Origin of the sequence: Prevotella sp. SGI.167 (genome assembly GCF_050313615.1) — a bacterium.
Lineage (GTDB): Bacteria > Bacteroidota > Bacteroidia > Bacteroidales > Bacteroidaceae > Prevotella.
Window position 1 is genome coordinate 1 of sequence record NZ_JBNPLT010000022.1, and the last position, 57,671, is coordinate 57,671.

Genomic DNA, 57,671 nt, shown 5'->3' on the forward strand with positions numbered 1-57,671 from the left:
TGGGGGGGGGACGCAAAATAGGCAAAAATCTGCAAATATGACTGCCGTCAAAAAAAGAAAATGCAAACATCTGCAAAATCGATTTTCCAGTTCTTTGCACGTTTACACTTTTTAACGCAGATTTTTGCCATTCTTGCAATCGCTGAGAAGCGAGCAAGGAATGAATCTGTTGTGCTCTTTAGTGATGCTCATTGTTATTTCTATTGCTTTTTTGAGAACCGTATTTGATGACAAGGTTTCATTGTCGGAAGATAAAAGGTTTAGTTTAGGTTATGGATATTTAATATGGGTATAAACTAAACTATTCTTTGTTCAAGTAAACCGAGTTTCCCTTCTCTCTTTTTTGACGGCAAAAGACTATTCGATTTACAGGCTTTTGGTGCAAACCTAATAACCTTTTCCTTATATCCAGCCTTATTTTCCTTTTTATGAGGTCATTTTGAAAACATAAATTCGGCAACAAATCAACATTATTGCCGAACTTATATAAAGCTGAAGATATGTCTTATCCTATCTTCATGATGGCTTCAAGTACCTTCTTGGGAGTTATCTTCGCATAGTTCTGTGTGCTTGAAACCTGCCTATGGCCAAGAAGCGCGGTAATCGTGTATATGTCAACTCCTTTATCCAGAAGTTGCATGGCGAATGTGTGGCGAAGGAAGTGAAAGGTGACATTAATAAAAAGGCTATCTACGAGCCTATTTGCAAGTCCCGAAGACTGCCAAAGGTTTTAATAAGTTGGTTCTATCATGCTGAATATAGTTAAAATCCATATAAATGGGGATTGTGCAGTATCGATAAAAGCTATACCTTTGCAGCGTAAAAACAAACCAAGACAAAAAGAAATGAAATTGAAGTTTACATTATTAATGATGTTATTTTGCCCGTTTAGTGTCTTTGCTGACGAGATAGAAGAGGAGACAGATACGACGGTGGCCCGCTATGTAGATATGGAAGGTGTGGAAGTGATAGGCTTCAAACAAGATGCTCCCAGACGCGAAGCGATCTCGGAAACCGTTCTTTCCAGTTTTTTTGTGCGTCAGACGGAGATGACTAGTATAAAGGATCTAGGATACACGGTGCCAAATTTCTATATACCGGAATACGGTAGCCGACAGACATCGCCCGTATTTGTGCGTGGCGTAGGATCGAAGACCAATGGTCCCACCGTGGGATTTTATGTGGATGGCGTGCCTCACATGGAGCGCTCTGCTTTCGATGACGACCTGTTTGACTTGTCGTCTCTGGAGGTGTTGCGTGGACCGCAGGGCACACTTTACGGACGTAATTGTATCGGTGGTATCATCAATGCCTATACCCACTCGCCATTCGATTATCAGGGTACACGGGTGAAGCTTGGCTATGGTCGTTACAACGATGCCGTTGTGAATGCCTATCATTATAATAAGGTAAGCGACAAGTTTGGATTTGCCGTGAACGGCAGCTATCATCATAACGATGGTTTCTTCCGCAATGCGTTCGATGGTAGTAAGGTTGACAAGTTCAACGAGGGCTATCTGCGTGGCAGAGTGTTTTGGAGACCTGCCCAGCGTTGGCAGATTACTGCTGACATCAGCTATCGTAACAGCGATCAGGGTGGTTATCCTTATGCCATTTATGATGCAGAGACTGGTGAGACTGGTGAGATCAACTACAACCGCTACAGCTCCTATTTGCGCCAGATTACCACCGCGGGTCTGAATGCCTGCTATACGGGCAACGGATTTAGCCTGAACAGTCAGACTGCCTATCAGTATATAGATGATCAGATGGGTATCGACCAGGATTTTTCGCCGAAGGATCTCTATTGGGTGAAACAGGGTGTGCGTCAGAATATCTTTAGTGAAGAACTGACCCTGAAATCGACAAGCGATAGTCGTTATCAGTGGATGGTGGGTGCCTTCTTCTTCAGCGACAGCTATAAAAAGAATCTCAGTACGACCTACATTGCTCAGGATTACTGCACCCCGAAGTTCTACGACTCGCCTACCACGGGTGTGTCAGTCTATCACCAGTCGTCATTAAGAATCGTAGGCGGATTGAAAGCTCGTGTGGGTCTGCGTTTCGACTACGAACATGCCAAGGAGGACTATCAGGCCTATCGCACTGCTGCCTGGGCTACGACATTGGGTAATCTTGAGGATACTTATAATAGCAAGCTTAACTTTACGCAGCTGACACCGAAGTTCTCGATAGAATACCTGACCACCGAAGAACAACTCTTCTACGTCTCGGTGACAAGAAGTTATAAGACGGGTGGCTTTAATTCCACTTTCCTTCAGGATGATGAGCGCACCTATGACCCGGAGTACAACTGGAATTACGAGGTGGGTACCAAGACATCGTTCTTCGACCATGCCCTGCAGATGGAACTGACACTCTTCTACGTAGATTGGCACCATCAACAGATCACTCAGACCGTACCAGGCGTAGGCAATATCACCCGCAATGCAGGTCACTCCGACAGTAAGGGCGTGGAATTGTCGTTGATAGCCCGTCCGGTACAACCGTTGACGCTGAGACTGAGCTATGGCTATACTTATGCCCGCTTCTTGGATTATCAGAAGAGCGAGACCGTGAGTTACACAGGTAACATGCTGCCGCTTGTGCCGCGACACACGTTGTCGTTGAACGGCAGTTATACCATCACGCCGCGTCAGGGCATCATGGACCGTTTGGTACTGAGTGTCGGTCTGAACGGTATGGGAAAGATCTACTGGAATGAGGACAATCTGGTAAGCCAGCGCTTCTATGCCTTGTTGAACGCCAAGGCGAGTGCCACCTTCGGCCCTGTGACATGGGAGTTGTGGGGCAAGAACCTGACAGATACCGACTACCTGACCTATTACTTCAAGGATAGTGCTGCCTATGGTCAGAAAGGACGTCCTGTCTCTTTCGGAACTTCTCTGATATTTGATATATAAATAAGGTATGCAACAAGGAAACCAAGAAAACAACCATATCAGTCGTGACGGCAGAGGCATTGGATTACCGATGTTCTTCTGTCTTTATATTGCCCAAAGTCTCCCTTCCAGCTTCTTCGCTACCGCCTTACAGGTGATGATGCGTGAGGCTCATTATTCGCTGGCCACCATCGGACTGTTGCAGCTGGTGAAGTTGCCTTGGGTCCTGAAATTCCTCTGGTCACCCATCGTCGATCGTCGTTGTCTGACGGGACGTGACTTCCGCCGCTGTATCATCGGCAGCGAGTGTGTCTATGCCCTGTTTATCATCTTGGCAGGCCTATTGGATATCGGCGACAACCTGTATCTGATCATTGCCTTAGTGTGCCTGTCGCTGGTGGCATCTGCTACTCAGGATATCGCTACTGATGCCTTGGCCATCCTGATGCATGGCGGAAGGGATAAGAGTATGGTGAACAGTATGCAGTCGATGGGTAGCTTCGGGGGTGTCTTGGTGGGTAGCGGTCTATTGCTGGTGGTACTCCATGAGTATGGCTGGCAGACGGTGACGATGTGCTTGGGTGTATTTGTGTTACTGATGTTGGTGCCGCTTATCATGAGGCGTGATACCGGGATGATAGTCAAGAACCCTCAAGAACGGGCGCGGCTGACGGACTTTGCCTCGTTTTTCACGCAGCGCAGTATCTGGAGACAGATCGGCTTCCTGTTGCTCTATTATGCCAGTATCGTGGGTATCTTGTCGATGATGCGCCCCTGGCTGGTTGACCTGGGCTATTCCATGAAGGAGATTGGTGTGATGAGTGGCATCGTGGGCACTTCTGCGGCATTCTGCGCCTCCTTTGGTGCCGGATTCATTGTGCGCCGTATCGGCATCTACACAGCCCGACTGCTCTTCGCCTGCTTTGTCCTGTTGACAACCGTCTATTTCCTCACCATGTCCTATCTCGAGCAGCCTTCAACACTGTTGCTCTACTTGGGCATCGTGCTAATGTGGGCCAGCTACGGTATGGCCACCATCGTGGTCTATACCTCAGCGATGGAGTGCGTGCGTAAGGGGCGCGAAGGTACCGACTTCACCATCCAGACCGTACTGACCCACCTGAGTGGTATCATCATGGCAGCTGTCAGCGGCAGCATGGCCGACCACTTCGGCTATCATGGCCTTTTCCTCACAGAATGCTTTATCGCAGCCCTGTCGCTGCTTTATATATTAACCGTTTTCAGAAAGAAAAATGCAGCCTGAGATTATTCAAAAATACAACCGTCCAGTACCGCGATACACGAGTTATCCGCCAGCCAACTATTTTGGCGAGTTTTCCGAAACCGATTATCTGTGTGCCGTCAACGCATCGGATTCGGCCCGTCAGAATCAGATATCGTTTTATCTGCATATTCCCTTCTGTCGTCACCTGTGTCATTACTGTGGCTGTAACTCCTATCCTGCTGCTAAGCCAGAGACGGTGGAGGCCTATGTGGGGGCGCTGCATCGGGAGATCGACCTGGTGGCCCGTCATATTGACAACAGTCGGCAGATCTCACAGATACACTATGGTGGTGGCAGTCCGACGTCGATTCCCATTCCGATGCTCAAGGAACTCAACGATCATCTGCTCAGTATTGCACCCACGATAGCAAGTCCTGAGATTGCGATTGAGTGCCATCCTGGCTATCTGTCCGAGCACGACTGGCAACAGCTCACCGCATGCGGATTTACCCGCTATAGCATTGGTATTCAGGATATGAAAGAAGAGGTGCTGAAAGCAGTCAACCGTCGTCCGTCACTGTTGCCCTTACAAGAGATCCTCCAGATTCTGAGGGCCTCGGGAGCGACTGTCAACTTTGACTTTATCTATGGATTGCCATTACAGAGCGTGGACTCCTTCCGAAAGACCATCGAACAGGCTTCAGCGTTGCGCCCTGACCGTCTGGTCACATTCTCCTATGCCCATCTACCCAAACTCTTCCCCCGTCAGCAGATACTCGATCGTATGGGCTTGCCTGCGACGGAAGAGAAAAACCGGATGTATGAGACAGCCTCGGAGATATTAAGGCAGGCAGGCTATCAGAGCATCGGACTGGATCACTTCGTGCTGCCGGATGATGAACTCTACACAGCCCTGCAGACGGGAAGGCTGCATCGTAACTTCCAGGGCTACTGCACCCGTCGCACCACAGCGCAGGTCTATGCCTTCGGCGTGACCGCCATTAGTCAGCTCGACGATGCCTATGCCCAGAACGGACGCGAAATCAAAGCCTATATCGAAACGATTGGCAAGGACCGTCTCTACACTAGTCGTGGCTACCAGCTCTCAGCAGAGCAGAAGCTGATCCGTGAAGTGGTGGAGACGCTGATGTGTAACTACACTCTCGACTGGAACGATGTGGCAGAGCGGACGGGCACATCCGTCGCCCAGCTGCGCAAGACCTGTCATTACGACGAGGAACGTCTGAGGGAAATGGCATCCGACGGTATTCTGGTGTTTGACGACCATCACATCACCGTCAATACCGACGGCCGTCCGTTTGTGCGCTGTGTGGCTGCCGCCCTCGACCCGTTGATGCAGCATACAGACAAACATTTTTCTAATCCCATTTAAAAAAGCTATTGATCATGCAGAATCGAGGAATTGTCATTATAGGAGCCGGTCTGACAGGACTCAGCACGGCCCACAACCTGAAGAAAAAAGGCCACGATGTCGTGATTGTCGAAAAAGAAAGTAGGATCGGAGGCCAGATCCGAACTTATCAGGAGGATGGCTTTGTGTTTGAGAGCGGCCCCAATACGGGTGTGGTATCCTTCCCTGAGGTCGTGGAACTGTTCAATGATCTGGCTGGTGACTGTGAACTGGAGATTGCCAGGGAATCCTCGAAACGGCGTCTTATCTGGAAGGGCAACCAGTTTCATGCGCTGCCGTCGGGTCCGTTGAGTGCCATCACCACACCGCTGTTCCGTCTATCCGACAAATTCCGAATCCTTGGAGAGCCTTGGCGCAAACGAGGCACTGATCCTGATGAACCGGTAGGTGCCTTGGCGCAACGTCGTCTGGGTAAGTCGTTCTACGAATATGCCGTCGATCCGTTTGTGTCAGGTGTCTATGCTGGCGATCCGATGAAGCTCACCACCCGTTATGCCCTGCCGAAACTCTATAATCTCGAAGCCAACTACGGCAGTTTCATCCGTGGTGCGATGGCGAAGGCCAAAGAGCCCAAGACGGATCGCGACAGACTGGCCACCAAGAAGGTGTTCTCGGCTGTGGGCGGCTTGAGTCAGATGGTAGATGCGATGGCCAAAGGACTTGATATCATCCTCGATGCCAATAATGTAAAAATACGGCCTGCAGATGGGGGAGAGTGGTCTGTCACCTTCAACGGCTCGGAGGAAATCAGATGCCAGCGCGTGGTCACCACCGTGGGCTCCTATGCCCTGCCGGCATTGCTGCCATTTATCCCTGCTGAGCGACTCAAACCATTCACCCAGTTGTTCTATGCGCCCATTATTCAGGTCTGTGTCGGCATCCGTGATGCCAGGGGTTTGGACTTCCCCGCTTTCGGTGGTCTGGTACCCAGCAAGGAACAGAAACGTGTGCTTGGAATCCTCTTCCCGTCATCATGCTTCGAAGGCCGTGCGCCAGAGGGCGGAGCACTTTACTCATACTTCATCGGAGGTGCCCGTCATACCGACTATTTGCAGAAGAGCGACGACGAGATTCGTCAGATCGTATTGGAAGCCTTCCACTCGATGCTGAAATATCCGTCAGATGTACAACCCGACTTCATCCGGATCTTCCGTCACCAACATGCCATTCCCCAGTACTGGAGCGACAGTGGAGAACGGTTCAGACTGATCGAGGAACTACAAAACCAATACAAGGGACTGGTGTTGGCTGGTAACATGCGCGACGGTATTGGTATGGGTAACCGCATCCATCAAGGCGCTGCGATTGCTGAAACATGGAAATAAGATCTAACCAAAAGAATAAAATATGTATTTCACAGGTATTATCATAGCCGCGATGACCTTTCTAACGATAGGTCTCTGGCATCCTATCGTCATCAAGACAGAATATTATTTTGGCACTCGTCCCTGGGTGATCTATCTGCTCGTTGGCATCAGCTGTTGCGTGGCAGCACTCTTCATCAGCAATGTCTATATCTCCTCATTCCTTGGTGTGTTCGGTGCTTCCGCCCTATGGGGCATCGGCGTTGCTCGTTTCGACAACTTGGGCGATGCCAGAGCCTTTACTGCGTGGAACGAGTGACAGGATTGGCTCCACGTTTTCATGTATATATACTAACCTTTTGTAAAACAAGCCAACATGGTAGCCATTGGCAAAAAAACATTTGCAATATGGCAATATCAAGTATTGAGCATCGAAGCGGTTGGTATGATATATTCGATGCACGAGGTAAAAAAGCAAAAACTATTTCTCACAACATCGGAGAACTGCTGGGATGGAGTGACCGTTTTTTCATTGTTAGGAGAAGCGGTTGGTATGACACTTATGACGAGCAAGGCAATAAAATCAAAACTATCTCAACAAACATCGGCAACTTTGTTTCTATCTGTGCTGATCAGTTTATCGTCAGACGAAGTTCATGGCTTGATACATATGATGCTTGGGGAAAGAAGATAAGCACTCGTGCTGCAAGATAAAATTTAGTAACCAACAAACTCTCCACTGTCATAATGGGGAGTTTGTGTTTATGACACCAGAAAAAATAGCTCTTTTATGGAAAACAAAAGATTCTTTACATACACAGCAATTGCTGCTTGTATGATATGTGCTATTGCGGTAGCTTTCAATGTTTTTACGGATTTTGAATTGCCAGGCAGAATCATGGCTGCGATATTAGGTGTCGTCATTACGGCAACCATAACACAGGTGCTTCTTCAGGGACAAACCAAAAAAGAGGGAACGTTGAAACGGGATTCTAAAATATTCGAGGAAAAATTGAAAATATATCAGAATTTTCTCAACAGTCTCTACAAAGCCGTAAAAGACGGAAAATTAACCGACAGTGAGAAGATGGAGCTTCAATTCCAGACATCTCTTGTAGCTATGCATTGTGACCCTAAATTCATCAAGACTATAAGTGACGCAGTAAATGGCGTGATAAAAAGCACTTGTCCAAACAAAGGTGATGAACATACTCCGCAGACAGCACTAATAGCCAGTCTATTTGATGTGGTAGAAGCATTCAGACAGGATTTGTATCCAGATGAATTTGAAAAATTCGACAAAGAAGACAGGGACTATGCGATTAAGAAATTTGACGATGCATATCAAAATGCAAATGAGGGTGAAGATTCCCCAAAGGAGCATCTCGTTGTTGATGTAAATTTGCTTTCTAATATATCAACGCTAATAACGCAAGCAACAACTCAAAATAACCCAGAACTTGCTGACGACAATAACCCAAAGGCAAATAGCATAGAGAAAGAAAGTACAGGCAATCTTGGGAGTTTATGGGAAAAAGCTATTGAAAGATGGGAAAACGCAGGATGGACAGTAAACCCCGAGCCAATAACCGAGGAACGTCCTTTGTGGCTGAAGAGGGAAGATGGTGTTCTAGGCGAAATATACATGGGATTTCATGATGGTCATTACTATTTGGAGGCGAGTTATGAGAATGATTCCAATTTCTCACAATGCCTGAAATGGAAGAATGGAGGTCGAAGAAGATATGGAGAATGGTGGGAATATCCGCCATTATGTTTTGACACTCCACAAGGAGAATTCTTGCAGAAATTTGAATCTTCCTTAGAACTACGGAAGTATATTATAGACAAGGTGGAATACCTGCAATCTGTTATCATGAAGAATGATCTTACAACCCGTTGGATGAAGGCTGTAGGCAAGCAGAAAGACTGGTATTTGTTCACTTGGTATTGGTCTACTCTTGCCTGTGAATACCAGAATGATGCGGAAGGGAAAATCTATATGGATACTATGCCTATTGAGGGTAAGGAATCAGCAATCATTCAGTTGGGCAATAGGGCTAACGACAGAGAACTGCTCAAACAAACTTTGAATGGAATCGGATTGGCAGACAGAATCAGCGAAATTCAAGAAGACTGCTTCATCAACTTGGAAGAAACAGGCTCGTTAGATCCAAAGGTCGTAGGAAACAAACTGCAGCATTGGATAAAACTGATATCCGAATCTGTACCATCATCCGCCAATTGACTAACAGAAAAAGATTTTTCGAATATGAAAAGTTTTGCAGCAATTGACTTTGAGACAGCCAACCAGCACCGCTCCAGCGTGTGCAGTGTTGGAGTGGTAGTTGTGCGCAATGGCAAGGTAACGGACAAGCTGTATCAGCTGATAAAGCCGACTCCCAATTTCTACACTTACTGGTGTACAGAAGTGCATGGAATGACCAATGCGGACACTGATGATGCTATGGATTTTCCAGAAGTATGGGCAGAAATTGCACCGCATATCCAGGGCTTACCATTGGTTGCCCACAACAGTTCGTTTGACGAGAGTTGCCTGAAGGCTGCATTTGAGGCATACGACATGGAATATCCTGGGTATAGATTTTACTGCACATGCCGTGCTTCAAGAAAATTGTTGGGGGACAAACTTCCCAATCATCAACTTCAAACTGTTGCCGCATATTGTGGATATGACCTCACCAAACATCACCATGCAATGGCTGATGCGGAAGCTTGCACTGCCATTGCAATTAAACTCATTGACTTTTAAATGTTTTCATTATGGACGCTTCAACAACTATAAATCAAATGCTGTCGGGCAACAAAATCTTTGTCCCGACATATCAAAGAGCATATTCCTGGGAAGACAAGCAGACAAAGCAGTTTCTTGTGGACTTGCAGGATTATGTAGAAAGCCATACGGCATCAAGTTATTATTTCGGACATTTTCTGTTCGAGGATAAAGGCAGTCGCAATTTTGCCATCATTGACGGTCAACAGCGTCTGACCACTATTACTATATTCATCTCCGCTATCTACAGAAGATTGGAAGAGTTGGCAGGGGCTTTGTCTGAGGATGACGTTTTTCTTTATGGCACTCTTGTGAAAGTCGGACAAACCTACAGATTCTCTACTGTTGATTACGACAATCAATTGTTCCGTGACTATGTCATCAATAAAATAAAAACTGACCGTAATGGGTTGGAGACAGAATCACAAAAACGTATTGTTGCGGCTTACGACTACTTTGTGAGTCAACTGAACACCTATGACGAGGAGTCATTGCACGATATATTAGACGCAGTCGTAAATGCCACTTGCACTACGCATACAGTAAAGGACGAGGCTGAAGCCATCCAAATGTTCATCTTCCAGAACAACCGTGGCAAAAAACCGTCCAATCTTGAAATAATCAAAGCGCAGTTCCTATACAATATTCATCTTTATTGTACATCGGAGGATGAGAAAGCAGAGTTGATAAGCGAGGTAAAGAATCGCTTTGAACACATCTACAAATCTATATCAAAGATAGAAGGTAATATAGATGAAGATGATATACTCACATACACTTTGCGTGTGTACTTCAATAGCCTGGATGCAAGCAATGCCTTGCAAAAAGTGGATGAAGAATTAGGGAAAGATGATTCACGCATCAAATTCATTCGCAGTTTCACCCATTCGCTTGCTGACAGTTTTGAACAAATGACCGTTTTCTTCCACAACGAGCAAACGGATATTATGGCACACACACTGTGGATTATCGGCCAGCCTGCTATTATTTTTCCATTTGTAATCAAGGCTTATAGCAATGGCGTTTCTGATGACGATTTCAGATTATTAGCCAAGGCTCTAACCTCTATATTCTTGCGTCACAGAGTTATTGGTACACGTGCTGTACTCACATGGAGATTGAATGATGTCTTCAAGAAATTTGAAGGTGACGTTCATGCTGTTGTTAATCATATAGGATGGATGAAGACTACAACAGACGGATGGTGGGATTATTGGAACAACGTGGAGTTCAAGCGTATGCTTGAAGGCAATTTCGATGGAGGGCATGGCATTGCCAAAATCATCCTTTGGCTTTATGAGAATCACCTCATAGAAAAGGGCAAGTCTGGCTATGGGCTGAAACGTTATGATGCAGTGGAGAAATCTCAGTGTGAGCATATTGCTCCAAATACAGAAAATCAAGATGCAAATAATGGCTATTGCCCATACGATGATGAATTTAGAGAGTCGTATCTAAATTGCCTCGGAAACTACTTGCTGCTTTCTGGCCATCATAACGAATCTATCGGAAACATTACTTTTGAAGCTAAACGAAACACCTATACCCAGTTACTCCAGCAACAGGAAATCCGTAACATGACGGAACAGGATCATCTTTGGGATAAGGCTAAAATTGACAAAAGAAAAGAGCTTATTGTTGATTTTGTGATGGCAACATTCTAACAAATTATGACCTCAATGGAAGTCTACACCTTCCATTGAGGCTGCATATCTATCGCTTTATTTTTCGTCCGCACTTGGGCTTTACCATCCGAGTTGCTTGCCGCAAATACCGTCTTATCCATTCTATCTCATCTTCGTCCTTCTCACGTCTCCAGTCTTTGGTATCGCTGCCACCGCCACTTTGGCTTTCAGCAAAGTTGGTTGCCTCGTTGATGTAGCCAACATACAGGTACATTTCACAATAGATAATTTTGTCGCCATAATTAATGAAGTCCATTGCGAAGCTATCGTCAAATAGGCTGCTGTCGTGAATGCTCGTCATACGTGGATAGATGTCTGCTATCTCTGCCAACGCCTTCATGCCAGCCTGTGTCCAAATCTTATTGATTATCTGTTGCTTGCCAAGTAACGGTTCATAAGTTACTGACTTTTCTCTTCGACCGCATCATCGACTTGCTCCGTACCCAGTATCACAAGACTCCGATGTTCTGGTATGAGACCGATTTCAAGAAGATTCAGCCTGGATGTGTCACTTTTGCATGGCGTGCTATCAGGCATATCCTCGTTCGCTAGCTTTGGCAGAGGCAGGATGGAGTTTCCAGAAGAACCGTTCATGGGAGGGCTTCCTGACAAGACTGAAGCCAACTGTGAAGGATATGATGCGAAGAGGTATCACCTTCTCGATGGAATATTAAGCAAGAGGGGCGAGTTCCGTAAAAGGAACCCGCCCCATCTTTATATAAATCTCTCTCTATTTCTAAAGTGATTCATATATATATTATGTATATCGTAGTGTTCTATTCTTACTTGCTCAAGCTAACAGAATGGCTCATGTTAGTCATTTCTGGAATTGAGTTTACTACGTGTTTCAAGAACATGCCCATGCAAAAAAACATACCTGAAAACATAACTGCGGCGAAAGCCATTGTAAAAATAGTCATCATAATTATTAACCTTTTTAAAATTTATTATTTGTTATTCCTTAAATACGAGTGCAAAGTTAACACTTTTTTATCGAATAACGGCATCTTTTGCCGAGAAATATCATTGCAATATGTTTTTCTTGATATGGGTCAACCACTTGTTTTTTAGCCTTGAAAATGACATTTTGCTATTAAATATGTTGTTTTTTGTAGCAATAATTTATATATATCATTTTTCTCGCTTTGTTATGTGTGTAACAAGATAGGGCTTCCTGTCAGATGATAAGAAAAGGGCGCTCCTTCCTAAAGGATAGAGCGCCCTTAACTTTTATATCTATATAGGTATTGCGCTATTTGTCTATTGCTTTATTGCATGCTTACAGCATTGGGGTATTACTTTCTTTATATCTATATTTTATTTTTGTTCCTTACTTCGATCTCTTTTTTCTCCAAATGTCGGAACTACGCAGACAGATATACTCTACTCAGTTACAGGCAAAAGACAGCCTTTGATCTCTGATACATTCCTTATCAGCAAACAGATTAATGATGCAGAAACCAGGCCTCTTTCTCTGCCCCCTCCGCTAGTGGCTCATTATGTGCCGAAACATACAATATGTTTGAATAGTGGATGATGGCGTTGAAGTCTAGCTCTGTGCCTTTTCTGTCTTTAAGCCATTTCTCTGCTATTTGGTATCCTCCAATATAATATCGCCAAACTTCTTCTGTCGTTTTGTTGAGTAAGACGGCAGCCTTGGATTCTGTAATCAAGCCACTTGACAGGGCACGATAGATAAGGTTCTCGAATCTGGTGCTGTGCTCGTCATCAATGATGCTTTTCTCTTATTCTTCTGCCAGTTCTTTCATCGCATCGTTTAATGTGTTGAAAAGAACGTTGATGTTTTCTTCGATACAGATCAGTGCATCAGTATTGTTCAGGAAGGTTCTTCTGTCCTCGTGCAATCTGCCTGCGGTCTGCTCAAGAGTGTTAAGGTCATAGACCTGAATGGCAGAATCATCAGCAGGGTACAGGGAAATGGTTCAAGGTGTTTAAAGGCGAGCATAGCCACAGGCATTCAAATCATACACATAGAATTGACAGATGGTAGCAGTAAGGACTATAAGATGATTTTCTAAGTGAAATCAGAATAGCGAATTACATCTTTTACTTATAATTATCCCTGCCAGCTTGTGAAAGCCGGCAGGGCTTTTTATTCGAAAATCAAAAGATTCAAAGATATCATATATTGAGTCCACTTTAAAAAGTAGTTTTGGGTCTTTTTTTCTATAACCCCATTTGATTATCAGATGGTTACTTTTGGAAGAATTATCAAAAATAACTTTTTAAAGTGGGCTCATAACTGAACTTTCGCATATCAGGAAGTTAAAGGAGTTAAGGAGTAAGTTTTACCTTGCTTTTCCAATTTTGGGGACAGCGTCCCCAAAATTGACATGGAGCCATTATTTTGAACTGTTGAAGTGTGACAATTCGCTAGAAATGCAGTTCTATTATAAGGAATGCATCAAAGAAGGCTGGAAAGTTCGAGAACCTTGTTGCATTCTTCTACCTGTTTCATACAATATTCAATTTATATTATTTGCAAAGATAGTGCCAGCGAGCGCAATGAAAGTTTGCTTTCAAATTGCCGAGCGCCGCCTATCTTTTTGTAAAGATAAGACATTTATTCGAATTAAGCAAGAAAATCCGGGTAAATTCTTTGGTATAATCAGATAATTTTCTTATTTTTGCAAATGTAAATTATAAAAGGAGCAATCATGAATCAGAATATGAAACGTTTGCCTTACGGCATCAATGACTTTGAGGCCGTTATAGAACAAAATCAATATTATGTGGATAAGACGATGTATTTGCCTTTGTTGGAAAACCAACCAAGCAACATCTTCTTCATTCGTCCACGTCGTTTTGGTAAGAGCATATTCCTGAGTATGCTCCATGCTTACTATGACTGTAGCAAGAAAGAGAAATTCCAAACTCTTTTCGGTGATTTATGGGTAGGCAAGCATCCTACTCCTTTACAGGGGAAGTATCAGATTCTTCACCTTGATTTCTCGTATGTGGGTGGTGGTATCGAAAAGTTGGAGGAAAACTTCAATATGTATCTGCGTGTTAAATTGGACGGCTTCATGCGAGTTTACCAAGAGTTTTATCTGGCAGATTTTAAGAAGAGGTTCTTTCAGTCGGATTCTGGTACGGAGAAACTGGCTTTGCTTCAGGATGAGACTGCAGCCAAGGGCATTCCTCTCTATCTGATCATCGATGAATATGACAATTTCACCAATACCGTGCTCAATGAGCAGGGTGAGAATGTATATTGGGCAATCACCCATGCCGACGGCTTCTACCGTGATGTCTTCAAGAAGTTCAAGGGTATGTTTGAGCGTATCTTCATCACAGGTGTCAGTCCTGTAACCTTGGACGATGTGACGAGTGGATTCAATATTGGTTGGCATATCTCCACCAAGCCGGAGTTTAATCAGATGTTGGGCTTCTCTCAGGAAGAAGTGCGAAATATGTTTACTTATTACAAAGAAGTGGGAGGCATTCCTGCAACAAGTGATATCGAGGTGATGATAGACGAAATGAAGCCTTGGTATGATAACTATTGTTTCTCTGAGGATGCTTTGCATACTCAGAGTAAGGTGTTCAATAGTGATATGGTCATCTATTATCTCCGAAATTATATAGATAGGGGGGAAGCTCCGAAGCAAATGATAGATCCAAACACGAAGACAGACTACAACAAGATGAAGAAGCTGCTTCAGTTGGATAAGTTGGATGGTGACCGCAAGGGTGTCATCCGCACGATAGCTGAGACGGGGCAGATAGTGACAACCCTGGAAGAGACATTCCCTGCCAGTAGGTTGACTAACCCTCAAACATTCACCAGTTTGCTGTTCTATTATGGTATGCTTACTATAAAGGGGACTTTTGGTGATATGATGATATTGGGCATTCCAAACAATAATGTCCGTAAACAGTATTATGGCTATTTGTTGGAACAATATCAGGAGGAAAAGTTTGTGGACTTGAACCAGATGAAAATTCTGTTTACCTACATGGCACTTGAAGGTAAGTGGCGTGAAGGATTACAGTTTATGGCTGATGCCTATTCCCAGGTTTCATCTGTTCGTGACGGTATCGAGTCGGAACGCAATCTTCAAGGTTTCTTCATGGCATATCTGAATTTGAATAATTACTATTATACTGCACCGGAACTTGAGTTGAACCATGGCTATTGTGATTTTTTCCTTTTGCCAAACCTTACTCATTATGCTACCAAACATAGTTATATCCTGGAACTGAAGGTGTTGTCGAAGAAAGATTACGAATCAAAGCCTGAGGACGGCAAACTCTCCAAGGCAGAAGCACAATGGCAAGAGGCAGAGGCGCAAATCAAGCGATATGCCGTAGCTCCAAGGGTCGAGGCTCTGCGTCAAGGTACAACGCTCCATAAAATCATCATGCAGTTTGTTGCTGGCAAGTTGGTGAGGATGGAGGAAGTGGCTTGTTGAGATACATAGAATTCTTTCTTCAGTCATGATGATATACAATGAATTGAGGCGTTCCGACGGATTTATACTCCGACGAAGCAGTTAATGTTTGGCAATTTGCAGTTTTTTATCGTTATTGGCTAAATGTGCTGCTTTTTTAGCCAATAATGCTTAAAAATAGCCGTTATTGGCTAAAAGTTATATAAGAATTAGCCAATAATTGCTTTTTTCTTGCTATTTTTGCAAATGGTTAGAAATTAAAGTAGGAGAATACGAAGATGAAGAATAATATCATAGGCAGAAAAAGTGAACAAGATACCCTGGCGCATATTTTCGAGTCAAGGCAGTCGGAATTTGTGGCTGTATGTGGACGCCGCAGAGTGGGAAAAACGTTTCTTGTGCGCGAATATTTTGAACAGGAAATGGTGTTTCAGACATCAGGATTGGCTGGTGGAAACACACAGGAGCAGTTGAAAAACTTCTTTTATACGCTTCGACGTTACGACAGGAATGTAACCTCTGTTCCCCACGACTGGATCGATGCTTTTGAAATGCTTATCACTTATCTCGATTCTTTAAACGGGATAGAACGCAAGGTGGTTTTTCTCGACGAACTGCCTTGGATGGATACTGCGGGCTCTAATTTTATTTCAGCCTTGGAACATTTCTGGAATGGATGGGCTTCGGCACGTCGTGACATCGTTCTGATAGTCTGTGGCTCTGCCACTTCCTGGATGATGGATAAACTCATCAATAACCATGGCGGACTTTATGGTCGTCTTACCCATCGTCTTTTCCTGCAGCCTTTTTCTCTTGGGGAGTCGGAAGCTTTCCTGAAGACTAAGGGGATGATGTTGTCCAGATATGAACTGGCAGAACTTTATATGATATTGGGAGGAATCCCATATTATCTGAATCTTTTGGATGAACGGTTAAGTTTGGCTCAGAATATAGACCGTCTGCTGTTCAATCCCAATGGGCAGTTGTATAATGAGTTTACGATTCTCTATCGCTCTCTGTTCAAGGATTCTGAGGCATACGTCAAGGTGGTAGAATGCCTGAACGAGCGTGGTTATGGTATGATGCGCTCGGAAATAGCCGATGCCACCGGGATGAAGTCGGGCAAATCGTTGACCACGATTCTCGACAATCTGGAATCCTGCGGTTTCATCAGAAAGAATGTCAACTATGGCTGTTCCACCCGAAAGTCTCTCTATCAGTTGGTAGATTTCTTCACCTTGTTCTATTTCCGTTTCCTGCGCGATAGTTCTTTCCGTAATCTTCTGTATTGGAGCAAGTTGCAGCGCACGCCCCGTTTTTATGCCTGGGCTGGAGTTTCTTTCGAGATATTGGCGATGAATCATATCGACCAGGTGAAGCAGCGGTTGGGTATTTCCGGTGTGGCTACCCAGTTGTATTCCTGGCGAAGCAAGAGTGATGCCGGGTCGGCGGAGCGGGCAGCTCAGATAGACATGGTGATAGAGCGTGGTGACAATACCATCAATCTTTGCGAAATGAAGTTTTCGGAAAGTGAGTTTGCCATCAATAGGGATTACGAGAAGATTCTGAGAAACAAAATCGTCCGTTTTATGGAGGAAACGAAGACTCGAAAGTCGATACAGCTGACGTTTATCAGCAGTTATGGTCTTCAGCGGAATATGTATTCGGGCATAGCCCAGAACGAAGTGGTGCTCAATGATTTGTTTTGATAACATTCTGGGGTAGGGGAATTCTTTCTTCAGTCATGATGATATACTATGAATTGAGGCGTTCCGACGGATTTATACTCTGTAACGAAACAAAAAACCCCAACCTGCTGGAAACAGTAGGTTGGGGGATTCTTATTTATCTTACTTCCAAGATCATATCAGAATTATTCAGGTTTCCCTGATTTCTTCAGCAATGGGGCGAGGAACTTGTAGGTATAGCCCTTCTTCGCCTTCACCATGTCTTCCGGTGTGCCGGCAAAGAGAAGCTCGCCGCCACCTCTACCACCTTCTGGACCCATGTCGATGAGCCAGTCGGCTAGCTTGATGACATCCAGATTGTGCTCGATGATGATGACTGTATTGCCACGGTCTATCAGCTTCTGCAATACATTCATCAGGATGCGGATGTCCTCGAAGTGGAGACCGGTGGTTGGCTCGTCCAGGATGTAGAGCGTCTTGCCCGTGTCTCGCTTGGAGAGTTCGGTGGCAAGTTTTACTCGCTGACTCTCACCACCGGAGAGGGTGGTACTGCTCTGTCCCAGTTTGATATAGCCGAGACCTACATTCTGCAACGCTTTGATCTTGTTGAGAATCTGCGGCACGTTCTCGAAGAATTCCACCGCCTGGTTGATGGTCATATCCAGTACGTCGGCGATGCTCTTGCCCTTATATCTCACCTCCAGGGTCTCACGGTTGTATCGCTTGCCATGACAAACCTCGCAAGGTACGTAGACATCCGGGAGGAAATTCATCTCGATGGTCTTGTAACCATTTCCCTTACATTCCTCACATCTTCCACCCTTCACGTTGAAGGAGAATCTGCCCGGCTTGTAACCACGGATCTTCGCTTCCGGCAAGCCAACGAAAAGACTGCGGATATCGCTGAAGACACCGGTATAGGTGGCTGGATTGCTGCGAGGCGTTCTGCCGATAGGACTCTGGTCTACATTCACCACCTTATCTATATTGTCGATACCCTCGATACTGTCATACGGCATCGGCTTCTTCAGACTGCGATAGAAATGCTGGGAGAGGATAGGCTGGAGAGTCTCGTTGACGAGGGTAGATTTGCCCGAACCGCTCACTCCCGTAACCACGATGAGTTTGCCGAGAGGGTAGTCAACGTCTACTCCCTTCAGGTTGTTGCCCCTGGCTCCCCGGATGGTGATGTGCTTTCCATTGCCTTCACGACGTACGGCAGGAACCTCGATAGCCATCTTGCCATTGAGATACTGGGCGGTGATGGTATCGGTCTTGAGCATTTCGGCAGGAGTACCCTGAAAGACTACTTCGCCACCCTTGCGACCCGCCTTCGGACCGATGTCTACAATCCAGTCGGCAGCCCGCATCATATCCTCGTCATGTTCTACGACGATGACCGTATTGCCCAGGTCGCGCAGTTCCTTGAGACTGTTGAGGAGGCGTTCGTTGTCGCGCTGGTGCAGACCGATGCTCGGCTCATCGAGGATATAGAGCACATTGACCAGCTGGCTGCCAATCTGTGTGGCAAGGCGGATGCGCTGACTTTCACCGCCTGAGAGCGAAGCCGACTGACGGTTGAGTGAGAGATAGTTCAGTCCCACATCGAGGAGGAAGGTGACACGGGAGCGCAACTCCTTGATAATCTCGTGAGCCACCTTGGCTTTCATCGGAGGCAGATGCTGTTCCACCTCTTCCAGCCAGTTGCGCAGTTCATCGATGTCCAGGTTTGCCACTTCGGAGATATTCTTATCCCAAATTCTGAAAGCCAGGGATTCCGGCTTGAGTCGGAGACCGTGACATTCCGGGCATTCAACGACAGAGATAAACTGGTCAGCCCATTTCTTGCCGTCATTACTTTCGTCATTCTCCATCACTTTCCTGAGATAGTCGATGACGCCATCGTAGGCACAGAAATAGTCGGTGGAAGTATGCACCTTCTCCTTATCTATCTTTACGTTTTCCAGTGAACCATAGAGAATTTCCTCCATGGCAATATTCGGAATTCTGCAGATAGGAGTCTTGAGATTGAGGTCGTATTTTGACAGGAGCGACTCAATCTGCCAGAAAATCATCTGATTCTTGTATTTCCCGAGCGGAACAATACCGCCCTCATAGATGCTCATGTCTTCGTCCGGGATGACCTTCTTGAGGTCAATCTGGTTCACCTTTCCCAGACCCTTGCAGTGAGGGCAGGCACCTTCGGGCGAGTTGAAGGAGAACATGTTAGGCGCAGGGTCCTGGTAGGCGATGCCGGTAACAGGGTCCATCAGTCGCTTGGAGAAATTCTTCATCTCCTGACTGCCTTTCTCGATGACAGCCACCATGCCGTCGCCTTGTTTCATGGCGATGGAAACGCTCTTGCGGATGCGTTCTTCGTCAGCTTCGCGCACCTCGAGCTTGTCTATCACCACCTCGATGTTGTGGTTCTTGTATCGGTCAATCTTCATGCCCGGCACAATCTCCAGAATCTCTCCATCCACCCGGGCATAGAGATAACCCTTGCGCCGCATGCTGTCGAAGAGTTCACGGTAATGACCCTTGCGCTGTCTGACGAGGGGAGCGAGGAGGTAGATAGCCTTGCCGGCATACTCATTGAGAATCATCTCGATGACCTGTTCCTCGGTATATTTCACCATCTCCTCGCCGCTGCGGTAGCTGTAGGCAGTACCGGCACGGGCATAGAGCAGACGCAGGTAATCGTAGATCTCGGTGGTGGTGCCCACAGTGGATCGGGGATTCTTGTTGGTGGTCTTCTGTTCGATGCTGATGACCGGACTGAGACCTGTAATCTTATCCACATCCGGACGTTCCATGTTGCCCAGGAAGTTGCGGGCATAGGCAGAGAACGTCTCGATATAGCGCCGCTGACCTTCGGCAAAGATGGTGTCGAAGGCCAGTGATGACTTGCCCGAACCAGAAAGTCCGGTTATGACGGTGAGGGAGTCGCGGGGTATTTCCACGTCGATGTTCTTGAGGTTGTGAACCCTGGCTCCCCAAACATTAATCTTTTCTTCTGAAATCATTGTCCTGAATTAGTTTGATTCTCGATGTATCCCCTCAGCAGGTTGACATCTTTTTTGAAGTTATATATCTTTCCATCTGCACCTTTTGCCTTGACGAGGCAGAAGTAGACGCCATTCTTGACGGGACTACCCTTGTAGGTGCCGTCCCATCCAGTAGCCGGATCGGTCCATTCAAAGAGTTTCTGCCCCCACCTATTAAATATGTAGGCATGGAACTCAGTGATGTTCTGGTATCCGCTCTTGGGTTTGTAGATGTCGTTGATGCCGTCTCCGTTTGGTGAGAAGGCATTCGGCATGAGAAGAGAGCTGACCTGTGGTGTCTCTTCCGGTTTGCCCTCTTCGCCATCGTTGACTTCCTGAGCGTGCAATTGGCACGTTAAAAGTGGCAACAAGATGCAAAGTATACTTATTTTTCGTCTCATTTGAAGAATTATTTGTGCAAAGATAATAAAAAGCTGAGAGATTTTGGGCAGAATGCAAGATTTTTTGTATTTTTGCAAATGAAAACATTGAAATCTGAAGATTATCGGCAGAAAAATGACTCAAAATCTGCAGAAATCCGAAAGATAGGAATATAAAATTAATGAAGTTATGAGAAGAATCAAGAGATATTTCCTTGTTGTCGTTGGGCTGATGCTCAGCGTAAGTATTTTCGCTCAGACCACCAAGTGGCGTGACATCTATACGGTGAAGAAGAAAGATACCATCTTCGGTATCGCCAACAGCTATGGATTGTCGCTTCCGGAACTCATGGATGCCAATCCGGAGATGAAGCAGGAGGGATACATGCTCCAGAAAGGAGCCACCCTGTTTATCCCTTATGCCAAGGGACAGAAGAATCCAAACCAGAAGACAACTACCGCTACTCTTGCTGCCAGCCAGAAAACGGTTGCTCCTGCTGCTGCCAAGCCTGCAGCTACCGTCAGCAACGCTGTGAAGATTGGCGTGATGCTGCCGCTGCATGATGTGGATGGCGACGGCAAGCGCATGGTGGAGTATTACCGTGGCATCCTGATGGCATGTGACTATCTGAAGAAGCACGGTGTTTCTACCGATGTTCATGCCTGGAATGTGCCTATCGATGCGGATATCCGTACCACCCTGCTGCAGGAGGGTGCCAGCCAGTGCGACCTTATCTTCGGTCCGCTTTATACCAAGCAGGTGGCTCCACTTTCCGAGTTCTGCAAGAACAACGGCATCAAGCTCGTCATTCCTTTCTCCATCAGTGGGGATGACGTGGAGCGCAGCAAGGAGATTTTCCAGGTTTATCAGAGTCAGGAGAGCCTGAATAATGCTACCGTGAAGGCATTCCTGAAGCGGTTCACCAATGTGCATCCTATCTTTATCGACTGCAATGATTCCACTTCCCGCAAGGGTGCCTTTACCTTCGGACTCCGCAAGGAACTGGAAAAGCGCAATATCAACTTCAGTATCACCAACGTGAATTCGAGCATCGAGCAGTTTGCCAAGGCTTTCGTGCCTAGCAAGCAGAACGTGGTGATTCTCAATACAGGCCGTTCACCTCAGTTGACCGCCGTGCTCAACAAGTTGGATGAGTTTGATGCCAAGTATCCGGGTGCATCCATCTCGCTCTTCGGTTATACGGAATGGCTGATGTATGCCAAGTACAATCTGGAAAGGTTCTACAAGTATGACACCTATATCCCTTCCACCTTTTATTATAATGCCAGCAATGTGCGTACCCAGTCGTTGGAGACGAGTTATCAGCGTTGGTTCCATCAGCCGATGCAGGTAGCCCTGCCACGTTTCGCCATTACGGGTTATGACCATGCCATGTTCTTTATCCAGGGCGTGAAGAAGGAGGGGCGCAACTTTACGGGCGACAGCAAGCATTCTACTTACCAGCCTGTACAGACACCGCTGGATTTCGAGAAGTCGGGACTTAAGGGAGGTTATAAGAACAAGAGTTTCATGCTGATCCACTATACCTTCAATCATCAGATTGAGGCGGTGAAGTATTAGGACTTTGAACTTTGGACTTTGAGCATTGAACTTTGAGCTTTGAACTTTGAGCTCTGAAAGTTTGATCTTTGAATATTGAAAAATGAACTTTATGATATGTATTTGATAAGAAGATATATACTGCTTTCTCTGGTCTTGGGGGGCGGACTGACTGCTTCGGCACAGATTGGAGAGCATCGCAATGACTTTGCAGTCGGATTGAATGGGGGCTTCATTATGAGCTCAGTAGGTTTTACGCCAGACGTACAGCAGACGCAGCACGGCGGAATGACGGCGGGTTTCTCGATGAAGTATACCTGCGAGAAATATTTCAACACTATCTGCTCCATCTATGCCGAGGTAAACTATGCCAAGGTGGGATGGAAAGAGGATATCCTTGATAAGGAAAACAATCCGGTGATTATCACGGAGACCCAGGAGCCGATGGCGTATAGCCGTACCATCAACTATATCCAGGTGCCGGTGTTCGCTCATCTGGCATGGGGTAGGGAGACGAGAGGACTGAACATCTTCGTGAATGCCGGTCCACAGTTCGGTTATTATCTCAGTGAATCGACCAAGACCAATTTTGATGTGAAGAAGTTGCCTCAGACGGACAACAACCGAGTGAGCCCGGTGATGGCACAGGATACGATGGCAGTAGAGAACAAGCTGGATTACGGTATCGCCGTGGGTCTGGGTGCAGAATACAGCATTCCGAGAGTGGGGCACTTCCTTGCCGAAGCCCGCTACTACTACGGATTGGGAAATATCTACGGTTCGTCGAAGCGAGATTACTTCGGAAAGAGCAACTTCGGACAGATAGTCCTGAAGCTCTCTTATCTCTTTGATATCACAAGAACGAAGAACGTGAAGAGGAAATAGATGATAATTAATAATTAATAATAAATCAATGATAACGGGTTTATCATTGATGTTTTGAAAAAAATGAGTACAACAGAAAAAATGCAGATGAAATTGAGCGACTCAACGTCAGCTCGCTGGATCGCCCTCCTCATCGTGAGTGTCACGATGATGTTCGGCTACTTTTTTACAGACGTGATGTCTCCACTGGAGCCACTCTTGACAGCAGCCAAGGGGGCAGAGAATGGTCTCGGGCTCGGATGGAGTTCGGATGAGTATGGCTTCTTCTCCGGTGCCTATGGATACTTCAATGTGTTCCTCCTGCTTCTCTTCTTCGGTGGTCTTATCCTCGATAAGTTTGGCATCCGTTTCACAGGTATCCTCTCCACCTTCCTGATGTTTGGTGGAGCCTTGATCAAGTGGTATGCCGTAGGGCATGAGTTTGCCGGAACGGTAGCAGTACCATTCTTCGGTACTTATAGTACACAGGTAGTGATAGCCGCTCTTGGTTTTGCCATCTATGGTGTGGGCTGCGAGATATGCGGTATCACGGTGAGCAAGGTTATCGTGAAGTGGTTTACGGGTCATGAGTTGGCTCTGGCAATGGGTGTGCAGGTGGCTACGGCACGTTTGGGAACTGCTGCTGCCCTGAGTGCTTCTCTTCCTTTTGCCAAGTCGATGGGCGGAGTGTCTGCTTCTATTGGTCTGGGTGCAGCTTTGCTTTGCGCTGGTGTACTGGTTTATCTGGTTTATTGCGTGATGGACAAGAAGGAGGATGCTTCAGCAGCTGCAGCGGCTACAGAGCCGGAGGAAGGTTTCAAGTTTTCAGACCTGGGTGGTCTTTTCAAGACAACCGGTTTCTGGTATGTGGCTGTACTCTGCCTGATGTTCTATGCAGGCGTATTCCCATTCCTGAAGTTTGCCACCAAACTGATGATTTTCAAGTATGGTGTTGAAGCAAATATGGCAGGTCTGATTCCTGCGATGTTGCCATTCGGTACCATCTTCCTCACCCCGCTTTTTGGTGGTATATACGACAAGTATGGCAAGGGTGCCACGCTGATGATTATCGGCAGTTGCCTCCTGACCTTTGTACACGTCATGTTTGCTCTGCCAATCAACTCATGGGTGCTTGCCATCGTACTGATGCTCATCCTTGGCATCGCCTTCGGACTGGTACCATCAGCCATGTGGCCATCCGTGCCAAAGATTATCCCTATGAAACTCTTGGGAACTGCATACGCCCTCATTTTCTATATCCAGAATATTGGACTGGCTCTCATTCCAGTATGGATTGGTAAGGTAAACCAGGCAAATACCGCAGCCGACGGCACCATCGACTATACCCAGACGATGACCATCTTTGCCTGCTTCGGCGTGATAGCCATCCTCATCGCCTTCCTCCTTCTTTTTGAAGATAAGAGAAAGGGATACGGTTTGCAGAAGCCTAACGTGAAATAAGTGAAGAGTGAAGAACGAAGAGTGAAGAATTCGTTTGCTCTTTGTTCTTCGAACTCTTTGAAAGTATAATTCTATAAAAGAAAGGAAACAGCCATGAATGCTACACCTGAATCATTGATTAAAGAATATGCTGACCCGATAGAGCAGCAGGAGATAGACAAGTTTATCTGTTCGGAAATGAGCAGACAGATTCACCGATATATCAAGGGTATGTCGGGAACCAAACAAGCTATGCTCAAGTTTGAGGAAAAACTGGCGAGCCTCTCTGTCCCTGAGAAGGAGAAGGCGATTGCCAAGTATATTGATCTGAACCGAAAGGCATTGGACGGTCTCGACTTGAAGATGATTCTGGTTCGTTCGGTGGCTAACTATTGCGATACTTTCCAGTATATGCTGGATTTCGTGAACGACAAGCGCAAGATGGTGTTCTATTACCATCGCCTGAAGGAGAAGTACATCCGTTATCATGAGGTGTTCGAGGAGAACGGCAAGTTTGGCATGAAGGACCATCAGGGCAACGTGATGCTTCAGCCGGTGTATGATTTCCTCCGAACCTGTTACATCTATAATGATGACTTGAGCATCATGCCGGTGATTGCAGAGAAAAACGGCAAGATGGGACTGGTGATGCCGGACGGCAATGATACCATCGTTGCCGACTTCCTCTATGACGAAATCTGTCTCAGAGATGAATATCCTTATTTTGAGGCGGTAAGAGACGGAATCAGCGGATTGATTGATAAGGATGGAAACTTCGTGAATAATTAATAATGTAGAATTAATAATGTACAATTAATTGAGGCGTAAGGCTTGAAAGAGAAAGGGCAATCAGATTGGGATGAACCAACTGATTGCCCTTTTTTACTTTCGTTGCTGTGAGCAACTTAGTTTTATCTAATTTTCTCTCTCGTCTTCTATCCGAATGAATTATTAATTGTAAATTATTAATTATTCATTATCAATTATCCCAGGTATTTCATCAGGATCTTGATCTTTCCGCTGTCACGGAGCTTGATGATGCTCTTTTCTCGAATCTGGCGAACACGCTCACGGGTGAGGTTGAACTCGCTGCCGATTTCCTCCAAGCCCTTCTCGTGGCAACCGATGCCATAGCAGTAGCAGAGAATCTTGCGCTCACGCTCCTTCAATACGGTCTTGAGAACACGCTGCAGCTCGCTAGCCATTGACTCGAAGTCTACACCCTTGTCGGTACGGCTATCATCGCCAGATGCCATCACGTCTACCATTGCATTGTCATCATCATCGCTACCGAATGGAGCATCAATACTCATGTGGTGGTTGTCAGCCTTGATGGTCTGGTCAATCTTGCTTTCCTCCATTTGGGTAATCTGTGCCAACTCAGCAACAGAAGGCTTGCGCTGGTTCTCCTGCTCGAACTTGCTGATTTCAGCGCTGATCTTGCTCAATGCACCCACCTGGTTCAAAGGCAAGCGAACGATACGGCTCTGCTCAGCGATAGCCTGGAGAATGCTCTGGCGAATCCACCATACTGCGTATGAGATGAACTTAAAACCACGAGTCTCATCAAACTTCTCTGCCGCCTTCACCAAACCGATGTTTCCCTCATCGATCAAGTCGGTAAGACCCAGACCCTGGTGCTGGTATTGTTTAGCAACAGAAACAACGAATCGAAGGTTTGCCTTAACCAGTTTTTCCTTGGCACGTTCACCTTCACGACCGCCTTTGCGAATCTTCTGTGCGAGTTCGATCTCCTCATCGATAGAGACCATAGGTTCACGACCAATCTCCACCAAGTACTTATCAAGTGCTTCACTGGAACGGTTGGTTATACTCTTGCTAATCTTAAGTTGTCTCATATAAATCCTTTTACCTTTCTATTTATTTTAACTCATTATTAATAATGTCGGAATCCACCTTTGCGGTTTCGGGGTGCAAAGGTACAAAAAAAAACGCAATTACACTGTAATATTATTGGAAAATTTTTCTCCGATTTGTCTGTTTTTTAGAAATTTAGATGATAATCAGTATGAAAATGCAATTTGCTGAACGGTTTTTCCTGCAATAAGTTTGAAATATGGAATAAATTATGTATCTTTGCACAGAATTTGCGAGAAAAGAATAACTAAATAATAAAATAACAATAAAACAAAAATTATGTTTGAGAATCAACCAAAAGGTCTGTGGACCTTAGCTTTGGCAAATACGGGTGAGCGTTTCGGTTACTACACCATGCTCGCAGTATTCGCTCTGTTCTTGGGTGAGAATTTCGGTTTTGATGCCGGTACGGCATCAGAGATTTATACCTGGTTCCTCACTGCAGTGTATTTCTTGCCTCTGTTTGGTGGTATGGCTGCCGACAAGTGGGGTTACAACAAGATGGTAATCATCGGTATCCTCATCATGTTCCTGGGCTATCTGTTCCTGGCTATCCCATTGGGTGGAGGTTCTGTAGCTATTGCTGCCATGGGTGCTGCCCTGCTGCTCGTGAGCTTGGGTACGGGTTTCTTCAAGGGTAACCTCCAGGTGATGGTAGGCGACCTTTACAACGATCCTAAGTATGCGCAGCATCGCGACTCTGGTTTCTCGCTTTTCTATATGGCGATTAACATCGGCGCCTTGTTTGCTCCTACTGCTGCCACCACAATCATGGCATGGGCACAGAACGACCTGGGCTATTCAAAGGCTGATTCTTATCACTTCGCTTTCGCAGTAGCTTGTGTTTCTGTGATTGTTTCTATCCTCATCTATTTCTTGGGTAAGAAGACCTACCAGCAGGTATTGGTAGCTGACAAGAAGAAGGAAGACGGCAAGACAGAGGAGGTAGAGGAGATGAGTCCTGCTGAGACCAAGGAGCGCATCGTTTGCCTCGGTTTGGTTTTCGCTGTGGTTATCTTCTTCTGGATGGCTTTCCATCAGAACGGTTTGACCTTGACTTGGTTTGCTGATGAGTTTACTGCTCGTGAGGCTACAGGTGCTACCGGTATGATGTTCAATGTAATCAACCTCGTTTGGTGCATCTTCATGGTATTCGGTATCTGCGGTCTGTTGACTGCTCCTAAGGGTACTTCTGGCAAGAGCAAGTTGATCAATCTCGCTCTCATCGTGATTCCTGCTGCCATCCTGGGTTATACTTACATGAATTCCGGTGATTCTACCGTAGCTATCGATGCTCCTATCTTCCAGCAGTTCAACCCTTGCTTCGTAGTAGCTCTGACTCCAGTGAGCATCGCTCTCTTCGGCTGGTTGGGTCGCATCGGCAAGGAGCCTAAGGCACCAGTGAAGATTGGTCTGGGTATGCTCGTTGCTGCCGGTGCTTATCTCCTGATGACTGTATCAAGTCTTGGTTTGCCTGCAACTGATCACCCTAACCACGTAGCAGATGTTACTCCAAACCTGCTCGTCGGTACCTATTTGATCCTGACTTTCGCAGAGTTGTTGCTTTCACCTATCGGTATTTCATTCGTATCTAAGGTAGCGCCTCCAAAGTACAAGGGTATGATCATGGGTGGCTGGTTCGTTGCAACAGCCCTCGGTAACAAGTTGGTTTCTATTCCAGGTCACATGTGGGATATGCCATTGCCAGTAGTATGGGGAACCTTGATGGTTATCTGTCTGCTCGCTGCTCTCTTCATCTTCTCTATCATCAAGAAGTTGAATCGCGTAAGCTAATGGAAGCATTAATTATAACATTGGCTGGTACTGGAGTAGTAGCTTTGCTATTAAATATTTGGTTAAGTACCAAATCTGGTAAAAAATGGCTTAAAAGTCTTTAAGGAAAAAACGAGGTAACAGGTTATGCCTGACACCTCGTTTTTTTTCGTTTTTAATATATTATTTCTTCAACCACTTGTCCAACCATCCGAAGAAGGTGCGCTGCCAGAGCACGCCGTTCTGTGGCTTCAATACCCAGTGGTTCTCATCAGGATAGATGAGGAGCTCGGCTGGGATGCCACGCATGCGGGCTGCATTGAAGGCGCCCATGCCCTGGTTGGCATTGATGCGGTAATCCTTTTCGCCGTGGATGCAGAGGATTGGAGTATCCCACTTGTCAACGAACTTGTGAGGACTGTTCTCGTAAGTCTTCTTGGCGTTGGCACTCTGGTCCTTGTTCCAGTAAGCATCGTCATACTCCCAGTTAGAGAACCAAGCTTCCTCGGTATCGGTATACATGCTCTCCAGGTTGAAAGCACCATCGTGGGCGAGGAACGCCTTGAAACGCTTGTCGTGATGACCGGCGAGATAGTATACTGAGAAACCACCGAAGCTGGCACCTACACAGCCCAGACGATCCTTGTCTACGTAAGGCAGATTCTTGGTAGCATCGTCGATGGCAGAAAGATAGTCGTTCATGCACTGACCGGTCCAGTCGCCAGAAATCTCCTCGTTCCATGCGCTTCCGAAACCAGGAAGACCACGGCGGTTAGGCAATACGACAACATATCCGTTGGCTGCCATGATCTGGATGTTCCAGCGGTAGCTCCAGAACTGGCTGACAGGACTCTGAGGACCGCCCTCGCAGAAGAGAAGGGTAGGGTACTTCTTGTTGGCATCGAAGTTGGCTGGCAACATGATCCATACCAGCATCTGCTTGCCGTCGGTAGTCTTCACCCAGCGCTGCTCACACTTGCCCATATTCAACTGGCTGAGGATGTGGTCGTTCTCACGGGTAATCTGCTCTACCTTGGTGCTTTGAGCATTCTTGCCTGGAGTTACGATGTAGAGATCAGTAGGGTGGCTCATGCTAGCCTTGGTAGCGAGAAGCTTGTTGCCGTTGTTGGCGAGCGAGATGCTTCCGTAGTCAGCCCACTCGTTGGTGATCTGCTTCACTTCGCCCTTGAAGTTAGCCTGATAGAGGTTCAGGGTTCCGTGCCATACGCCGATGAAGCTGAGGCTCTTGCTGTCCTTGTTCCATACGAAGCCCTCTACGTTAGAGTCGAACATGTCTGATACATAGTTCTTCTTGCCGGTAGCGAGTTCGTATACGCAGAGGCGGTTGCGGTCGCTCTCGTATCCATCGCGAGCCATGCTCTGCCAAGCGATGTACTTGCCGTCAGCAGAGAACTGAGGGTTCACGTCGTAACCAGGGTTGTTCTTCAGATTCTCAGGAGCGTTGACAGCCTGGTTCTTCATGCTCTTGGTAGCATCAATCTTAGGCTCTACATAACCCGCCTCCTTGCAGAGGTTCTTGGTCTCGCGCGTACCTATATTATATAGGTAAATATCAGAATCGGTAGAGATGGCATACTGAACGCCCTCTTTCTTGCGGCAGGTATAGGCGATGGTCTTGGAATCAGGACTCCATGCCAACTGCTCGATGCCTCCGAATGGAGCCATAGGGCACTCGAATGGTTCATCCTTCAGGATGTCTTCGCCAGCGTTGACGGTACCGTCCTCAGCCACATCAGCCACGAAAGGATGGAGAAGGCTCTCTACGTAGTGGTCCCAGTGGCGATAGTTCATGTCGGTAACGAGACGGCCGGTAGCCAATGGAAGGTCAGAAGGATTCTCCTTGATGGTTCCGTGATAAGGGAGTTCCTTGATGAGGATTACCTTCTTGCCGTCAGGAGAGAAGCGGAAGCCCTGGATGCCCAACTTGTCGTTGGTGAGCTGCTTGCGGCCTGTTCCGTCTGGGTTCATGCTCCAGAGCTGACCGTCACGGATGAAGGCAATCTTCTGACCGCCCTGAATCCATGCAGCATCGCTTTCGCTCTTGGCATCAGTGGTCAAAGCCTTCTGGTTCTTGCCATTGGCATCCATGATGAAGAGCATCTGATGGCTCTTGTTTTCCTTAACACTGTAGTAACCCACCTGGTAAACCACCTGCTTGCCATTAGGCGAAGCTTCTGCGGCCCCAATACGTCCCATAGCCCAAAGAGCCTCTGGTGTCATCAGGTGGTTCTCCACCTTGATGTTGTTTTTCTCAATCATAGTCTGTGCATCGACTGTTGTCGCACCCATGGTGAGGGCTGCAGCAGCCAAAATCATTGCTTTAATCATATTTTTGTGATTTTATTGAATATTCGGTGCAAAGTTACTGCAAATCGAGGACAATACAAAATAAATCGTGATTTATTTTTATAGTCGAGTGCAGCGTAACTTATTCAAAGTTACTGCAAAGTGAGGACAATACAAAATAAATCATAAAAAAAACTTATGGATTCTTTCTCGTATCCCATTTTTTTTGTAATTTTGCAGTGTGTAATCAAGACATTAAACTTAATATGAATATTTTATTTCTTACGCAGTTTGCCAGCTTTGTCGTTTCTGGTATGCTGGCATTATTTCTGATATTGACCCGCTTTCAGATACGCTGGCCCAACCATCGCTATGAGGTATCGCGATGGCTGATGTGTGGAGCTATGCTTGCTCTGACTTTCCATTTCGTCTTGCAGATGGCATTTGATATCCGTGCCAAGAGCGATGCAGTCGGTGCCGTGGTGAACATTCTCTTCTATGCACCTATCGAATATCTCGTGACCTATGCCACTTTCAATCTCATCTGCTATCGCAGTGGGCGCAAGCGGGTAGGACTGTTCTGTTTGCTCAGCTATGCGCTTATCATTATCTGCTTCCTGATGGGATTCATTGGGGTTGTACCCAAGGGCAGCACGCATATCGGTTTCTGGCTGTATCTGATGCTGGCTATCTTTACCCTCACTATCATTTACTGCATCATCGTTACCTTTCGTGAGATGCAGCACCATCGTAAGATTCTCCTGGACAATACTGCGGAAGACCTTTTGCCGTTTGACAGCTTTGCCAGCATGAGTTATGTCTCCATGGGTATCTGCTGTCTGGGTTTGATGGCGGGCATCATCTCCCGCCCCATCCTGCTGGTCATTGCCCCGCTGGTACTGCTTTCGGTGGTTGTCTTCATCGTCAATTTCGTGGGTTATGGTTTCAATATCATGCCGCTGGACAACATGCTTGAACGGCAGATAGAGGAGGAGACAGAAGAGGAGACAGAAGAGGAGAAACCTGCTGAGGACGAAGAGGAAGTTGACGAATGTCTGACGCCGGAGAGTATCGCCAAGATTGAGAAATTGCTGGCAGAATGGTGCAAGAATGGAGGTTTCCGTGACAGCGCTATGAACATGCCGATGCTGGCATCCATGATTTGCGTCAACCGTAAAGACCTGTCTGCTTATTTTGAAGATTATCTCCAGAGCAGTTTCCGAGTATGGCTGAGCGATATCCGATTCCAGAAAGCCCAGAGCATGTTGAGGGAAGAAACCAGATACTCCAACGAAACGGTTTCCATAGAATGCGGCTTCTCATCCCATGCCCATCTCTATAAAGTCTTCAAGGCTAAGACAGGTATGACTCCGATACAATGGCGCCGTTTTATGGCAAACAAAGCTAGTGAAAATAGTTTCATTCCTACGAATGAAACACCTATTTGATAGGAATGAAACTATTTCCTTGAGGAGTGAAACTCCTTTTTTGGTTTTTAATTATTATATTTGCAACCGTAAGTGATAATTAAAAATGAATTTATATGGAGAATTACTCAGTTTTACAGACCATGACGCTCGCTGATATCGTGGGTGTATTTCTCATCCTGGTGATAGCCCTTGGCTCATTCTCTCTGATGTGGATAGATTATCGTGTATACCTGGAAAATCATAACAAGAAGCTCCGCCTGTTCGATTTCATCAGGAAGGAACAGTTGTATCTTTTCCTTTTCCTGATGTTCATCTTTCTGATTGGTGGGGAGATATTGCTCTATTCCTATTTATAAAGGTACTGATGAGTTGCCAGAAATAAGGGGATTGCTGTTTTTATGGCATGATAATGACAACTTTTGCGTCCTTTATTTGATTATTCAATAGTTTTTTTGTAATTTTGCAGGAGATTTTTGATTTCAAATTGCAAGATATAATAACAATTATGAAGATAGGATTTGACAACGAGAAGTATCTGAAGATTCAATCCGAGCATATCAAGGAGAGAATCTCTAAGTTTAACGGAAAGCTCTACCTGGAATTGGGAGGTAAGCTTTTCGATGACCACCACGCCAGTCGTGTTTTGCCGGGTTTCCAGCCTGATAGCAAACTGCGCATGTTTCAGAAAATCAGCGATAGCATTGAGATTGTTATCGTAATCAGTGCCGCCGACATCGAGAAGAACAAGAAGCGTGCCGACCTGGGTATTACTTACGATGAGGACGTGCTGCGTCTTCGTGGCGAGTTCCAGAACCGTGGTTTCATGGTGGGGTCTGTTGTCATTACCCATTATAACGGTCAGCCTGCTGCCATCGCTTTCAAGCAGCGTCTGGAGCGTGAGGGCATCAAGGCTTACTGCCATTATCTCATCGAGGGCTATCCTCACAACGTGAATCTCATCGCTTCTGACGAGGGATTCGGTCAGAATGACTATGTGGAGACTGAGCGTCCGCTCGTCATCGTTACTGCTCCTGGTCCTGGTAGCGGCAAGATGGCTGTCTGTCTGAGCCAGCTTTATAATGAGAACAAGCGTGGGGTGCGTGCAGGCTATGCCAAGTTTGAGACCTTCCCTGTATGGAATCTCCCATTGAAGCATCCTGTGAACATCGCATACGAGGCTGCTACTGCCGACCTCAACGATGTGAACATGATCGACCCTTTCCATCTGGAGGCATACAACAAGATTGCCATCAACTACAACCGTGACGTGGAGATCTATCCTGTGCTCAATGCTTTGTTCGAGGGCATCTATGGCAGCAATCCTTACAAGTCGCCAACGGATATGGGTGTCAACATGGTGGGCTTCTGCATCTCTGATGATGAGGTTTGCTGCGAGGCATCCAAGAATGAGATTATCCGTCGTTACTATGCTGCAACCAACAAGATGGCGGCTGGCGCTTGCAATGATGCGGAAATCAACAAGATCCAGATGCTCTTCAATCAGGCTAAGATTACTACGGATTACCGCAAGGTGACAGTGGCTGCTAAGAATCACAAGAAGGAGACGGGTCATACTTCTGCTGCGATAGAGTTGGAGGATGGCACGATTATCTGCGGTCACAGCAGTGAGTTGTTGGGTTGCAGTGCGGCATTGATATTGAATGTTACCAAGCACTTGGCGGGAATCGACCATGAGTTGAAGTTGATTCCTCAGTCGATGATTGAGCCAATCCAGCATACCAAGGTGAATTATCTGGGTGGTCACAATCCTCGTCTTCATACGGATGAGGTTCTCGTAGCCCTCTCTGTTCTCTCGGAGAATGACGAGAACTGCAGAAAGGCATTGGAGCAGTTGCCTAAGCTTCGTGGCTGTCAGGCACATTGCACCGTAATGCTGAGTGATGTAGACCAGAAGATCTTCAAGAAGCTCGGAGTGAATATCACCTGCGAGCCTGTGCTGAAGAAGTAATTTCGAATTAAATTCTATAGAAGAAGTAGATTCGGATTATATAAAATACCCCCGAAAGGGTATAGTTAATCGTGAAGTTTGATTAATTATACCTTTTCGGGGGTAATTATTGAGTGCCAATTAATACTGATGAAGTAAATCTTCGATGATTATTTTCAATTCTGGTAATCCGTTTTTGATAGTATCATATACGATCGTTGTATTAACTCGATTGATTCTTTGATTTCTTCGAGCTTGTCGTGGATGGTACTGCGATTATACATACACGGCCTCCTGATTGATATTTGACTGCAATAAAGGGCGGAGCGATTTGCGGAAGCGAACTAAATCAACTTTGGTATTGAATAATTTACTTAAAGCCTCATGTAAGTTATGCATGAGCGAGAGAGTTGGCTTTTCTACTTCCACAACAATATCTATATCACTGTCTTCTGTATTTTCGCCTCGTGCAACCGAGCCGAAAATACCGAGTTTAGTGATACCAAAGCTATCTCCAAACTGTTGTTTGAAGTTGGCTAACTTTTCTAAGCTTTCTTGTAATCTAACCATAACTTGTATCTTTAGTTGCTGCAAAAATACGGAATAATTCTAAAATAACCAAAACTATTAGCTATTTTTTTTATCTTTCCACAGGCATTCCGAGCTTAGTCCAGTTTAGAAATCCGCCTTCCATATCATATACCTTGAAGCCTTGCTTCTGCATTTTCAGGCAGGCACCATGGCTTCGCTTTCCGCTTCTGCAATAGATGTAGAAGGTGCGGGATTTATCAAGCTTACTGATGCCGGCATCGAATGCCTCGGGATTGAGGTAATCCAGTTGTTGGGCACCTGCCAGATGACCTTCTGCGTATTCCTTTTGGGTGCGGACATCTAGAAGGATGCTGGTTGTATCTGCCTTTGCCTGGTCGATAAAGGCCTGTGGAGCCAATACGATGATACCATCCGATGGGGCTGATTTTGCGGATGAGGCCGATTTGCCAGCCTGTGCTGAGCAGCCCGTGGTTGATAAGCCGATGGCTGCTAAAAGAGATAAGAGTATTTTCTTCATTTTCTGTTTTGTTTATATTGTTCTTGTTTTTTGCTTTTTTTATTCATGTTTGTTCTGCTTGGCGGAAAGAATTGCAGAAATAATTGCTGAAAGAAATTATCTTAATGCCATGACTCGGCTGAGAATCAGTTTCTTGTATTGCTTCTTCATGCCGTCTGGCAGGAAGGAGGCGTCTATCAGGTCGAGCCATTTCACGATAGAGCGACGGAATTTCTTGGCGATGTTGCTGATTACCTTTTCGCTGAGTCCTGATGCCGTCATTACCTTGATGAAATCAGCTTTCTGAATCTTTCGCTTTCTGCCATTGAGCGTCAGTGCGAGTTCTTCGGGATCCTCCGGCATCACGAGCTGGGTGCAAAGGAGGTCGTAGGCAGGGGTTAATCCATAGCCCAGTTTCCTGTTGTTGTAGAGCGAGAAGTTCTTGAGATGCATGTCGGCGTTGCCGGTAATCCACGAGAAGATGACTACCTCCCAATAGTTCACGAGGTCGAGCTGCGAGAAGGAGGAATACTTTTTGATGAGTTTGGCTACCTGCTCGTAGGATCCTTTGTATTTGTATTCGGTAAGGCGCTCGGATAGCTGGCACATATCTTCCATGGCTACTTTGGTGCCATCATCCAGTCGGTCTATTCTCCGGGTGATATAACAGAGTTCGCCATCGGCAAAGCGAATCAGACCATGGGGAACCACGGCGATTTTGGCGGCTTCGGCGAGGTGCATTGTGAGATCTTCTATTTCCGGAAGACAGCGATAGCGGTCGGTCTGGGGCTTGAGGATGTATTTTCCCCAGAGGCCTACGATGGTAAATCGGGATGGTTCGTTCTTTCCGCCTGGGTTCACATCGAGCGAGAGTTTCGCCTGCACACCGGTGAGGGTGGTCTGGGCACGCACTACCTGCCTTGCCAGGTCGCCGATTTCCTTTCTTATATAGGGTAGGACAGGGGCTTCCTTGGTACCGAAGAGTTTCTTGGCGCAAGCAGGGTGGTAATCTATTTGACCTGGCTTGAGCGGTTTATAGCAATATAGACATTTTTCCATATTTCTTTCTCCTTTCTAGTTTTTGGGGGAAGTATTTGTTCCTTCTGCAGGTGAAGTTTCTTCTGCAAGTGAAGTTCCTTCTGTAAGTGAAGTTCCTTCTGCAGGTGAATTGTTGGTTCTTTCTGCATGAGATTCTTCAACCGGGATGACGCTGACGGCTCCGATGCAATCCTTGCAGCAGGCAAGGAGGAGCGACATTCTATCCCGCTGGTTGATTTTCCAACTGCTTTCTGCGATATTCAGGAGCCATCCTTCGGGGATTAACCCATCGAAGAAGGGAAACAGTACGGTATCGTGGTAGGGCTCGTTTGATAACGGGAGTGTGAGGCTCACGGCTTCTGCACCATCCGATGCCAGATAATCAGCATCGTAGGCAAAGGTGAAACCCGTTTCGTCTTCCGTCAGCAGGCCTACGTATTGGTTGTAGAGATAAATCTTTCCTTGTTTCATAAAGTTCAGTTTTTATTCTTTTCTGATAGGAACGGGGCCGATTTCCTGGCCGAAGAGGAGGAGAACCTGGTTAACTTTGTCCAGTCGCAATGTTTCCTTTCCCTGTTCCAGTTCTCTTACGAATCGGAGGCCTACGCCTGATTTCGCAGCCAAATCTATTTGGGTCAATCCGAATTGCTTGCGCATTTCCTTGACGTATGATGATAATGTATTGCTCATATTTTATTTGTTTTATACCCTTTCGGGGACAAATATACGAATAAAATATGAAAATACCCCCGAAAAGGTATAATTTATAATATCATTTAACAAATTATACCTTTTCGGGGGTAATGTTATGCGTTTGTGACTGGAGTAACTCCTGTAACATTAGCTAGTGTGTCACGAATAAAACCATTGATTGTTGTTCCTGCTTGCATCGCCATCATTGCAATACGGCTATGAATTTCAGGAGTAATGCGGATATTCAAGTTGCCACTATAAGGTGCACGAGGTGCCTTGCCATTGGCTTTACATAAAGCCAGATAGTCATCTATTGCGCCTTCAAAATCCCTTCGTAGTTCATTGACATCTTGACCTTCGTAGGTAATCATATCCTTGCTCATTCCGAGAACTTTGCCATATAAGCAATTGTCCTCCTCACTATAATCTACGCTACCCGTATAACCTTTATATTTTAATAATCCCATATTATGTTCCTCCTATTTATTAATATATCCATTAGCTTTTAGAAATGTGAATACTTGTCTCATAACATATCCTTTGATTATATTTGAAGGATGAGGCTTATGCATGATGTAGCTATTAAAAAAGCGTAACGAATACCTTTTGGGGTAATTCATTACGCTTTCATTTATCTGGAAACCATTATTTCCCGAGATTATTATTTTCCGAGATTATTCTTTTTCTCGTTCAGTTCTGCCTGCTTACGCATCATCTCTTCCTGCTGCTGGCGCTGCAATTCCTGGAGGGCCTGCATTCTTGCCATAAGGCCGCTTGCCTTCTTAGGGTTGTTCTTGTTCTCCTGATAGCGCTTCTCCAGGATGGCGAGGAGCTTCTCGTCGTTGGTGGTCTTGCGCAAGGTCCACATGATTGCGGCACTGAAGAACAATGAGATGAAGTAGTAGAAGTTCAAACCTGCTGAGTAGTCATTGAACATGAAGAAGAACATCAATGGCATGAGATACATCATCCACTGCATCATCTTCATCTGCTCTGCCTGCTGACCTACCATCTGGTCACGCTGCTGGCGCATCGTCATCCATGAGTACAACAGGTTGGCTACGCAGAAGAGAATACAGGTCAAACTCAAGTGGTCGCCAATCAACCAGATGTTGGTGTTCCACTCGATGATTGGGTCGAAGGTGCTCAAGTCGCTCATCCACAAGAACTTCTCACCACGAAGCTGGATGGCATTAGGCACGAAGTTGAACATCGCAACCCAAACCGGCATCTGAATCAGCATTGGCAAGCAACCAGACAGTGGACTAACACCATACTTGGCATATTCTGCCATCATCGCCTGCTGCTTCTGCATCTGGTCCTCAGGCTTGTTGTACTGAGCGGTAGCTGCCTCGAGCTTTGGCTTCAGCACACGCATCTTGGCAGAACTCATATAGCTCTTCTTCACCATAGGGTAGGTGATGAGCTTGAGGAGCAATGTGATGAGAATCAATACGATACCCATTGGGAATACATTGCTCAACCAGTCGAACACGTAGAGTGTGAAGAAACGGTTGATCCAGCGGATGATAGGCCATCCCAGATAAACGAGCTTCTGGAACTCCAGGTCCTTGCCGAAGGTGCTCTCCTTCTCTGTATTCTTCAGAATCTGGAAGTCGTTAGGACCGAAGTAGAACTCAAACTCAGATGCCTTCTTGCCGGTTGGGTCGAAGGCAGTCTTCATCTTAGCCTGGAACTGCTTCAGGTAGCCCGAACCCTTTTCCTGAGGGATAGAGGTCATGAAGGCATCCTTGTCGAAGTTGTCCTTAGCTACCATAATAGCTGAGAAGAACTGGTTCTTGAAAGATACCCAGTCGATAGTCTCTTCAATTTTCTCGTCGATTTTCTCGCTGCCCTCGTTCAGGTGGTCGGTGCCGCCCTCTACCTCATGATAGGTGAGGGTAGTGTAGCGGTTCTCGAACATGAAGCCACGCTCCTGCTGGCGTGCCTTGTCGCTCCAGTCGATGCTCATCTTGTTGCAGTTAGGTGAGAACAGTCCTGCCATACCTTCTGTCTGCAGACTCATGTGGAGCATGTAGTCATCGCCGAGGGTATAGGTCATGCTGAGGGTCTTGCCTGGGGCAGCCTCTGCAGTCATGGTGACAGACTTGTCAGTCACGTTGGATGGAGTGAAGTAGAGATCGCTGGTGATGATGTTGGCCTCCTTCGCCTCGAGCATGAACTTGAGGCTCTGGTCGTTGCCGTCGAAGAGGGTAACGTCCTTCTGGTCGGCAGAACCGTCTTTCACCTTGAGGTTGTGACCCACGTATCCCTTGATGACTGCCTTCTCGACAGTACCACCCTTGGTATTGAGCGTCAACTCAACCTTCTCATTCTTCAAAACTACTTTCTGAGCCTGACCCTTCAAAGCCGAATAGAATAGGGCGGTAGAGTCTGCCTCAATCTGAGCCTTCGCATCAGCCTGGCGCTTAACAGCGGCAGCCTTGCTGGCCTTTTCCATCTCGGCATGTTTAGCCTTGGCGATGGAGTCCTGAACGAATGCCGCTCTCTGTTCTTCGGCTGAAGGCTGGTTGTACCAGCTAAAGCCAATCAGCACTACGGCAATCAGGAGGAAACCGATAATGTTGTTCTTATTCATTATTATTTTTATTGTTTTATTTTCTCTGAGAAGACAGCAAATGCTGTGCCATTCTGCTGCCTGAAGCCAGCCTGCCGCTATTTCTTGTTAGCGATGGCTGTCTTTACAAAGTCAACAAACAATGGGTGCGGCTTCAATACCGTGCTCTGGTACTCTGGATGATACTGTGTTCCGATGTACCATTTCAAGCCTGGGATTTCCACTACTTCTACCAGGTCGCTCTCCGGATTGCGGCCCACGCACTTCATGCCATGCTTCTCGTATTCCTTCAGGAAATTGTTGTTGAACTCATAGCGGTGGCGATGGCGCTCCTGGATATGCTCCTTCTTATAGATGTTGAACACGCGACTGCCTTGTCTCAGTACGCACTCGTAGGCGCCGAGTCGCATGGTTCCACCCATGTTTGATATGTTCTTTTGCTCCTCCATGATGTCGATGACATTATGTGGAGTCTTCTCATCCATCTCGCGGGAGTTGGCATCCTTGTAGCCCAATACGTTGCGGGCGAATTCGATGACGATCATCTGCATACCCAGGCAGATGCCGAAGGTAGGGATGTCGTGGGTGCGGGTGTAGTGGGCAGCGATGATCTTGCCCTCGATGCCGCGCTGGCCGAATCCTGGACAGATGACGATGCCGTCCTGACCTTTCAGCTGCTCAGCCACATTCTCTTCCGTGAGATGTTCTGAGTTGATGAATGTAATCTTCACCTTGTGGTCGTTGTAGGTGCCGGCATGCGAGAGGCTCTCGCGGATGCTCTTGTAGGCATCCTGCAGGTCGTACTTTCCAACGAGACCGATGTTCACCACCTCAGTAGCCTTGTTCCTGCGGTCGAGGAATGTTTTCCAAGGACCCAGTGCAGGCTTCTCGCCGATAGGCTCTCCCATCTTGCGGAGGATGGCGGTGTCGAGGCCCTGGTTCTGCATGTTGACAGGTACCTCGTAGATGCTAGGAAGGTCTTCGCTCTGGATCACGCAGTCGATGTCTACGTTACAGAAGCTTGCCACCTTCTTCAGGATTCCCTCTTCGAGATGCTTCTCGGTGCGGAGAATCAGAACATCTGGCTGAATACCTACACTCTGCAGTTCCTTCACGGAGTGCTGGGTAGGCTTTGTCTTCAACTCGCCTGCTGCCTTCAGATAAGGCACATAGGTGAGGTGAACATTGACGGCGTTCTTGCCCAGTTCCCATTTCAGCTGTCGGATAGCTTCCATGTATGGGGCACTCTCGATGTCGCCGATGGTTCCGCCAATCTCGGTAATCACGAAGTCATAGTGATACTTCTTGCCGAGCAGCTTCACGTTGCGCTTGATCTCGTCGGTGATGTGAGGCACCACCTGGATGGTCTTGCCGAGATAGTCGCCACGACGTTCCTTGTCAATGACTGCCTTGTAGATACGACCTGTGGTGAGAGAATTCGCTTTTGTAGTCTGAATGCCGGTGAATCGCTCGTAGTGTCCGAGGTCCAGGTCGGTCTCCATACCATCTACCGTTACGTAGCACTCACCATGCTCGTACGGGTTCAGTGTACCCGGGTCGATGTTGATGTATGGGTCAAACTTTTGGATAGTAATGTTGTAACCTCTTGCTTGAAGAAGTTTACCGATGGATGAAGATATGATTCCTTTACCCAAAGAAGAAACCACACCACCAGTAACGAAGATGTACTTTGTTTCAGCCACGATATTTATAATTTAAATTAGAATAATTTTGGGTGCAAAGTTACTATAAAATTATGAATTAGCCAAAATATTTGTAAAGAATGGCTCTGAATTTAGAATTATTTTGTTACCTTTGTGGCCAAATTATGTTATATCAAGGTATGAAAATAAAATTTGGATTACTCGTTTTAGCTTGGGTGGCTTGTCTGGCGCCTGCCGATGCGCAGCGTTCGCACAGGAAAAATGCACCTAAGGAGACTCTTGAAGCTAAGGATAATCGGCTGTTGAAAGACTATGCTGATTCTCTCTCAGTATATGGCAGTCGGCTGGATTCAGTCAGGTTGAAAGCCGATGACAGCCGTTTCGGCCTGCTCTTTACTCCGCTCACTTTCTATCATTCTCCTGCCAATCATCTGCTGCGCATCTCGCCAAAGGGTGAAGTGGGGGATTCGCTCGAGACGGAGCTGGATGCTGCCCTGATGGATATCTATCTCAGACGTCCCGACCTGGTAAGGGCTACGGAATCCCGACTCAGAAAGGTGGGGGCACCGCTCGATGCGCCTTCCAAGCCGAAGAAAAACCATCCTGACCTCGTTGAGCAGGTGGCTCCGAAGGCGATAGAGATAGAGTCGGCTCCGATGGATCTGGTCATCACCCGTCCTAACTTCTGGACTATCAACGGTGATTATTACCTTCAGTTCCTGCAGAATTATGTTTCGAGCAACTGGTACAAGGGTGGTGAGAGCAACTATTCGATGCTGGGACGCATCACCATGCAGGCAAATTACAACAACAAGCAGAAAGTGAAGTGGGACAACAAGCTGGAGCTGCGACTGGGTTATCAGACTTCCAAGGGCGACTCCCTGCGTTCTCTCAAGACTTCCGACGACTTGATACGATATACCAGCAAGTTGGGTCTTCAGGCTACCAAGCGATGGTATTATACCTTGCAGATGGTGGCTCAGACGCAGTTTGCCCATGGATTGAAGAGTAATGACAAGATGGTTTATTCCGATTTCTTCTCTCCATTCAATCTGAACCTCTCTGTCGGTATGGATTATTCGGTTGATTGGTTCAAGCACAGGCTGAAGGGTAGTGCCCATCTGGCTCCTCTGGCGGTCAACTGGAAGTATGTGGGCCGTGAGGCGTTGGCTACAAGATATGGTTTGGACGAGGGTAAGCACAGCTTGGTGGATTACGGTTCGGAATGCACGTTTGACCTGTCCTGGCAGATAGCGCAGAACATCAAATGGAAGACCCGATTGTGGGGTTATACCACCTACAAGCGTGCGGAAATAGAGTGGGAGAATACGATTACCTTCCAGTTCAACCGTTACATCTCCACCAACATCTTCCTCTATCCGAGATTTGATGATGGTGCCAAGCGCAAGGACGATCAGAGCTACTGGCAGTTCAAGGAATTCATGTCTATCGGCTTCTCTTATTCTTTCTAGAAAAGTTTGCTCCCACACGCCCTGAAAGGGTTTATCCTCACACGCCCTGAACCAACGGTCACCGGCCGAAGGGAAAGGTAAAGGGCAGAAGCTCCTAGCCCGGGGCAACGCCCTGGGTTAAAAACCGCAATCAACAATACCGCCCTGAAAGGGCAAAAGCTTTAAAGATATCAGAAAGCTTTTGCCCTTGCAGGGCGTCTTTTGTATATATATCCTTAATACCCAGGGTGTTACCCAGGGTTAGGAGCTTTCGCCCTTTACCTTTCCCTTCGGCCGGTGACTGTTGGTTCAGGGCGTGTTAGAAACAAGGCATGTTAGAAGCGGAAGCAGACTTCTGCATCTGCCATGGAGTAATTATGCTTCGCGAGTGTCTTGTCGTTGATAAGCGCATACTCGGTAAGGATAGAGATTCGCTTGCCGATATGGAAGTTCAAACCTGCCTCATACTGGGTTCTCTGCATGTTGCTCTTGCCGTTAGGCTGATACATGTCGTAACGTGCCTTGATGTCGATTCGGCTGTTCTTTGGCAGCTGAGCCAATGGAGCGATAACCAATCCATATACACCCTGTGCCTTGTCGCCGATTTTTGCATTCAGATTGCAGTCCTTGGCGTTGGCATCGTTGAAGTTGGTGATGCTCTTTGCGAATGCCTTTCCTGTGGAGTGGATATATTCGGAGCGTACGGTCCAGCCGTCTTTCTTATATTCGAAAGAGAAGGCGTAGCGGTTCTGGTTGAGGCTGCGAACCTCGTTGGTATGAGTAATCTCTTTTGTGGCATCTGGTCGGCTAGAGACCAAATCTGTAACAGTTTCCGTCCAAGTTCCCTTTCTTGCATAAGAACCGGTCCATCCGAAGGCACCGATGCGCATGCCGCTTACTGGCATCAGCCATACACCGCCAATCACATTCTTCTGCTGGTCAACGTCCTTGGTGTTGATGCCCTGTCCGTTGAATACGCCAATCTGATAGTGCAGCAGGTTTCTGCCGTTGGCATTCTTGAGGAAATCACCCTGAAGCTGCAGACCGATGTCACGACCGTTGGAAGCATGCTCTCCGGCACGGTCACCGAAACCTGCCAGCTTGCTCACGTTCTGGGAATATCCCATGAAGCCCTGGTCGATAGGGTGCATCGGATTCTCAAAGGTGAATGGGTTCTTGAACTGACCAATCTTCACCTTGAAATAGTCGTACTTCTGCCATTCAGCAAACAAATCCACCATTCTCGGGCTTGACCCCAGGTTGGAGGTGTTGCCGTTGAACTGAATCTGAGTCTTCCAGTAGAAGTCGCCTGCGATGCGACCTTCGAGAGCGATACGAGCCATACGGATGTTGAATGAGTTGGATTCAGCATCTTTCTGTCCGCTGTACTGATACTGGGTCATTCCATACCCCGACAATTTTACGTTGCTCAACCATGAAGGCAATTCGATGGTCTGCTTCTTTTGGGCGCTGGCAGAGACCGCAGTCAAAGCCATGAGCGCCAGGATGATACCTTTTTTCATCTTATTTCTATTTTGTTTTCTAGGTTTACTGAACTTTCGCATGTGGGGAAGTTAAGGGAAGTTAGGAAGTAAGGAGAAGTTAGAGGGACAAATGTTCTGAGTTTACGCCAGAAGACTATTGTCTCTTAACTTCCCGAACGGCCGTAGGGAGTGATAACTTCATTAACTTCAATCAATTCCCTCACTTGCGAAACTTGAATTAGTTTATTGCTTTGCTGCGAGTTCCTCTTCTGTCAGGTCTTCAGCCTGTGCTGCCTGGAGTGCGAGTTTCTCTGCCTCCTTGGCAGCCTTGGCTTCTGCTATTGCCTTTTCACGTTCCTTGCGCTCCTTCTTCTTCTGCTTGATTTCAGCATCGCTGCGCTTCTCTAGCAATACAACGTTCTCTACGTGAGGAGTATGAGGGAACATGTCAACCGGCTGGACAGCAGCCACCTTGTAGTGGTCGTCCATCAGCTGCAGGTCGCGTGCCTGGGTAGCAGGATTGCAGCTTACGTATACGATGCGCTTTGGCGCTGCGTTCAGGATGACGTTTATTACGTCTGGGTGCATTCCGGCACGTGGCGGGTCGGTGATGATGACGTCCGGGCGACCGTGCTGGGCGATGAAATCATTGGTCAGGATGTCCTTCATGTCGCCTGCATAGAAGAGGGTGTTCTCGATGTTGTTCACCTGGGAATTCACCTGGGCATCCTCGATAGCTTCTGGCACGTACTCGATACCGATGACCTTCTTTGCCTTGTGAGCCACGAAGTTGGCGATGGTTCCGGTGCCGGTATAAAGGTCGTAAACCAGCTCATCTCCGGTAAGGTTGGCAAACTCGCGTGCCACACAGTAGAGGTGGTAAGCCTGCTCGGTATTGGTCTGGTAGAAACTCTTCGGACCTACCTTGAACTTCAGGTCCTCCATCAGTTCGAAGATATGGTCGTTACCCTTGAAGAGGCTGAGTTCCAGGTCGTTGATGGTATCGTTGCCCTTCTGGTTGTCCACGTACATGAGTGATGTAATCTGAGGGAACTTATCTGCCACCTGCTGCATCAGCTCCAATGCCTTCTGCTCATCTCCCTCCTCATCATAGTGGAACTGGAATACGAGCATCCACTCGCCGGTGTTCGAATTGCGGATCATCATGTTGCGGAGCAAACCGTGCTGCTCACGGAGATCGTAGAAGGTATAGTCGTGAGAATCAGCATATTCGAAGACGAAGTTGCGGATTTCGTTGCAGAGGTCGTCCATCAGCCAGCACTTCCTGATAGGATAAATCTTGTCGAAGGCTCCGGTGATATGGAAACCGATGGCGTTCTGGGCGTGGCGTTCCTTGAGTGATGAGACGGTATCGTCCTCTTTCTGAGGAAGTTGTGAGAGTTCCTCTGCGGTGAACCAGCGCTTGTTGCTGCATCCGAACTCAATCTTGTTGCGATACTCCTGGGTCTTCACGCTGCCCATGATAGGGCGGAACTCAGGGAGTTCAATCTTGCCGATGCGGGTAAGCTGGTCTTCCACCTGCTTCTGCTTCGCCTTGATCTGCTCCTCGTAAGGCAGGTTCTGCCATTTGCAACCGCCGCAGATGCCGAAGTGCTCGCACATAGGCTCCTGACGGATGTCGCTTTTTTTGATGAAGCGAACCACCTTCGCCTCGCAGTACTTATGTTTCTTCTTGACTACCTGCAAATCTACCACATCACCTGGCACACAGAACGGAACGAAGATGACCTGGTCGTCTACTCGTGTGATGCACTTACCCTCGGCTGCAACAGCCTCGATGGTGATGTTCTCCAAAAGAGGTAATGGTTTACGTTTTCTTGCCATAATTCTAATTTGTTTTTTATGGGTGCAAAGTTAATACATTTTTGCGAGAAATGAAAGAGTTGTCCCGAATTATTTGCGTTTAAAAGTAAAAGGCGTTTAAAGGTAAAAAAGTAAAAAGGTAAAAAAGTAAAAAGATTGTGGGGCGGTAACAAAAGTAACAGGTAATATTTTGTGGTTGTAAAGGGGTGAAAATGTGAATGTGAATGTGAATTTGAAATGTAAGTGAAGAAAATGAGTGGATAGTATATATTTATTGTAATATATATATTTATTTATTTTATGTTCGCGCGTACCTTAATATATAAGGAATATCTTATTCTTATATCATTACATGATTCCCTTTTTTATTCGCTTACATTTCAAATTCACATTCACATTCACATTTTTATATCAGAAGTTACCTGTTACTTTTGTAACTTTTGTTATCGTCTCACAATCCTTTTACCTTTAAAATTCTTTTTTACCTTTTTACCCTTTTTACCCTTTTATTCAAGTTTCGCAAGTTCAGAAGTTAATGAAGTTAAAGGAGTTATCGCTCCCTACGGTCGCTGAGGAGTTAAGACAATAGTCTTTTTGTCGTAGTTTTTAAGCAGCAAGACATACGTCTTAACTCCTTAACTTCCTTAACTCCTTTAACTTCCTGATATGCGAAAGTTCAGCCTTTTACCTTTAAACAGCGTCCCGACGTAGCGCCAACTGCGTGGCGACGTAATCTCTTCTGCGTCCCGACGTTGCCATCCCTGCATCGCCACGCATTTTCATCCTCCTCGTATCGCATTTTCATCCTCCTAGCTTCACTTTTCCATCTTACATTTTTGTTACTTTTTCCGCTTCCTTGTGGTGGATTGTTAAAAAAATCCCCGTGTGTGCGACAACAGTTTAAAATGTAATCTCGGGATAGCAAAAAAGATTATAAAAGTTTGGTAGTTTCAAAATAATGTCGTATATTTGCATCATCAACAAAGAATTGATAATAGCTAGAATAATATAATATTTTTGAACCTATAAAAATATGAACGAAAAAAGAGTTTATACATTCGGTAATGGAAAGGCCGAAGGAAATGCGAAGATGCGTGAAGTGCTTGGCGGTAAGGGTGCTAACCTCGCTGAGATGAATCTTATTGGTGTACCTGTTCCTCCAGGTTTCACTATCACAACAGACACATGCAATGAATACTATGAGGTAGGTGAGGAAAAAATCAAGGAACTTCTTCAGGATGAAGTAATGGCTGCTGTGGCTCACACAGAGGCTTTGATGAACAGCAAGTTCGGTTCTGTTGAGAACCCTCTCCTCGTTTCCGTGCGTTCTGGTGCACGCGCTTCTATGCCAGGTATGATGGATACTATCCTCAACCTCGGTCTGAATGACGAAGTTGCTGAGGGATTGGTCAAGAAGACCGGTAATCCTCATTTCGTATACGATTCATATCGCCGTTTCGTACAGATGTACGGTGACGTTGTTATGGGATTGAAGCCTGTTAACAAGGAAGATATCGACCCATTCGAGGCTATCATCGAAAAGGTGAAGGAAGAGCAGGGCGTTACTCTTGACAAGGACCTCTCTGTAGAGTCACTCAAGAAGCTCGTTGAACTCTTCAAGGCTGCTATCAAGGAGCAGACCGGTCAGGATTTCCCTACCAATCCTATCGATCAGCTCTGGGGCGCTATCTGCGCTGTGTTCCGTTCTTGGATGAACGAGCGCGCTATCCTCTATCGCAAGATGGAAGGTATTCCTGATGAGTGGGGTACTGCTGTTTCTGTCATGGCGATGGTATTCGGTAACATGGGCGATACATCTGCTACAGGTGTTTGCTTCTCACGTGACGCTGGTAATGGTGAGAATCTCTTCAATGGTGAGTATCTTATCAATGCACAGGGTGAGGACGTGGTTGCTGGTATCCGTACTCCACAGCAGATTACAAAGATTGGTTCTCAGCGCTGGGCTGAGCGTGCCGGTATCTCTGAGGAGGAGCGCGTTGCTAAGTATCCTTCTATGGAAGAGGCTATGCCTGAGCTTTACAAGGAGCTCGACGCTCTCCAGGATAAGCTGGAGCACCACTATCACGATATGCAGGACATGGAGTTCACCGTACAGGAAGGTAAGCTCTGGTTCCTCCAGACACGTAACGGTAAGCGTACAGGTACCGCTATGGTGAAGATTGCTATGGATCTCCTCCACGAGGGTATGATTGACGAGAAGACTGCTATCCTCCGCTGTGAGCCTCAGAAGCTCGATGAGCTCTTGCACCCGGTATTCGATAAGCTGGCTCTCTCTAAGGCTAAGGTCATCACACAGGGCCTCCCTGCATCTCCAGGTGCTGCCTGCGGTCAGATTGTATTCCATGCAGACGATGCTCAGGAGTGGCATGAGGACGGCAAGAAGGTGATCATGGTTCGTATCGAGACTTCTCCTGAAGACCTCGCTGGTATGTCAGCTGCCGAGGGTATCCTTACCGCTCGTGGTGGTATGACTTCTCACGCTGCCGTTGTGGCTCGTGGTATGGGTAAGTGCTGTGTATCTGGTGCTGGCTCTATCAACGTTGACTACAAGTCAAAGACTGTTGAGATTGAGGGCGTAGTTTACAAGGAGGGTGATTACATCTCTCTGAACGGTACTACTGGTCAGGTTTATGCAGGACAGATTGAGACAAAGGCTGCAGAGCTTTCAGGCGACTTCAAGGAGTTGATGGACCTCTGCGACAAGTATACAAAGATGGAGATCCGTACCAATGCAGATACTCCACACGATGCAGAGGTAGCTCGTGCATTCGGTGCCAAGGGTATCGGTCTGACACGTACAGAGCACATGTTCTTCGATGATCAGAAGATTGTTGCGATGCGTGAGATGATTCTGGCTGACTCTGTTGAGGGTCGCGAGAAGGCTCTTGCCAAGCTCCTCCCATATCAGAAGGCTGACTTCTACGGAATCTTGAAGGCTATGGATGGCTGCCACGTGAACATCCGCTTGCTCGACCCACCTCTCCACGAGTTCGTACCACACGATTTGGCTGGTCAGGAGACTATGGCTAAGGAGATGGGTGTAAGCGTTGAGGAAATCAAGAAGCGTGTGAACTCTCTGGCAGAGAATAACCCAATGCTCGGTCATCGTGGTTGCCGTCTCGGTATCACATTCCCAGAGATTACAGCTATGCAGACTCGCGCCATCCTCGGTGCAGCTTGCGAGTTGAAGAAGGAAGGTTTCAACCCATGTCCAGAGATCATGGTTCCGCTCATCGGTACTGTTCAGGAGCTCAAGCAGCAGAAGGCTATCATCCTCGCTACTTCTAAGGAAGTATTCGCTGAGTACGGCGTAGAGGTTGAGTTCGAGATTGGTACAATGATTGAGATTCCTCGTGCTGCCCTTACTGCAGGTCAGATTGCAGAGGAGGCTCAGTACTTCTCATTCGGTACTAACGACTTGACACAGATGACCTTCGGTTATTCTCGTGACGACATCGCTTCATTCCTCCCTGCATACATGGAGAAGAAGATCTTGAAGGTTGACCCATTCCAGGTTCTCGACCAGGAGGGTGTTGGTCAGCTCATCAAGATGGCAGTAGAGAATGGTCGTGCTACCCGTCCTAACCTCCGCACTGGTATCTGCGGTGAGCACGGTGGTGAGCCATCATCAGTTAAGTTCTGCGCTAAGGTTGGCATGAACTATGCTTCATGCTCTCCATTCCGCGTGCCTATCGCACGTTTGGCTGCCGCACAGGCCGCCGTCGAAGAATAATCGAAACGTTCTGAAAATTATCTATATAAAGGGCAAGTATCTGGTAAACAGGTACTTGCCCTTAGTTTTTGTGCATATTCTGCCTGTTCCAAATGCAGAATAAGAGGCCAAAATCAGGAGCGTGTTTCCCAAAAATCAGGAGCGTGTTTCCCAAGCCATTCATTTGTTTCGCAAAACAAGGAAGAATTGCTGGTGCCAACACCACGGGTGGGTGGATTGAAACTACCTCCCATCACCACCATTCTTTTATTCTCTTTTGTCATTTCTTTCAATCATTTTATTATTATATAATTCTTTGCTACCTTTTAAAAGAGGGCTTCATATTGTTTGATGATGTTTTTCCATGGGTAGTGGTGGTAAGTCAGATCGGTCAAGTCACCATCATTTTGCTTTACGTTCATGCAGAGTTCTTTCAATTGTTCGGCATCAAGGTAGTAGTGAGCCATGTTGAAGGTGGTTTCTCTGTTGTATTCCACTCCGTAGGCCAGTATGGGGCATCCGAAGAACATGGCCTCCACCAATGAAGGATTGGTGCCGCCCGCACTATGCCCATGGACATACAAGCGGCAGTTTTTGCGCAGAGTATAGAGCACGTCAAGGTCGTAGATACTGTCTAAAATACGGATATTGTGTATCATGCCATATTTGAACCTCAAGTTCTTGCTGTAGCTGCTGTGGTTCCAGTTGCCGATAAACACCAGCGGCATACCGCTTTCGGCAAAGGCCTGCAATGTGATGTCGCATTTGTTTTCAGGCTCTATGCGGCATATCGACAAGGCATATCCTTTTTTGTCGAGCATATACTTGTTCAATATGCTGCTTTGTTTCTCCTCCGACACATTGCGCAGCACATGGTCTCCACCGTAGGCTATCAGTTCAGGACTTTTCCCATATTTTTCTTCAACATATCGCTGTATCACTTTGTTGTCGGCAATAACGATATCAGCGCACCTCACCGCCAGCTTTTCGCTCAGTCTGAGATACCATTTGGCAAATCCTCCCCATTTGGCACGGGTATGTTCTAAACCGTCAATGTTGACAATCAGTTTCTTATGGAAAAACAAACGGAAAAAGGGCAGGAAAACACCCCCTGAAACACCCAGAACAAGCACAGTGTCAAAACCTATGATGCAGCACATCAGCGACAATATATCGTAGAAAATGCTTTGTGCACCGTTGGCGTGGAATAGAGGGATATATTTCAGTTTGGCCCCCTTGAATGTCTTTCGTCTGTCGTCATAATCCTTTGCCGAACAGAACACGGTGTATTTGATGTTATAACTACAGTTCACTCCAATCAGGTTTTCCACCAGTGTCTCAAATCCACCGTATTGAGCAGGCACTCCCTGTGTGCCAACTATTGCAATCCGTTTCATTGTTTAATAATTATTGTTTTTTGTATTCTATTGGTTTACCGTATGCCATTCTGCAGAAGCGTTTCTATGGCAGAAATCATGTTCTTTGCACAGAAAAGCCTTGCTTTTTTCAGTGCATTGTTGGCCATTCCGATATAGTTTTGTTTGTCTGACAGCATTTCATGTATGCGCTTCTCTATCAGTTCCAAGTCTTTCACGTCAATCTTATATCCATTCACACCGTCATCCACCATTTCCGCAATACCTCCCACCGTAGGAACAATGACAGGCAAGCCGGCACGCATGGCCTCAAGCACTGTCATGCCGAATGTTTCGATGACTTTCTCCTTGTCCGACAGGTTCAGCACAATAGAAGCCTTCATGTAAAAAGGTGTCGTATCGCTTTGCCGAGGGTAAATCTTGAGGTTGGCACCCTTGGTTGCTTTCCCGTGAATAGACTTCAGAAAACTGTTGATATTCTCCTGCGTTTCGTTGAGCACCAGGATGAAGCGATATTCAGGCATTCTTACAGCCAATTCAACAAACTCCCTTGTACCCTTATATGCTTTAAGCGAGGCAATCATGAGTATGGTTTTGAGATTGAAAGCCTTTTCGGCATCAGGTGTCATTCGTTCCACAAAATCCTTGGGCAGCGCATTGGGGATTACCGTCACCTTGCTTGGGTCGGCCAATGAAGAAGCCTGATAACCCGATACGCAGACGATTTCGTGAGCCAGCCGTTGCATCATCCATGCCAGCGTCTTGTAGAAAACTCCTTTCACAAACGCATTCTCGTGGTAATGATACACCACCCGTTTGCCCGTGAGTCGTCCTGCCAAAGCTCCGCCTATAGGGAGCAACGTGTTGATATAAAACACCACATCACGGCGGAACATCCATTTCAGTGCAAGGAAGAATGTATAGATCTGCACCACAGCATATCTTGCCATGGTAATAGCCGGATTGTTGGAAAAACGATAGAAATACGAATGTTTTCTGAAATTCTTCATGCCTTCCAGTTCATCCAGCACACCGCCACACGAAGACACCAAGTCCACGTTGTAGCCTTTGTTCAGCAACCCCTCCAGCACCATTCTCAGCACCTTGGGGCTTCCACTATAATCGTTGAAAAGATGGAAACAGACGATAGTTTTCATTCATTTAGATTTCATCAATGATATTTGTAACAATCATGGTTACATGGTTAATCCAGCCAAAAGCCCACTCCATATTTGCATCAGCCTGCTGATGTCGCCGTTTATTGTTCCCTTTTCTCTTATGGTAAAACGTGCTATCATGTCCAGCAGATAGCATTTGAACAGTATCTTGTCCATCCATTTCCCATCCGGCGAATCAACATAAGCCATGATGTCCTGGGCTGTCCAGTGACGCTCGAAAATGAATGTCTGGATGAAGAAATGATATTTATCCAACAGGGGAGGGTAGGTCATCTGGGCATATTCCCAATCAAAGACAAATAGTTCGTCCTGCTCCACATACATGTTCCAAGGAGTGAAGTCAGCATGATAAGCACAAAATCCAACATGTTTTCCCTCCCATTGCTTGACAGTATCTTCAACGGCATGCATCACCATAGCCTTGTCCACCTCTTCGGGTAGCCAGTCGGTATGTTTTTGCAAAGCCGTGAGCACCCGACAAAAGTCGCTCTTTTCAAATGCTATTTCTTGAATGGTCGCTTCTTTCAGCCGTAACAGAAATTTGTCGTGTAGTATTCCCCATTCGTGTACCACCTTTGACTGACTTGTTTTTGTTGTACTTTGCACGAATATGCTCAACCCGTTGCCCAAATCTCCACAGAACAGACATTCGGGCACACTCCTTATACCTTTTTTATGCAGAACATTCAACAACTGTGCTTCATTATCAAACAATGCGGCTATTTCACAGCTGTCTGTAGCCTTGCAATACCCCAATATCCTGTGTCCTTTGCTGAGTTGAATCGTTATTTTCTGATGTACACAGGGTGTTCCGCAGAAGATGGAAAAATCCAATTCTTCCGTGTCAGTTACCTTTTCCAGCAACTTCTTCAATTTCCCATCAAATCTGCATCTGATTTTCTCCGTATGAAGCAGACTCCTCACCATCCGTATCTTGTGCAGCAAAGGAAAGCCTCTTTTCATCCATTTTCCCTTCCAGCCGCTTGGCTGATATAGTTCCATTGCTGTGCGAAGGTTTTTGGCAGGCATTATCCAGATCTTTCCATCGGCATTATTGAACCGGTAGAACAGGCATCCTTCATCGAGGTTAAACAATTTGTTGAAAACAGCAGTGATAGTCATCAAATGCAAAGGTTTATCTACGAACGATATGCTCGGGTAATCACATCTTTTATTTCGGCTCCATGGTGTTCCCAGCAGCATGTAGCGGAAGCATCTTGAGCTTTTTTGCCCATCATTTTTCTTGTCTCTACATCAGTAAGTCTCAACATCCCCTTCGTGATGTGGTCTATCACAAAATCTCTTCCTTTTCTGGGTATGATGATTGCATAGTCATGCGTGAAGTATCGTGTATATCCAGTTGTGTCTATGCATATCAAGGGTTTCCCCAATGCCATAGCGTCAAATGAAACAGTGACGGCTCCCTCCTTCAATGCTGCATTGATCACAACATCAGCATCAGCCATCAATGTTTTGTATTTCTCCATGGAAATTTTGCCTGTAAGCGATATATATTTGCCAAGCCCCCTGTCTTTGACCATCCTTTCAAGTCTTTCCTTGTCATAGCCTTCTCCTACTATTGTCACATGAATTTGGTCATTCTGCTTCACGGCGGCATGGGTAGCTTCAATGATCAGGTCAAATCCACGCCAAGCATCCAGGCGGCCTATAGTGACATATTCGGTGACATCCTTTTTTCCCGTTTGTTTGTGGCAAGGGTAAAGCGTTGCTTCAGCAGCAACATCGGTAAAAATGATTGTCTTGTTGGCATAAGCCGAAGGAATGTATTGACGGGTAAAGTCGGTTTTACATAATATCAGATTGGCATTTTTGCATCGTTTTTTGAATCCCATGTTCCATTTGCTCAACAAAGCTATTTGCCTACGAATCCTTTCAATGATATAGCTCTTTTTTCCGTAGTGTTTGCAATATTCTTCAGGTATGGTTTCCAAACCTCCTATGGGTCCCCATATGAAGAATTGCTTTTGTCCATAGCTGCTCACCTTCCACAATGCGTTTCCGTAGGTGAGATGGTGGAAAATCCTGATGTCATTCTCCTGCATGGTCCTTTTCACGATATGGTTGGTACACACCTGCCATATATTATAATAGGTACGCACACCGCGCAAACCCTTTTTCCAGAAACGTGCCCATTTGGGCCAGTCGTAATACAGCCAGTGGATATTTTTATATGCGGGATGCTTGTCAATCCAAGGCTCGATGGTGTGCCGATTGCTTTCGCGTGTCAGCACCCACAGCTCGAAGTACTTCGACATCTCCAGCACCCAGTGCCAGCCCACGCCAATCTCACTTCCCAAGCCCGGTTCACAAGCATAGGCAGAGATAAAAATTTTCTGTTTCAAAGTCAACAAATAAAAAAATCATTACCGCTTTGCAGCCAACAGCCAATGGGCGAGTATGGGACTCAGACGAATGATTCGCCCCACAAGCAGAGAGGCCGCAATCACCACAGCCGCTACAGCCATAGCTAACATATATTCTATGATTGGATTCGGATTTGCTTTAAACCACTCACCAATGCCTGCCATATTACGTGGCAGAAAGAAATAGTGGATAAAATAAATATCAAGCGTATATCTTCCCAACATTTGCAACAAGCGTCCCACCAGTGACTCACTCCAACCCTCATACTGTTTGAAACCCATGAGTATGACTATAAGAGCTGATAGCGTAGTCATGGCTAACCATAAGATACTTGAGCCGATATAGGCTATGCCTCCACCACGATATGTGTAGAAGTGCAACAAGATACACGCTACGATTATGCCCCCCCATTCGTGACTTCCTTGCTACTTAAACCTCTACCAAGAAGTCCACATTCTGCAATCTGCGTACCGACAACAAAGTAGATAAACGACTTAAAGTGTACAAGTCCGAGAAGTGGAATCACCGCATAGTTATGCTCTTCACGCAGACACCATACTGAAGCATAAAGTATAACCACACTAACAGCCACAAGAAATACCTTCTCTGAAATACGGCTCAATTTCATTGCCTGCGACACTAACTTCAGCACAGCATATACAGCCACAAACTGAAACAGAGAGAATGTAAACCAGTAACCGCCTTTATAGCTATCTATCCAAGCGGAAATATAGTTGCTGCCTTCCATCCACACGTATAAAGCCATAAACACAGCCGCTGGCACAAAAAGCAGAAAAGCCTTCTTTCCTAAGAACTTCCAAAAGCCACTCTTCGGAATGTTCACAAGAAAACCGCTTACCATGAAGAATAAGGGTACTTCTACCTCATCGCTCAAAATCCGCATGATGGCATTATCAAGATGGCATACTGAAAAGTACAACACATGCCCTATCACTACGAGCAGCATGGCAAGCCCGCGCATCGCATCAATGAATCCAATCCTTTTTCCCATAATCTATAAGAAGTTGTTTAAAATTTATTGAAAAATAATATTATACATGCCAATAATATATTGAATATCAGTAGGTTAATTGGATTGTTTTTTGTAACTTTATGAGTACCAATCGTAAGCACTCAATTTAGGGCATACGTATGATTTAAAGCACTTTTTCAGTGCTCAATCGTCACGAGTGTTAAAAATGAAGGTTGGATTTAACAATTGGATTTTCCAACAACAGAACCACGTCTCGCCAGTCTATCCTATATACTTTCTCACCACCCTCTATGCTCATTTTCATAAACTGGTAGCCACTGATAAACTTCTTCTCAAAAAGGCTGTATGAACGGTTGTCATAGGTAAACATGCGTACTATCCTTCGGTCCTTTGACATTACAATGAACACATCACCGTCATCCGGCTCGCGATGAAGCTGTTCGCGGATGATTGACAACACGCGACTGTGCTTGCAACGCATATCTGAGAAATCACGAACATAATAAAAGTGGTTTAAACCGGTAACGCTCAACATAGCCCCTCCAGCTTCTCTACCAAACGGACAAGATCCTGATAGTTTAGGTTCCTCTGACTTAAATGAAGACCATTGCTCATTCGCAGTTCTATCATTATACGAACTGGGGAAGGCGATGCTGGCTGAATGGAATCGGATTGAACGGATGCTTCTTTTTCCGAGTCTGAGGGTCTGCCATCTACCTTTACCTCTACAAGCTGTTTGCGTGTGTCCTTGTACCATTTCGAAAAAATGTTGTAGGGAACTTTGTTCTTTACACAAAAACTCTGTATCGATTCGCCATGAGGCAACGCCTCGGTTTGATACTGAAAATAAAATCTTTCTAAATCTTCGCTGCTGTACATAATTATAATGTTTAAATTCAGCAGCAAAGGTACAAACCTTATGTTATAGCCCTAAATTGAGTGCTTACCTACTTGGTGATTAACTAATAAGTCCTTTTGGCAGTTTTGAGACTATTACATCAAATATCTTTCCAATTCTCAACATTCGGAATGTGCAGTCTCTGCATACATCTATGGCAACACAAACCGCAAATATAAGACAGCAGACAAGTAGGCAATGCAGCAGTATTGGAACAGTGTAGGTTTCCTGAATGTTGAAAATCCACAACTTCCTGTTGTTGATCATTCCTTGATGAATAAGATAGACCGCTAGGGTATAGGGGGAAAGCTTAGTGAGCAAACGCGTAAACCGATTGTCAAGGTTTTTCTTCGAAAACCATAAGAACACGAGAATCGCCAGAAACATTATCACGTTGTTGTTCTTGTCTGCCATAAGCTGATAGCCTTCAGCTCCCCGATAATTTACAAGCAGATAGTTCATCATTACTATACCAAGCGTAAGACATATCCATAAACCTATCGCAAGCTTGCCACAGTGGAGTTTTAACCAGGACGGTATTCCATGAAGCCTGAAGTAGCCCGAGAGTAAGTACAGAAACACAAATAGACCCAAAGAATGGGTTCCGGCAAAATGACGCCCAAAAGGATATTCAAACGTCATCACGAACAGAATGACAAGCAACCACCTATATTGCTTATTATTATTGACATTCTTGGCTATTAACGAAAGGAATGGAGCAATGGCTATCAGCCCCAAATACATGGTTATAAACCAGTAGCTACTGAAGGAAACAGGAAGTAAATCATTCCCCCCCCTTCGTTGTTTACAAGTATTGACACCATAATTCCATATATGAAGGTTTGAAGCCAGATGTTCATCATTCCCTTCCATCTGAATGACAATCTGTCAATCAGGAAGTATCCTGTAATCAGGACAAAGCAATCTACGCCAATCACGCTGATAAGGAACAGAGCCTCAATGCTGATGTAGTTGAATATGTCCATGGAACTTTTCATAGGCATAAAATGATACCATTCGGAAGATTTCAGCCCCCAATAGCAATAATGTTGGGTGACAATGAAAAACATAGCAAGCACCCTCAGAACCTCAAAATTGATAATGCGTTTTTTCTGCTTCATTGTATATTCGTTTTTATCATTAATCAGCGATTATGAGTAATTATTCCAATTAGGACGTTTATTTGATTAGAGCACCTTTCAGTGCACATTTGTTCAGAATGCTAAAAGTTCGATGTTTGATTTAACGACTGG

At 46.1% G+C, this 57,671-nt stretch carries 48 protein-coding genes and 4 pseudogenes; 24 read left to right on the forward strand and 28 right to left on the reverse strand.

Translation table 11 applies throughout. The annotated features are described in order from the left end of the window. Positions 1-505: 505 nt before the first annotated feature. On the reverse strand, positions 506-640 hold the full coding sequence (locus tag ACQRBJ_RS11230; RefSeq protein ID WP_080558422.1) for a tyrosine-type recombinase/integrase: 135 nt from the start codon (positions 638-640) through the stop codon (positions 506-508). On the opposite strand from ACQRBJ_RS11230, the gene ACQRBJ_RS11235 reads away from it, so the two are divergent. From ACQRBJ_RS11235 to ACQRBJ_RS11280, 10 genes and pseudogenes are all read left to right on the forward strand, one after another. Further along, positions 584-766 carry a hypothetical protein gene (locus tag ACQRBJ_RS11235; protein WP_032856201.1) on the forward strand — a complete coding sequence of 61 codons (183 nt, stop codon included), beginning with the start codon at positions 584-586 and terminating at the stop codon, positions 764-766. The two genes, ACQRBJ_RS11230 and ACQRBJ_RS11235, sit on opposite strands and share 57 nt — an antisense overlap. 79 nt (positions 767-845) lie before the next feature. Then, positions 846-2,924 (forward strand): TonB-dependent receptor, encoded by a 2,079-nt coding sequence (locus ACQRBJ_RS11240; protein WP_232509263.1) that lies wholly within the window; start codon positions 846-848, stop codon positions 2,922-2,924. A 7-nt stretch (positions 2,925-2,931) separates the two neighbouring features. Continuing rightward, positions 2,932-4,167: an MFS transporter gene (locus ACQRBJ_RS11245; protein WP_004311709.1), complete on the forward strand. Its 1,236-nt coding sequence runs from the start codon at positions 2,932-2,934 to the stop codon at positions 4,165-4,167. Next, the gene (gene hemN / locus ACQRBJ_RS11250; RefSeq protein ID WP_004311708.1) at positions 4,157-5,521 is read left to right on the forward strand and encodes an oxygen-independent coproporphyrinogen III oxidase; all 1,365 of its coding nucleotides are present in this window, start codon (positions 4,157-4,159) and stop codon (positions 5,519-5,521) included. The genes ACQRBJ_RS11245 and hemN overlap by 11 nt, the downstream gene beginning before the upstream one ends. A gap of 14 nt (positions 5,522-5,535) precedes the next feature. Beyond that, complete coding sequence (hemG, locus tag ACQRBJ_RS11255) at positions 5,536-6,885, forward strand: protoporphyrinogen oxidase (protein ID WP_004311707.1); 1,350 nt, start codon at positions 5,536-5,538, stop codon at positions 6,883-6,885. Positions 6,886-6,907: 22 nt separating this feature from the next. Continuing rightward, a pseudogene (locus tag ACQRBJ_RS11260) lies at positions 6,908-7,126 on the forward strand (DUF4491 family protein); the annotation flags it as partial. A 146-nt stretch (positions 7,127-7,272) separates the two neighbouring features. Continuing rightward, positions 7,273-7,578, forward strand: a complete 306-nt coding sequence (locus ACQRBJ_RS11265; protein ID WP_445303662.1) for a hypothetical protein — start codon at positions 7,273-7,275, stop codon at positions 7,576-7,578. 76 nt (positions 7,579-7,654) lie between these two features. Beyond that, positions 7,655-9,112, forward strand: coding sequence for a hypothetical protein (locus ACQRBJ_RS11270; protein ID WP_445303663.1), 1,458 nt, complete (start codon positions 7,655-7,657; stop codon positions 9,110-9,112). Positions 9,113-9,136: 24 nt separating this feature from the next. Then, positions 9,137-9,637, forward strand: coding sequence for an exonuclease domain-containing protein (locus tag ACQRBJ_RS11275; RefSeq protein WP_445303664.1), 501 nt, complete (start codon positions 9,137-9,139; stop codon positions 9,635-9,637). An 11-nt stretch (positions 9,638-9,648) separates the two neighbouring features. Further along, positions 9,649-11,322, forward strand: coding sequence for a DUF262 domain-containing protein (locus tag ACQRBJ_RS11280; protein ID WP_441936831.1), 1,674 nt, complete (start codon positions 9,649-9,651; stop codon positions 11,320-11,322). Between the two features lie 49 nt (positions 11,323-11,371). Here the strand turns inward: ACQRBJ_RS11280 and ACQRBJ_RS11285 are convergent, their stop codons facing one another. Continuing rightward, positions 11,372-11,674: a hypothetical protein gene (locus ACQRBJ_RS11285; protein ID WP_441936832.1), complete on the reverse strand. Its 303-nt coding sequence runs from the start codon at positions 11,672-11,674 to the stop codon at positions 11,372-11,374. A 172-nt stretch (positions 11,675-11,846) separates the two neighbouring features. Here ACQRBJ_RS11285 and ACQRBJ_RS11290 point away from each other — a divergent pair, with 172 nt between their 5' ends. Beyond that, on the forward strand, positions 11,847-12,017 hold the full coding sequence (locus tag ACQRBJ_RS11290; RefSeq protein WP_441936834.1) for a hypothetical protein: 171 nt from the start codon (positions 11,847-11,849) through the stop codon (positions 12,015-12,017). Between the two features lie 771 nt (positions 12,018-12,788). Here the strand turns inward: ACQRBJ_RS11290 and ACQRBJ_RS11295 are convergent. Beyond that, positions 12,789-13,016, reverse strand: coding sequence for a type ISP restriction/modification enzyme (locus ACQRBJ_RS11295; protein WP_441938538.1), 228 nt, complete (start codon positions 13,014-13,016; stop codon positions 12,789-12,791). 604 nt (positions 13,017-13,620) lie between these two features. Here ACQRBJ_RS11295 and ACQRBJ_RS11300 point away from each other — a divergent pair. From ACQRBJ_RS11300 to ACQRBJ_RS11310, 3 genes are all read left to right on the forward strand, one after another. Continuing rightward, the gene (locus tag ACQRBJ_RS11300; protein ID WP_445303685.1) at positions 13,621-13,980 is read left to right on the forward strand and encodes a DUF1016 N-terminal domain-containing protein; all 360 of its coding nucleotides are present in this window, start codon (positions 13,621-13,623) and stop codon (positions 13,978-13,980) included. 41 nt (positions 13,981-14,021) lie between these two features. After that, positions 14,022-15,779: an ATP-binding protein gene (locus tag ACQRBJ_RS11305; protein WP_445303665.1), complete on the forward strand. Its 1,758-nt coding sequence runs from the start codon at positions 14,022-14,024 to the stop codon at positions 15,777-15,779. Between the two features lie 257 nt (positions 15,780-16,036). After that, entirely contained in the window at positions 16,037-17,467 is a 1,431-nt protein-coding gene (locus tag ACQRBJ_RS11310) for an AAA family ATPase (RefSeq protein WP_445303666.1), read from the forward strand. A 164-nt stretch (positions 17,468-17,631) separates the two neighbouring features. Here ACQRBJ_RS11310 and uvrA read toward each other — a convergent pair whose 3' ends face one another. Continuing rightward, positions 17,632-20,472 (reverse strand): excinuclease ABC subunit UvrA, encoded by a 2,841-nt coding sequence (gene uvrA, locus ACQRBJ_RS11315; protein WP_445303667.1) that lies wholly within the window; start codon positions 20,470-20,472, stop codon positions 17,632-17,634. Further along, a pseudogene (locus ACQRBJ_RS11320) lies at positions 20,469-20,780 on the reverse strand (gliding motility-associated C-terminal domain-containing protein); the annotation flags it as partial. The pseudogene ACQRBJ_RS11320 and the gene uvrA, both read right to left, overlap by 4 nt. A gap of 283 nt (positions 20,781-21,063) precedes the next feature. On the opposite strand from ACQRBJ_RS11320, the gene ACQRBJ_RS11325 reads away from it, so the two are divergent. The 4 genes from ACQRBJ_RS11325 (at position 21,064) to ACQRBJ_RS11340 (ending at position 25,527) form a co-directional block, all read left to right on the forward strand. Continuing rightward, positions 21,064-22,455 carry a LysM peptidoglycan-binding domain-containing protein gene (locus ACQRBJ_RS11325; protein ID WP_445303668.1) on the forward strand — a complete coding sequence of 464 codons (1,392 nt, stop codon included), beginning with the start codon at positions 21,064-21,066 and terminating at the stop codon, positions 22,453-22,455. A gap of 96 nt (positions 22,456-22,551) precedes the next feature. After that, on the forward strand, positions 22,552-23,319 hold the full coding sequence (locus tag ACQRBJ_RS11330) for a porin family protein (protein WP_218415746.1): 768 nt from the start codon (positions 22,552-22,554) through the stop codon (positions 23,317-23,319). 63 nt (positions 23,320-23,382) lie between these two features. Continuing rightward, on the forward strand, positions 23,383-24,759 hold the full coding sequence (locus tag ACQRBJ_RS11335) for an MFS transporter (protein ID WP_295347170.1): 1,377 nt from the start codon (positions 23,383-23,385) through the stop codon (positions 24,757-24,759). Between the two features lie 93 nt (positions 24,760-24,852). Beyond that, the gene (locus tag ACQRBJ_RS11340) at positions 24,853-25,527 is read left to right on the forward strand and encodes a hypothetical protein (RefSeq protein ID WP_294714903.1); all 675 of its coding nucleotides are present in this window, start codon (positions 24,853-24,855) and stop codon (positions 25,525-25,527) included. Positions 25,528-25,721: 194 nt separating this feature from the next. Here the strand turns inward: ACQRBJ_RS11340 and ACQRBJ_RS11345 are convergent, their stop codons facing one another. Continuing rightward, entirely contained in the window at positions 25,722-26,597 is an 876-nt protein-coding gene (locus ACQRBJ_RS11345) for a sigma-70 family RNA polymerase sigma factor (protein WP_294968408.1), read from the reverse strand. A gap of 298 nt (positions 26,598-26,895) precedes the next feature. On the opposite strand from ACQRBJ_RS11345, the gene ACQRBJ_RS11350 reads away from it, so the two are divergent. Then, positions 26,896-28,410 carry a peptide MFS transporter gene (locus ACQRBJ_RS11350; protein WP_218415748.1) on the forward strand — a complete coding sequence of 505 codons (1,515 nt, stop codon included), beginning with the start codon at positions 26,896-26,898 and terminating at the stop codon, positions 28,408-28,410. A gap of 162 nt (positions 28,411-28,572) precedes the next feature. Here the strand turns inward: ACQRBJ_RS11350 and ACQRBJ_RS11355 are convergent, their stop codons facing one another. Then, complete coding sequence (locus tag ACQRBJ_RS11355) at positions 28,573-30,738, reverse strand: alpha/beta fold hydrolase (protein ID WP_445303669.1); 2,166 nt, start codon at positions 30,736-30,738, stop codon at positions 28,573-28,575. A 224-nt stretch (positions 30,739-30,962) separates the two neighbouring features. Here ACQRBJ_RS11355 and ACQRBJ_RS11360 point away from each other — a divergent pair, with 224 nt between their 5' ends. The 3 genes from ACQRBJ_RS11360 (at position 30,963) to ACQRBJ_RS11370 (ending at position 34,095) form a co-directional block, all read left to right on the forward strand. After that, the gene (locus tag ACQRBJ_RS11360) at positions 30,963-32,144 is read left to right on the forward strand and encodes a helix-turn-helix domain-containing protein (protein WP_445303670.1); all 1,182 of its coding nucleotides are present in this window, start codon (positions 30,963-30,965) and stop codon (positions 32,142-32,144) included. A gap of 95 nt (positions 32,145-32,239) precedes the next feature. After that, complete coding sequence (locus tag ACQRBJ_RS11365) at positions 32,240-32,482, forward strand: hypothetical protein (RefSeq protein WP_295347179.1); 243 nt, start codon at positions 32,240-32,242, stop codon at positions 32,480-32,482. Positions 32,483-32,631: 149 nt separating this feature from the next. Further along, the gene (locus ACQRBJ_RS11370) at positions 32,632-34,095 is read left to right on the forward strand and encodes a DUF1846 domain-containing protein (protein WP_295347181.1); all 1,464 of its coding nucleotides are present in this window, start codon (positions 32,632-32,634) and stop codon (positions 34,093-34,095) included. Between the two features lie 255 nt (positions 34,096-34,350). Here ACQRBJ_RS11370 and ACQRBJ_RS11375 read toward each other — a convergent pair whose 3' ends face one another. From ACQRBJ_RS11375 to ACQRBJ_RS11410, 8 genes and pseudogenes are all read right to left on the reverse strand, one after another. Beyond that, positions 34,351-34,644 carry a nucleotidyltransferase family protein gene (locus tag ACQRBJ_RS11375; protein WP_218415766.1) on the reverse strand — a complete coding sequence of 98 codons (294 nt, stop codon included), beginning with the start codon at positions 34,642-34,644 and terminating at the stop codon, positions 34,351-34,353. Positions 34,645-34,714: 70 nt separating this feature from the next. Next, the gene (locus ACQRBJ_RS11380) at positions 34,715-35,143 is read right to left on the reverse strand and encodes a rhodanese-like domain-containing protein (RefSeq protein ID WP_441938047.1); all 429 of its coding nucleotides are present in this window, start codon (positions 35,141-35,143) and stop codon (positions 34,715-34,717) included. 96 nt (positions 35,144-35,239) lie between these two features. Beyond that, positions 35,240-36,181, reverse strand: a complete 942-nt coding sequence (locus ACQRBJ_RS11385) for a HipA domain-containing protein (protein WP_445303671.1) — start codon at positions 36,179-36,181, stop codon at positions 35,240-35,242. A 135-nt stretch (positions 36,182-36,316) separates the two neighbouring features. Then, positions 36,317-36,631 (reverse strand): annotated as a pseudogene (locus tag ACQRBJ_RS11390) (HipA N-terminal domain-containing protein); the annotation flags it as partial. Positions 36,632-36,643: 12 nt separating this feature from the next. Further along, positions 36,644-36,850, reverse strand: coding sequence for a helix-turn-helix transcriptional regulator (locus ACQRBJ_RS11395; RefSeq protein ID WP_153089508.1), 207 nt, complete (start codon positions 36,848-36,850; stop codon positions 36,644-36,646). 116 nt (positions 36,851-36,966) lie between these two features. Continuing rightward, positions 36,967-37,320, reverse strand: a complete 354-nt coding sequence (locus tag ACQRBJ_RS11400; RefSeq protein WP_117661614.1) for a type II toxin-antitoxin system HicB family antitoxin — start codon at positions 37,318-37,320, stop codon at positions 36,967-36,969. Positions 37,321-37,514: 194 nt separating this feature from the next. Beyond that, positions 37,515-39,452 carry a membrane protein insertase YidC gene (yidC, locus tag ACQRBJ_RS11405; RefSeq protein ID WP_445303672.1) on the reverse strand — a complete coding sequence of 646 codons (1,938 nt, stop codon included), beginning with the start codon at positions 39,450-39,452 and terminating at the stop codon, positions 37,515-37,517. Positions 39,453-39,529: 77 nt separating this feature from the next. Next, complete coding sequence (locus tag ACQRBJ_RS11410) at positions 39,530-41,134, reverse strand: CTP synthase (protein ID WP_295347188.1); 1,605 nt, start codon at positions 41,132-41,134, stop codon at positions 39,530-39,532. A gap of 140 nt (positions 41,135-41,274) precedes the next feature. On the opposite strand from ACQRBJ_RS11410, the gene ACQRBJ_RS11415 reads away from it, so the two are divergent. Continuing rightward, a complete protein-coding gene (locus tag ACQRBJ_RS11415; RefSeq protein WP_264950402.1) occupies positions 41,275-42,567 on the forward strand; it encodes a DUF3078 domain-containing protein in 1,293 nt (430 codons plus the stop codon). Positions 42,568-42,881: 314 nt separating this feature from the next. Here the strand turns inward: ACQRBJ_RS11415 and ACQRBJ_RS11420 are convergent, their stop codons facing one another. Further along, the gene (locus ACQRBJ_RS11420) at positions 42,882-44,069 is read right to left on the reverse strand and encodes a porin (protein WP_445303673.1); all 1,188 of its coding nucleotides are present in this window, start codon (positions 44,067-44,069) and stop codon (positions 42,882-42,884) included. A gap of 357 nt (positions 44,070-44,426) precedes the next feature. After that, a pseudogene (rlmD, locus tag ACQRBJ_RS11425) lies at positions 44,427-45,875 on the reverse strand (23S rRNA (uracil(1939)-C(5))-methyltransferase RlmD); the annotation flags it as partial. A 1,012-nt stretch (positions 45,876-46,887) separates the two neighbouring features. Between rlmD and ppdK the strand changes: the two are divergent. Further along, positions 46,888-49,608 (forward strand): pyruvate, phosphate dikinase, encoded by a 2,721-nt coding sequence (ppdK, locus tag ACQRBJ_RS11430; RefSeq protein ID WP_294968445.1) that lies wholly within the window; start codon positions 46,888-46,890, stop codon positions 49,606-49,608. A gap of 113 nt (positions 49,609-49,721) precedes the next feature. Here ppdK and ACQRBJ_RS11435 read toward each other — a convergent pair whose 3' ends face one another. The 11 genes from ACQRBJ_RS11435 to ACQRBJ_RS11485 form a co-directional block, all read right to left on the reverse strand. Beyond that, complete coding sequence (locus ACQRBJ_RS11435; protein WP_294968447.1) at positions 49,722-49,871, reverse strand: hypothetical protein; 150 nt, start codon at positions 49,869-49,871, stop codon at positions 49,722-49,724. 42 nt (positions 49,872-49,913) lie between these two features. Continuing rightward, on the reverse strand, positions 49,914-50,984 hold the full coding sequence (locus tag ACQRBJ_RS11440; RefSeq protein WP_445303674.1) for a DUF1972 domain-containing protein: 1,071 nt from the start codon (positions 50,982-50,984) through the stop codon (positions 49,914-49,916). 35 nt (positions 50,985-51,019) lie between these two features. Further along, on the reverse strand, positions 51,020-52,120 hold the full coding sequence (locus ACQRBJ_RS11445) for a glycosyltransferase family 4 protein (protein ID WP_445303675.1): 1,101 nt from the start codon (positions 52,118-52,120) through the stop codon (positions 51,020-51,022). Between the two features lie 39 nt (positions 52,121-52,159). Further along, positions 52,160-53,266, reverse strand: coding sequence for a hypothetical protein (locus ACQRBJ_RS11450; RefSeq protein WP_445303676.1), 1,107 nt, complete (start codon positions 53,264-53,266; stop codon positions 52,160-52,162). Between the two features lie 14 nt (positions 53,267-53,280). Continuing rightward, a complete protein-coding gene (locus tag ACQRBJ_RS11455) occupies positions 53,281-54,504 on the reverse strand; it encodes a glycosyltransferase (RefSeq protein ID WP_445303677.1) in 1,224 nt (407 codons plus the stop codon). A 21-nt stretch (positions 54,505-54,525) separates the two neighbouring features. Next, entirely contained in the window at positions 54,526-54,807 is a 282-nt protein-coding gene (locus tag ACQRBJ_RS11460; protein ID WP_445303678.1) for a hypothetical protein, read from the reverse strand. A gap of 116 nt (positions 54,808-54,923) precedes the next feature. Beyond that, positions 54,924-55,538, reverse strand: a complete 615-nt coding sequence (locus tag ACQRBJ_RS11465) for an acyltransferase family protein (RefSeq protein WP_445303679.1) — start codon at positions 55,536-55,538, stop codon at positions 54,924-54,926. 181 nt (positions 55,539-55,719) lie between these two features. Beyond that, complete coding sequence (gene tnpB / locus ACQRBJ_RS11470; RefSeq protein ID WP_445303680.1) at positions 55,720-56,055, reverse strand: IS66 family insertion sequence element accessory protein TnpB; 336 nt, start codon at positions 56,053-56,055, stop codon at positions 55,720-55,722. Beyond that, positions 56,049-56,399, reverse strand: a complete 351-nt coding sequence (locus ACQRBJ_RS11475; protein WP_445303681.1) for a hypothetical protein — start codon at positions 56,397-56,399, stop codon at positions 56,049-56,051. The genes tnpB and ACQRBJ_RS11475 overlap by 7 nt, the downstream gene beginning before the upstream one ends. Positions 56,400-56,478: 79 nt before the next feature. Next, positions 56,479-57,162: an acyltransferase family protein gene (locus tag ACQRBJ_RS11480; RefSeq protein ID WP_445303682.1), complete on the reverse strand. Its 684-nt coding sequence runs from the start codon at positions 57,160-57,162 to the stop codon at positions 56,479-56,481. 2 nt (positions 57,163-57,164) lie between these two features. Continuing rightward, positions 57,165-57,539: an acyltransferase family protein gene (locus ACQRBJ_RS11485; RefSeq protein ID WP_445303683.1), complete on the reverse strand. Its 375-nt coding sequence runs from the start codon at positions 57,537-57,539 to the stop codon at positions 57,165-57,167. Positions 57,540-57,671: the final 132 nt, after the last annotated feature.

Coding starts and splice junctions, on each gene's coding strand:
- ACQRBJ_RS11235 (WP_032856201.1), top strand. CDS start 584: ATGGCCAAGAAGCGCGGTAATCGTGTATATGTCAACTCCTTTATCCAG.
- ACQRBJ_RS11230 (WP_080558422.1), bottom strand. CDS start 640: ATGCAACTTCTGGATAAAGGAGTTGACATATACACGATTACCGCGCTT.
- ACQRBJ_RS11240 (WP_232509263.1), top strand. CDS start 846: ATGAAATTGAAGTTTACATTATTAATGATGTTATTTTGCCCGTTTAGT.
- ACQRBJ_RS11245 (WP_004311709.1), top strand. CDS start 2,932: ATGCAACAAGGAAACCAAGAAAACAACCATATCAGTCGTGACGGCAGA.
- hemN (WP_004311708.1), top strand. CDS start 4,157: ATGCAGCCTGAGATTATTCAAAAATACAACCGTCCAGTACCGCGATAC.
- hemG (WP_004311707.1), top strand. CDS start 5,536: ATGCAGAATCGAGGAATTGTCATTATAGGAGCCGGTCTGACAGGACTC.
- ACQRBJ_RS11265 (WP_445303662.1), top strand. CDS start 7,273: ATGGCAATATCAAGTATTGAGCATCGAAGCGGTTGGTATGATATATTC.
- ACQRBJ_RS11270 (WP_445303663.1), top strand. CDS start 7,655: ATGGAAAACAAAAGATTCTTTACATACACAGCAATTGCTGCTTGTATG.
- ACQRBJ_RS11275 (WP_445303664.1), top strand. CDS start 9,137: ATGAAAAGTTTTGCAGCAATTGACTTTGAGACAGCCAACCAGCACCGC.
- ACQRBJ_RS11280 (WP_441936831.1), top strand. CDS start 9,649: ATGGACGCTTCAACAACTATAAATCAAATGCTGTCGGGCAACAAAATC.
- ACQRBJ_RS11290 (WP_441936834.1), top strand. CDS start 11,847: ATGTGTCACTTTTGCATGGCGTGCTATCAGGCATATCCTCGTTCGCTA.
- ACQRBJ_RS11305 (WP_445303665.1), top strand. CDS start 14,022: ATGAATCAGAATATGAAACGTTTGCCTTACGGCATCAATGACTTTGAG.
- ACQRBJ_RS11310 (WP_445303666.1), top strand. CDS start 16,037: ATGAAGAATAATATCATAGGCAGAAAAAGTGAACAAGATACCCTGGCG.
- uvrA (WP_445303667.1), bottom strand. CDS start 20,472: ATGATTTCAGAAGAAAAGATTAATGTTTGGGGAGCCAGGGTTCACAAC.
- ACQRBJ_RS11325 (WP_445303668.1), top strand. CDS start 21,064: ATGAGAAGAATCAAGAGATATTTCCTTGTTGTCGTTGGGCTGATGCTC.
- ACQRBJ_RS11330 (WP_218415746.1), top strand. CDS start 22,552: ATGTATTTGATAAGAAGATATATACTGCTTTCTCTGGTCTTGGGGGGC.
- ACQRBJ_RS11335 (WP_295347170.1), top strand. CDS start 23,383: ATGAGTACAACAGAAAAAATGCAGATGAAATTGAGCGACTCAACGTCA.
- ACQRBJ_RS11340 (WP_294714903.1), top strand. CDS start 24,853: ATGAATGCTACACCTGAATCATTGATTAAAGAATATGCTGACCCGATA.
- ACQRBJ_RS11345 (WP_294968408.1), bottom strand. CDS start 26,597: ATGAGACAACTTAAGATTAGCAAGAGTATAACCAACCGTTCCAGTGAA.
- ACQRBJ_RS11350 (WP_218415748.1), top strand. CDS start 26,896: ATGTTTGAGAATCAACCAAAAGGTCTGTGGACCTTAGCTTTGGCAAAT.
- ACQRBJ_RS11355 (WP_445303669.1), bottom strand. CDS start 30,738: ATGATTAAAGCAATGATTTTGGCTGCTGCAGCCCTCACCATGGGTGCG.
- ACQRBJ_RS11360 (WP_445303670.1), top strand. CDS start 30,963: ATGAATATTTTATTTCTTACGCAGTTTGCCAGCTTTGTCGTTTCTGGT.
- ACQRBJ_RS11365 (WP_295347179.1), top strand. CDS start 32,240: ATGGAGAATTACTCAGTTTTACAGACCATGACGCTCGCTGATATCGTG.
- ACQRBJ_RS11370 (WP_295347181.1), top strand. CDS start 32,632: ATGAAGATAGGATTTGACAACGAGAAGTATCTGAAGATTCAATCCGAG.
- ACQRBJ_RS11375 (WP_218415766.1), bottom strand. CDS start 34,644: ATGGTTAGATTACAAGAAAGCTTAGAAAAGTTAGCCAACTTCAAACAA.
- ACQRBJ_RS11380 (WP_441938047.1), bottom strand. CDS start 35,143: ATGAAGAAAATACTCTTATCTCTTTTAGCAGCCATCGGCTTATCAACC.
- ACQRBJ_RS11385 (WP_445303671.1), bottom strand. CDS start 36,181: ATGGAAAAATGTCTATATTGCTATAAACCGCTCAAGCCAGGTCAAATA.
- ACQRBJ_RS11395 (WP_153089508.1), bottom strand. CDS start 36,850: ATGAGCAATACATTATCATCATACGTCAAGGAAATGCGCAAGCAATTC.
- ACQRBJ_RS11400 (WP_117661614.1), bottom strand. CDS start 37,320: ATGGGATTATTAAAATATAAAGGTTATACGGGTAGCGTAGATTATAGT.
- yidC (WP_445303672.1), bottom strand. CDS start 39,452: ATGAATAAGAACAACATTATCGGTTTCCTCCTGATTGCCGTAGTGCTG.
- ACQRBJ_RS11415 (WP_264950402.1), top strand. CDS start 41,275: ATGAAAATAAAATTTGGATTACTCGTTTTAGCTTGGGTGGCTTGTCTG.
- ACQRBJ_RS11420 (WP_445303673.1), bottom strand. CDS start 44,069: ATGAAAAAAGGTATCATCCTGGCGCTCATGGCTTTGACTGCGGTCTCT.
- ppdK (WP_294968445.1), top strand. CDS start 46,888: ATGAACGAAAAAAGAGTTTATACATTCGGTAATGGAAAGGCCGAAGGA.
- ACQRBJ_RS11435 (WP_294968447.1), bottom strand. CDS start 49,871: ATGACAAAAGAGAATAAAAGAATGGTGGTGATGGGAGGTAGTTTCAAT.
- ACQRBJ_RS11440 (WP_445303674.1), bottom strand. CDS start 50,984: ATGAAACGGATTGCAATAGTTGGCACACAGGGAGTGCCTGCTCAATAC.
- ACQRBJ_RS11445 (WP_445303675.1), bottom strand. CDS start 52,120: ATGAAAACTATCGTCTGTTTCCATCTTTTCAACGATTATAGTGGAAGC.
- ACQRBJ_RS11460 (WP_445303678.1), bottom strand. CDS start 54,807: ATGGGTTTCAAACAGTATGAGGGTTGGAGTGAGTCACTGGTGGGACGC.
- ACQRBJ_RS11465 (WP_445303679.1), bottom strand. CDS start 55,538: ATGGGAAAAAGGATTGGATTCATTGATGCGATGCGCGGGCTTGCCATG.
- tnpB (WP_445303680.1), bottom strand. CDS start 56,055: ATGTTGAGCGTTACCGGTTTAAACCACTTTTATTATGTTCGTGATTTC.
- ACQRBJ_RS11475 (WP_445303681.1), bottom strand. CDS start 56,399: ATGTACAGCAGCGAAGATTTAGAAAGATTTTATTTTCAGTATCAAACC.
- ACQRBJ_RS11480 (WP_445303682.1), bottom strand. CDS start 57,162: ATGTATTTGGGGCTGATAGCCATTGCTCCATTCCTTTCGTTAATAGCC.
- ACQRBJ_RS11485 (WP_445303683.1), bottom strand. CDS start 57,539: ATGAAGCAGAAAAAACGCATTATCAATTTTGAGGTTCTGAGGGTGCTT.